This window comes from Ruegeria sp. AI3 (assembly GCF_056541245.1).
In genome coordinates this window covers 1-54,398 of record NZ_JBQFYA010000007.1, presented here as the reverse complement: position 1 = coordinate 54,398, position 54,398 = coordinate 1, and the positions used below count along the sequence as shown (strand labels likewise).

Genomic DNA, 54,398 nt, shown 5'->3' with positions numbered 1-54,398 from the left:
CGATTCCTCCATCGCTTCGACAACCAGACCGGGGTCGATCATCTTTTCGCGGGCCACGGCCTCGGCGGTCTGCAGCAGCTCCAGCTGGTTGGCTGAGGTGATTGCCATCAGTTCGTCTCCTCTTCGGACCCTTCGGTCTCAATCTCGTCGAAAGCGTTTTCGTTCAGGGCACCCGCGTCTTTGCGCTGGCGCAGCATTTCCTTGATCAGCTCATCGGTCAGGACCAGCTTGGCGTCGCTCAGCCAGTCGAATTGCAGACCGATGGTGATCGTCTCAGCCCCCTCGGGGATGTTGATCAGAACCTCATCCCCTTCGATCCCGGCCAATTCACCCTTAAAGCGGCGGCGACCGTCGATCAGCTCGGCAGTTTCGATCTTGGCCTCATACCCTTCGAAATTTTCAAAGTCCTTGAGACGGGTCAGAGGGCGATCAATACCGGGGCTCGAGACCTCTAGCGTATAGGCATCGAGGATCGGGTCCTCGACATCCAGCGTAGCGCTGACCGCGTTGGAAATCTCGGCGCAGTCATCCACTTCGATACCGCCATCGGGCTTGTCGGCCATGATCTGCAGCGTGGTTTGCTTGCCGCTCATCAAACGGATGCGCACAAGCTCATACCCCAGATCCTCGATCACGGGGGTGATGATCTCGGCAAGTCGCCGGTCAATGGCCGCTTTGGCTATCAGGTCGTTTGTCATCAGGTTCTCTACCCTATGGATCGGGCACAAAAAAACGGGCGCGCGGCCCGTCGAATTTTCCGGTGGAGCCTTGAACCAGAAGTTCAACGCGCCGCTGTTGCAACTGCATATACGCAGGAGTTCCCGAGTCTGCAACCCCCGGCGCAATTCGTGATCGGATTTACGCCAACCACCACCGTTCGGCGATACGGCCATCATCCAGCGTCGCTTTACCGATCTGCCTTGGCATTCCCACCTGAGCCGCCACGGCCAGCGCCATGTCCGATTCGCTCGGGTAATAGCGCAGCCCCCGCTGGGATTTCAGTTCGCCTCTTTCGGGCAGGGCGGCAATGTCCACATATCCGTCACGCAAGGCTTCGGCGCGGACGCGCGCATCAGGGATCACGATGATTTCCACTGTATCGGCCCAACCGGCCTGACCGTCCTTGTAATGCCCGGCAACTTTGCGGCCCAGGAAATGACGCCCATCCTCGGCCCGCTCGACCCGGTAGCATCCGGTCCCGTTGGCCGCGTGTAAAGGCGTCACCGCCTGCCCATCGCGCGCTACGACAAAGCGGCTGTCGGCCAGCAGGAAGGGAAGACCAGGATTGGCCTCAGCCAGTTCCAGCCGCACGTGATCAGCGGCCAGGGCCTCGGCCTGACCAAGTTCAGCCAGCACGGCCACAATATCATCAGCGTGCAGCGCCGTTCCATTGTGGAACGAGACGTCTTGGCGCAGATCAAATCGCCAGATGTGCGCATTGTCTTCGGTCTGCCACCCAATCGCCAACTCTCCGCGCAATGTGCCATCCGGTGCAATCTCGGTCAGGGTGTCGAACACGGCCCCACGGGCCAACTGTTCCAAACTGTCATCGCGCGGAACTGCCAGCCGCAGCGCGCCACCTTTCTTCGGAGTATCGGCCAAAGACGCCCCGGTGGCCGCCAGCAGCGCGGCGGCAGCACCCGATGCAAACAGAGCACGGCGGTCCATCCGGGTCATGCCACCCCCTCGGCCACGCGGTCCATGATGCGGACAAGCTCGGCACTTATTCCGGGTTCCGACAGGGCGTGACCTGCATGGCGAACCATTTTCAGTTCGACATTGGGCCAGCGCTCGGCCAGCGACCACGCCGCCTGGGGCGGACAGATCATGTCATAGCGCCCCTGCACGATATGCCCGGGGATATGTGCGATGCGATCCATCTGATCCAGAATTTGCCCATCCTTCTGCAGAAAGGCATTGTTGGTGAAATAGTGATTCTCGAGCCGCGCAAAGGCCCGCGCGTATTCACCGGGGCTTTCGCCCGTCGATCCGTTCGAATGGATCGATGCCAAGGCGTTCTCCCACGCCGACCAAGCGCGCCCATACAAAACTTCGGTTGCCCGGTCGCCCGAGAACAGGCGTTTGTTGTAGGCCGCAATTGTATCCGACAGCTCTTCCTCGGACAGCAGGGCGGTGAATTTTGCCCATTGCTCGGGCCAGAACTTGCCCGCGCCGCCGCCATAGAACCAATCCAGCTCGGCCTGTGTCGCAAGAAACACGCCGCGCAGAACCAGACGGCTGACGCGATCAGGATGCGCCTGCGCGTAGATCAAAGCCAGAGTCGCGCCCCAGCTACCTCCAAACACGGTCCATTCGTCGATATCCAACAGCGACCGCAGTCGCTCGATGTCCTCAACCAGATGCCACGTCGTGTTGTCCTCGACCGAGGCATGGGGCCGCGATTTCCCGCATCCGCGCTGATCGAACAGAATCACCCGGAAGACACGTGGATCAAAATACCGCCGCATCGCGGGGCTGCAGCCACCCCCTGGTCCCCCATGCAGCACAACCACCGGCACCCCGTCGGGGTTGCCGCTTTGCTCCATATAAATCTGGTGCCCATCGCCCACACTAACCAACCGCTGATCAAAAGGATCGATCGGCGGGTAGAGATATTGCACTGCGTGCTTTTGGTCCGGGTACTTGTCCATTATGGCCCTATATAGTCCTTAAGACGTAAAAGAGCACACGGAGACAGGAATGCAAGCGCATCCGAACACGGTCGACCCATCCGAGATCGCTAAATTCGAGGCGATGGCAGCGGAATGGTGGGACCCGCATGGGAAATTCAAGCCTCTGCACATGCTGAATCCGTGCCGACTGGATTATATCACACAACAGATCGCGGGTGAGTTTGACCGCGACTTGACCGCGCCTATGCCGTTCGAGGGTCTGCGCCTTCTGGATATCGGGTGCGGCGGAGGGCTGCTGAGCGAACCCATGGCCCGCCTTGGGGCCGAGGTGGTGGGGGCCGACGCCGCCGAGGGCAACCTGCCCGTCGCGCGCATCCATGCCGAGCAATCGGGCCTTGAGATAGACTATCGCCACACCACCGCCGAGGACATGGCCGCTGCAGGCGAGCAGTTCGACGTTGTGCTGAACATGGAAGTGGTCGAACATGTTGCCGACCCGCTAAGCTACCTGACCGCCACGCAACAATTGCTGAAACCCGGCGGGCTCGAGATTTGCTCGACCATCAACCGCAACCCGAAATCCTATGCCATGGCCATCTTCGGGGCCGAGGTTGTCATGCGCTGGCTGCCACGCGGCACACATGAGTGGAACAAGTTCATCACCCCCGATGAGCTGTTCGAACTACTACGCCAAGCAGGGCTGGAGCCGGTGGACCGCAAGGGATTCGTCTTCAACCCGATCCTCTGGAGCTGGTCGATCTCAGACAGGGATTTGAGCGTGAACTATGTGACGGCGAGTTTGAACCCGGGGTAGTCTCAGCACAAATATGCGACCGATCAGCAACTGGACAATTGGGTGGTTCCTTCCGCTCTATGATCGAAATCCGCTTGTCGGAAGCGTGTTGGGCTTAGCGTGCATATTTTTTGCGCTCATTGCGATTGGAGTGTTCATGCTTGCGATCAAAGAGAACGCCGGAACTCCGATTCCGACAACCGGGCTGGTATAGGCGCCTATTGTCATCATGCTGTTGAAACCATCGTCGATGGTTATATGCCTAGCGTGCGAATTCCTATGACGGAATTTTGGCGTATATTCTCTACTGAAAGTTAGAGGTTGCCCAATTCGCGAAAGATATGAACCTGCAGACTTGAGCAAGGTCCTCTCGCGCCCTCAAGAATCCATTACTGGTGCAGAGTGGCATTTCTCACCGCTACTCCCCCTCCAACTGCAACCGCAAATCCCTCAATACGGGCAGCGTGCTGCGGACGCGCTCCAACCCCAGCTCTCCAACCACGCGGTTGATCAGCGGAGCAATCGAGGAAATCGCCTGATCGCGCGCGCGGCGGCCAGCGGGGCTGATCGCGACCATCTTGCGGCGGGCGTCGTCCCAGTCGGGACGGATGTGGATGTAGCCGGCCCATTCCAGCTTGGCCAAAGTGTTGGTCATTGCGCCTCGGGTCACGTGGAAGGTGCTGGCGAGTTGCGCGGGCGTCCGTTCTCCTCCGGCATAGGCCAGATGGTTCAGCACCGAGAAATGCGAGATTTCCATGCCCTTGGGCAGCACCCGGCTCAGCCGGTTACGCAATAGCTGGTCGGCGGTCAGGATCTCGCTGAAAAGCGTGACCGCAAGGGCATTGGTGTCGTCTGTCATGGTCCGGTTCTGGTTCAGGGGCCGTCAAAAGCCCGCACATGGGTCAATGAGGGCACGCGACGGCGCGCCTCGGACACAGAACTATCATTCAATTCGAAAAAGTGAATGCCCGGATCGGTCCCTGCGTCGATCAGAACCTCTCCCCAAGGGGCGACGACCATGCTGTGACCGTGGGTGTGGCGGGTTTTGCCCCGCGTTTTGGGATGGGCGCCGGTTTGCGCGGGGGCCAGAACCCAGCAGCCGGTCTCAATCGCGCGTGCGCGCAGCAGCGATTCCCAATGCGCGGCCCCTGTGACAGGCGAAAACGCCGCCGGGACGGTCAAAATCCGCGCCCCGGCCTGCGCCAAAGCGGCATGCAGATGCGGAAAGCGGATGTCATAGCAGATGGTCAGGCCGACCTTGCCGAAATCTGTCTCGGCGATGACGGCCTTGTCGCCGGGGCGGTAATTGGCCGATTCGCGGAAGGTTTCGGTCTCGGTCACCTGCACATCGAACATGTGGATTTTGTCATAGCTCGCTACGATCTGCCCTTTGCGGTCGATCATGAAGCACCGGTTGGCAAAACGGCCATCTGCATCATGGGTCTTGATCCCCAACGAGCCGATCAGCAGCCAAACACCCAACTCAGCGGCCTGCGCCCGCAGACCGGCCAGAGTTGTGTCGTCTTCCTCATGCTGCAACACCTCGCGCTGCCGGGTGGTGCTGTTGGACACGCAATTCGTGACCTCGGGGGTCAGGATGAACTGCGCGCCTTGCTCGGCGGCCTCGGCCATAATGGCGCGAACCATTTCCAGATTCGCAGCCGGATCGTCCGACGAGGTGATTTGCAGCAGAGCGGTCTTCATCACGCCGCCAGCAGACGGTCCAGCTTGCCCTGACGGTCGAGCTCATAGAGGTCATCACAGCCGCCAACGTGATCGGGGCCGATGAAGATCTGCGGCACGGTGCGTTTGCCGCCGGCACGTTTGATCATCTCGGGCTTGCGCTTGGGGTGCATCAATACGTCGATTTCCTTGAACTCGACCCCTTTTTGCTTCAGCAGGCGTTTGGCCGCGTGGCAGAAGCCGCACAGAGGCGATGTGTAGATTTCAACAGGTTTCATAAATCCGTCCCTTCGGGTTTCACACGATCTTGTGCGAATTAGGCATCCTTGGCAACGCGCGCCAGCACCAACACGAAAATATGATTTGCCCCAGCGGCAAGACACGCCTGCGTACAGGCCGCCAGCGTGGCACCTGAGGTCATCACGTCATCCACCAACAGGATATCACGCCCTTTGATGCGCTGATCTCGTTTGGGATGCGGCGCTATGACCCCATCCAGTGCATCAGCACGCTGGGCGGCTGTTTTGCCGTCCAGAACCGGCGTACGCGCCGTTCGAACCAGCAGGTCCAGGCAGACCTGCAACCCCGTTTCGCGCCCCAGATGCTGCGCCAGAAGCGCCGATTGGTTATACCTCCGTTTCACCAGGCGGGACCAGTGCAGCGGAACCGGAGCGATCAACATGTCGGGCTTCAGAACCTCTCGGCCCGCCTGCGCCATCCAGCGCGCGGCGGGTTTCGCCAGTTCGGGCCGGTCGCCATGTTTCAACGCCAGGATCAGGGATTTCGCCCGCCCTTTATACAGCAGCGCTGCGCGCCCGTCCTTCCACGGGCGAGGCGTCTTTCGGCAATCGTCACAGTCGATCCGAAAGCCGTCCCTTTCGCCGGGGACGGGCATGCCGCAACTGTCGCAGACCGTGCCGCCGATGAACGGCGTGTCCCGCCAACATGTTGCACACAGGCCAAAGTCGGATTCGGTCAGCTCTCCGCAGCTCATGCATCGCGGGGGATAGATCAGGTGCAACGCTGTTTGAACTCGGGGCCAAATGCGATACCTGCGGGGTATGAAAATGCCTGCGTCCAATGCACCCTCTCTGTTTGACCGCGCCACCCAGCGCCACCGCCGCGCGCGGGTTAGGGATGAGGCCCTATTCCTGCACCGCGCCGCTGTAGACGAGGTGCAGGATCGGCTAAGCATGGTTAACAGAACCTTTACGGCGCCTGCGATTGTGACCCCTTTTGCGCATATCTGGCAGGATGCAATGCCCGGCGCGACGCTCGTGGCGGATGAAGAAACGCTGGAGCTTACGCCTGGCACGCATGATCTGGTGGTTCACGCCATGGCCCTGCATTGGGCCAATGACCCGGTCGGCCAACTGATCCAATGTCACCGCGCCTTACGCCCGGATGGGCTGCTATTGACCGTCTGTCTGGGCGGAGAGACCCTGCATCAGCTGCGCGCCGCCCTTGGGCAGGCCGAGATTGAGGTGACCGGTGGCCTCAGCCCCCGAATCGCTCCGATGGGAGAGCTGCGGGATCTAGGAGCTCTGCTGCAACGCACTGGGCTGGCGCTGCCGGTGGCGGATGCGGTGCCTATGACTGCGGAATATCGAGACCTGACCCATCTGATGCAGGACCTGCGCGCGATGGCCGAAACCAACGTGCTGACCAACCGATTGAAATCCCCGACCCGCCGCAAGGTGTTCGAACGCGCGCAGAGTATCTACGCAGAACATTTCGCGACACCTCAAGGCCGCCTGCCCGCCACGTTCGAGCTGATCTGCCTGACCGGCTGGTCGCCCGACGACAGCCAACCCAAACCGCTGCGCCCCGGATCCGCCCGGATGCGCCTTGCCGAAGCCCTTGGTACCAGCGAGGGCAAACTGTCCGATTGACGACCGGACATTTCCCCTTATCTCAGGCCAGACCTAGAAAATGCAGGAAGACCCAAATGTTTGACGCCACACGCCCCGTGCATGCACCAGCCGACCACCCCAAGGTTAAAATGGGGCGCGTGGGCATCCTGCTGGCCAATTTGGGCACGCCCGATCACTACAGCTATTGGCCAATGCGCCGCTATTTGAACGAGTTCCTCTCGGACCGCCGAGTGATCGACTACCCGGCGTGGAAATGGCAGCCGATTCTGCAGGCGATCATCCTGACCAAGCGCCCCTTTAGCTCGGGTGAGGCTTACAAGTCGATCTGGAATCATGACAAGGGTGAAAGCCCGCTGATGACGATCACCAAGGACCAGACCGCCAAGCTGCGCGATGCGATGCAGGCTCGCTATGGCGATCAGGTGATAGTCGATTTCTGCATGCGCTACGGCAATCCGTCTACCAAATCCAAGGTCCGGAATATGGTGGCAGAAGGCTGTGACCGCATCCTGTTCTTCCCGCTCTATCCGCACTATGCCGGTGCCACGACGGCAACCGCCAATGACCAGTTCTTCCGTTGCCTGATGGAGGAACCGTGGCAACCTGCGAGCCGTACGGTACCCGCCTACTACGACGACGACACCTATATCGAGGCGTTGGCCCAATCCGTCGAACGCGCCTATGCCAAGATGGAGACAAAGCCGGACGTGCTGGTCTGCTCCTACCACGGGATGCCTGAACGATATCTGCAGCAGGGCGATCCCTATCACTGCCAATGCGTCAAGACCTCACGATTGCTGAAAGAGCGGCTCGGCTGGTCGGACGATCAGCTGGTCTCAACCTTCCAGTCGCGCTTTGGCCCCGAGGAGTGGTTGAAGCCCTATACGGTCGACCACGTGGCCGATCTGGCGAAACAGGGTAAAAAGAACATCGCGGTTATTGCACCGGCGTTCTCGGCCGATTGCATCGAGACGCTGGAAGAGATCAATGAAGAGATCAAGGAAAGCTTTGAAGAGGCCGGCGGTGAACACTTCACCTATATTCCCTGCCTCAATGACGATGATTCGCATATCGCCGCTTTGGGCAAGATCATCGAAGACAATCTGAACGGCTGGCTGGACTAACCAGCCCCGACAACTGGACATGAAAAAAGGCGGTGGAAAGCTCCACCGCCTTTTCTCTGGATATTGCTCGTCGAATTAGCTTGCTGCAACAGCTGCGGCAACTACAACCAGCAGGATCAGCGGCAGGATGATGCCCTGCGACGTGCCCTGGGTTTCTTCAACAACAACAGGTGCCTCAACAACCGGCTCTTCCAGGTTACCGGCATAAGCGGTCGAAGCAGCAGCGGTCAGTGCAGCGGCGAGAACGAGTTTTTTCATATTAACCTCCAGAATCTGCACGGCTCCAGTCCGCGGAACCGCACATCTAAGACTTACCTCGTGATATTTTTCTAATCAGCAAAGCGGTTGGAATGCAATTGCAACTTGCCGATTAATCGAGTCGGTGAGCGAAAATGTCGTCAAATTAGCAACACTTGCGTGCCGACCTTCGCCATTGAGAACAGCTCGGCGATGTCTTCGTTGAACAGGCCGATGCAGCCATTCGAAGATTTCCGCCCGATCTTGCGCGTGTCATGTGTACCGTGGATGCGGTAATACTTCCACCCCAGATACAAAGCGTGCGTTCCCAATGGGTTATCGGGGCCGGGCGGGATGTAATCGGGCCATTCAGGGTTTCGTCTCTTCATCGACGGCGTCGGAGACCAGCTTGGCCCCTCAACCTTGCGAATGACGCTGGTGCGCCCGCGACGGGTCATCTCCTCGGTCAAAGGAACCGAAGAGGGGTAGAGTTTGTATACAGATTGATCATTTGACCAATAATGCAGCGCTCGTGACGTGGTATCGACAAGAATGGCCCCGTTTCTGGTGTTCGAGAAATAAGGCCGCCAGTCCTGAGCGCGGAATCCTGAGACATTACGCCGGACCGGCGCTTCGGGTTCAGGTGCAGGTCGTAGCGGGTCGCCCGGGATGTACTGCGCGATCGCAGGCGCGGCCAGCAGAGACGAGGCTCCGGCCAGAAACCCCCGGCGCGTCGAAAGAGGAATGTGCTTTTTAACCATGACAAAAGGTCCTTCGTTATGGCGAAATGGAAAATCTGGCCCATTTTATTGCCAGAATGCTTCAGTCGCAAACCAAACCGGCAGAATCATGCAGGGTATGGTCATTGTGCGTTTGCTCAAGACAGCCTAGCGCGTTATGCCCGTTAGCGACACAATAATCAGGTCGATCATGACGCGTATCTTTTCTTTTCTGTTGATTTGCCTTGTCGCCTTGGCGGCATGTACCGACACGAGCACCACGGCGCTGGGTGCCGATGGGCGCCCCTTACCTTCAGTCTACAAAATCCGTGGCAACCCCGAGAAGCTGCAGTTCCGCATGCTCGATTCGGTGAATGCACTGCGGCAGGCGCAGGGCTTGCAGTCCGTGCAACTGAACTCTCAGTTGAACGCGGCTGCGGCGACGCATTCCAAAGATATGGCCCGACAGAATCGTCCCTGGCACTTCGGATCGGATGGCTCTTCCCCGATCGACCGAGCGGCACGCGTTGGCTATTTCGGGACGTTCCTGGGTGAGGCGATCTCGGAAACCTATGAGACGGAAACCGAGACACTGGCCGCCTGGATGCAGGAACCCGGCCCCCGTTCTGTAATCCTGGACCCCAAGGCGACGCAGATGGGCTTTGCGTGGCATCAGGAAAACGGCGGTAAGATCTGGTGGACGCTGGAAATGGGAACCGGCGGCTAACAACCCTCCCCCTCCCAAAACAAAAAAGCCCGCGGTTTTCGCGGGCTTTTTTCAATTTCACAAGGCTTTAGGCGGCTTGCATAGACTGCGCTTCGGTAAGGATCGCGTAAAGCTTGACCGGATCAGGGTTCGCCCGCAGCTTGGCGCAAACCGCGCTGTCACGCAGAGTGCGCGACACCAGTGCCAAAGCCTTGAGGTGATCCACACCCGCCTCTTCAGGTGCAAACAGCGCAAAGGCGATGTCCACCGGCTGGCGGTCAACCGCGCTAAAGTCGATCGGCTTCTCAAGCATCACAAAAACGCCTGAGACCGACTCGATCCCGCCCAGCCGCGCATGTGGCAATGCCACGCCATGACCTACACCCGTGGGGCCGAGGCTTTCGCGCTCCAGCAGGCAATCCACGACGATCTGGGTATCCAGATCCAAAGCACTGGCAGCAACGTCGCCGATTTCCTGAAACAGCCGCTTCTTGCTAGATGCGGCAGATAACACACGTACTGCTTCGGGCTTGAGAATGCTCGAAAGCTCCATGATCATGCTCCATAGCGGCCTTTGCGTGCTAAGGCCGACCTCTCTCAACTTGCCTGTTTAAGGATCAATCCAGCCGATATTGCCGTCATCGCGGCGATACACGACATTCAACCCATCCTTGTTCTCATTCCGGAACACTAACACCGGCGCTCCGGCAAGTTCCATTTGCATTACGGCCTCACCAACGCTGAGCGATGGGATCTTTGTTTCCATCTCAGCCACAATCATGGGCTGTAGCGATTCGGGTTCATCTGCCGTGTTCGATTCGTCAGAGGCGAGGATATAAGAGGACGCCCCAAAGAGTTCAACAGGCTCAGAACGATCCTTGTGATGGTCCTTCAGGCGGCGCTTGTAGCGGCGCAACTGTGTTTCCATCTTGTCACAGCATGCCTCGAACGCTGCATAGATCTCGGTTGCGTGGGCCTTGGCCTGAGCGGTCAGGCCGGTAGATAAATGTACAGTCGTTTCGCATACATATTCATGCGCCGAACGGGAAAAGACGACATTGGCGTCGGTCGGGCGCTGGGCATACTTGCCAACAACTTCGCCCAGTTCGGTCTGCACGTGGGTCTGCAGGGCCGCACCGATGTCGATCTGTTTTCCGCTGATTTGGTAACGCATGTGATCTCCTTCACAATTCACACCCATTCTGACGTTGCGTCACGCAACATGCTTGTTTTTATCGGGTGGGGGATATCGACATTTTGATCGGTTGCTGCCGTCCCAGCCCTTCAGTGAAGGGGTATCGAGATCCAGACTGGAACCGAATAAATGCCATACCCCAATTGAGACAAGAGGCGGCGGAAGAGTCAATCAAAACAGAGCTGTATATACGCGATTTCCGCGAAGCGTCCGGCGAAAAATCGCCCAACCCTATGAAATACGGAAGTTTTCGCCCAGATAAACCCGGCGCACGTTTTCGTTCTCGACCACTTCGTCAGGTGTACCTGACATCAGAACCTGCCCGTCATGCAGGATATAGGCACGATCCACGATCTCGAGCGTTTCGCGCACGTTGTGGTCGGTGATCAACACGCCAATCCCGCGCTTCTTCAGATCAGCCACCAGATGCCGGATATCCCCCACACTGATTGGGTCAACGCCAGCAAAGGGTTCATCAAGCAGCAGATATTTCGGATCGGCGGCCAGACAGCGCGCGATCTCTACCCGGCGCCGCTCACCACCGGACAGGGCAAGCGCGGGCGCGCGGCGCAGGTGTTCGATCGAGAAATCCGACAGCAACTCCTCCAACCGCTCTTTCCGGCGATGGGCGTGCTTGACGGTGATATCCAGAACCGAGGCGATATTGTCCTCGACGCTCATGCCGCGAAAAATCGACATCTCCTGCGGAAGATAGCCGATCCCAAGACGAGCGCGGCGATACATCGGCAGCGTCGTGACATTCTGCCCGTCTATCGTGACCTTACCGGCTTCGGGGAAAACCAGCCCGGCGACGGAGTAAAAGGTCGTCGTCTTACCCGACCCGTTCGGACCCAGCAGTGCGACTACTTCGGACCGGTCGAGCGTCATGGACACATCCCGGATCACAGTTTTTTTCCGATAGGATTTGCGCAGTTTATCGATGCGCAGACCTGCGCTTCCTTCCGCGACAGACAAGGTTGGGGCAGCCATCAGTTTCCGCCACCCTGCTGAAGAATGGTTTTGACGCGGCCCGTCATCGTTGCGGTGCCCGAGGTCAGGTTCGCAACCATCTGGTCGCCGCTGATCGTGCTGGGCCCCTGTGTCAGCAGCACGTTGCCCTTCATCACGATCACACCTGTGTCGATGGTGTATTCCGCCTGATCCCCTTCGGCGGCATCCGGAGGGCTGACCAGAACGACATTCTCGGTCGCTTCCATCCGTTCAATGGATGAGCGGTCCTGACTGTAGATCACCAGAACCCGCTCAGCCGACAGGCGCATTTCCCCCTGAATCACGATCACATTGCCGAGAAACTCGGCCGATCCATCCTCTTGATTGACGTTCAGTGAGTCCGAGGTCACCTCGACCGGCAGGCTGGGGTCGGCCTTGACCGAACCGAATGCAACCTGCGCTTCCTGTGCGATGGCAGAAACCGGGCCCATCAACAGAGCCATGCAAACAAAGAGAAATCGAAAATAGATCACAGGTTATCTTTCTGCTTTTGTTGGCTCATATACCAACTTCACGCCGTCTGTAAAAAGAATATGGACCGGTCCGTCCTTTTTTTCAGTGCCAAATTGCATACGACCGGCAGAGAATGTTCCGATGACGCCGGTGCCATCGACCTGACCGGGAGTGTCGCCACGTATTTCTTCCAGCGATGTATTCAAAAGGTCGGTCGTGACCTTAATGCCGTCCGAGGTGGTAATCACCACATCGCCAACAAAAGTCGCCGTCCCCTTATCGGGCCGGATCAGGCCCGAGTTGGAATCCAGTTTGATCTCACCACCGTTCAGCATCCCGAACCGCCCGCGAAACTGCGCCGCCGTCGGCTCTTCGCCCTCGGACCCTTGGGTCACCCTGGTCGACTCAATCTGTACCTCTTCGCCCTTTTTGGTGGTACCGCGGTAGTTGGGTTGCGTAATGACCTGCCCGGCCAGGCGATCTTCGATATCCTCCTGCGAGAAGGGCACCGAGACATCGGTTTCGATGCTGCGAGACAGAAGGAAAACGGTGGACAGCAAGACAATCGCCGTCAGAGGCAGCAGCACCTTGAGGAACTGAACCATGCGGGAATAGCGATCCACCGTATCGCTCCCTAACCCAGACCGACGCGCAGGCAGTCGTGGATGTGCAACAGACCCTGCGCCTGCCCATCCGCTTCAGGATCGACCACGAACAGCGATGTGATCTTGCGGTCATTCATGATGCCTACGGCCTCTTCCGCCATGGCGTTAGGCGCGATGGTCAGAGGATCGCGGGTCATGACCTCATCCGTGGTCTTGTTCAAAAGCCCGTCCATGTTGCGGCGCAAGTCGCCATCCGTCACGATGCCCAACAGGCGACCCGCATCATCTGTCACACCTACTACGCCAAAGCTCTTCTGGCTCATGACCAGCAGCGCCTCGCTCATGGAGGTACCGGACCGCACCACGGGCAAATCGGCATGCATGAGGTCGCGCACCGTGGACAGCTGCGCGCCGAGTTTGCCGCCGGGGTGGAAGGCGCGGAAGTCCTCTGGCTTGAAATCACGGTGCTTCATCAGCGCGATCGCCAAGGCATCGCCCATAGCCAGCGTCAGCGTGGTCGAGATCGAGGGCACCATGCCGAACCCGCAGGCCTCACCCAAAGAAGGGATCAGCAGATGCACGTCAGCTTGTTTCATCAGCGTGCTTTCCGGCTTGCTGGACAGACCGATCAGCGGAATGCCGAATCGGCGCGTAAAGGCCAGAAGGTTGACCAGCTCCGGCGCTTCGCCGGAGTTCGAGATCGCCAGAACCACATCATCCTTGGACACCATGCCCAGATCACCGTGGCTCGCCTCGGCGGGGTGGACGAAATAGGCGGGCGTGCCGGTCGAGGCCAATGTGGCCGCGATCTTGTGGCCGATATGGCCCGACTTGCCGATACCGCTGATGATGATGCGACCGGTGGCCTGCAGGATCAGCTGCACCGCTTCGGCAAAATCCTCGTTCAGGCTTTCGGCCAGCGCGTCCAGTGCGCGGGCCTCATCGGTGACAACCTGACGGGCGGTTTTCAGGAATGCTTCGGTATCGGTCATGAGTGCGCAAAAATATCAGTTTCGGGCCAGCCTGCGAGGTCGAGTTTCGCACGCATCGGCAGGAAGTCAAAACAGGCCTGCGCCATCTCGGTCCGGCCTTCGCGGGCCAGCCGCTTGTTCAGCTCATCCCGCAGGCGATGCAGGTACAACACGTCCGAAGCCGCGTATTCCAGTTGGGCCTCAGACAGGGTCTCGGCGCCCCAATCGCTCATCTGCTGTTGCTTCGAGATATCGACGCCGATCAACTCCTGACACAGGTTTTTCAGCCCGTGGCGGTCGGTATAAGTGCGCACGAGGCGGCTGGCGATCTTGGTGCAATAGACCGGTGCGGCCAATGCCCCAAAGGCGTGGTACATCGCGGCGATATCGAAACGCCCGAAATGGAACAGTTTCAGCACGTTGGGGTCTTCCAGCATGGCGCAGAGGTTCGGAGCCTCGGTCTGCCCCTTTTCAACCTGAACGATATGGCTGTTGCCGTCGCCGCCAGACATCTGGATCACGCACAAGCGATCCCGATGCGGATTCAGCCCCATGGTTTCACAGTCGATGGCCACGAACGGCCCAAGGTCCAGCCCTTCAGGCAGGTCGTTTTTATAAAGGTGGTTTGCCACAGAGGTTTCCTTTGTGCGGTCTCGACCCCGAGATAGGCGGTTTATCCGGTAAACTCAACGCTGAGCCTGTAGCCGGGCATTCTGTCGCTTTGTGGGCTTGATATTATCCCTATGGGGGGGATAAGGATAAGCCATGACTGATCACACGCATGAATCGCACCCGCTAATCACCGCCCGCCTGAAACGGGCGCATGGGCATCTGGCGAAAGTCATTGCCATGCTCGAAGATCAAGCGCCCTGCTCCGACGTTGCCCAGCAACTGTTTGCGGTCGAGAAAGCAATCACCAATGCCAAGCGGGTTCTTATCCACGATCATATCGACCATTGCCTGACATCCGAGGACGGATCGGCCATCGAAGATTTCAAAACCATTACAAAGTACCTCTGACCAATGCTCAGTGTCCTGCAAAATCGCACCTATCGCCACCTTCTGGCAGCTCAGGTCGTTGCGTTAACGGGGACCGGGTTGGCGACGATCGCTTTGGGCCTTCTGGCCTATGATCTGGCGGGCGAGGCTGCGGGGATGGTGTTGGGCACGGCTCTGACCATCAAGATGGTCGCCTATGTGGGGATTGCCCCGCTGGCGGCGGCGTTTGCAGAACAACTCGACCGGCGCAGGATGCTGGTGGTGCTGGATCTGATACGGGCTGCGGTCGCACTGTGCCTGCCCTTCGTATCCGAGGTCTGGCAGATCTATGTACTGATTTTCGTCCTGCAATCGGCCTCGGCCGGGTTCACCCCCGCGTTTCAGGCTACGATTCCCGACGTCCTGACGGATGAACAGGACTACACGCGCGCGCTGTCCTTGTCGCGCCTTGCCTACGATCTGGAAAGCCTGCTCAGCCCAATGCTGGCGGCTGCGTTGTTGGTCTTTGTCAGTTTTGACACGCTGTTTTGGGGGACCGGAGCTGGGTTTATTGCCTCGGCGCTGCTGGTGGTGTCCGTTTTTCTGCCCTCGCCCAAACCCGCAGAGCGACGCGGAATATACGAACGGACAACGCGCGGCATCCGCATCTATCTGTCGACAACACGTTTGCGCGGCCTTCTGGCACTCAGTTGGTCTGCAGCGGCGCTGAGCTCTATGGTGATCGTCAATACTGTGGTCCTTGTGCGCGCGGATCTGGGCCTGTCCGAAAGCGCCGTGGCCATAGCTCTGGCCGGATTCGGCGGCGGCTCGATGATCGCGGCCTTCGTACTTCCCTCTCTGCTGGATCGGTTCAAGGACCGCCGGGTCATGCTGACCGGGGCGACAATTGGCGTGCTGGCCATGGCCGGAGCAGCCATGACATCCGGAGCACTCACCCTACCGCTGCTCACGGCCTTCTGGGCCTGCGTGGGCTTCGGCTATTCAATGACCCTGACCCCCTCGGGCCGCCTATTGACCCGCTCGGCCCGGCCCGAAGACCGACCCGCCGTATTTGCCGCCCAGTTCACCCTATCCCATGCCTGTTGGTTGGTCCTCTATCCGCTATCGGGATGGCTGATGACCCGTTTCTGCGCAACCGTGGTCATGACCACCACAACCTGCGTTTCTGCCTTAGGCATCGCTGCTGCACTGATCATCTGGCCGCGGTCCGACAAAGCACCCTCTGCGCAGAAGCCTTGAGCCTCCGGGCGCTTCTGCCGTAAACCAGAGCGACCCTGCCGGAGGCCCCATGGATCAGCTCGACCGCCGCATCATCACCGCGCTGCAGCACAATGCCCGTGAATCGACCACGAATATCGCGGCCAAGCTGGGTGTGGCCCGCACTACCGTGCATGAGCGGATCAAACGCATGGAAGACCGCGGCGTGATTGCGGGCTATTCCGTTCAATTGCACGCCACCGACGATACCCCGCGCGTGCAGGTGATCGTAATGCTTGAGGTCCAGCAAAAGGAAACCACCCGCATCATCAAACGGCTTGAAGCCTATCCCGAGGTCAAACGATGCCTGTCGATCAATGGCGAGTTTGACCTGCTGCTCTCCGCCGAGGCCCCCCGGATCGAGGATCTGGATATTCTGGTCGATGAACTGGCCAAAATCCCCGGCGTTCTGCGCACCAATACCAGCGTCGTGTTCGGACGTCGGATCGACCGAAAATGATGGGGCGATAACCCTCTGTAAACTGATGACTGGCTAGCTTGGCCCGGAATGACCCGAATCCCGGACCGGCAGAATGCCCCATTGTTTCGTCTCGATTGTCTTTGTGCTGACGCTTGCGCTGATTGCGCAGGTCGGGCGTGCCATGCCGGATGCCCGAACGGGTGATATCTGCGATCAGGCCGCACGCCGCGCCGCGCTGTCCGAAGGCGTACCACTGGACGTGTTGCGCGCCATTTCACGGGTTGAGACGGGGCGCACCCATGAAGGGCGGCTACAACCCTGGCCCTGGACCATCAATGTCGAAGGGCAGGGCTATTGGTTCACCTCCGAGCTTGAGGCAAAAACCTATGTTTTCCGAATTTTCAAAGCCGGCAAGCGCAGCTTTGACATCGGGTGTTTTCAGATCAACTACCGCTGGCACGGTAAAGCCTTCCGCTCGATCGACGCGATGTTCGACCCGCAGGAAAACGCCACCTACGCCGCACGGTTTCTCAAAGACCTCTATGCCGAGCTTGGATCGTGGCCCGCCGCCGCCGGGGCCTATCATTCGCGCACGCCGTCTTTGGCCGAGGCTTATCGCGGTCGGTTCCAGACCGTTCTGACCCAGCTGGACGGGTCCGTTCCACCACAAACTCACGTCGCGTCGCGGGACCCATTCACCGGCGCCGCAGCCCCGCTGATCCCGGCGCAACCGGTTGAATCCAATGGCGGGTCTCTGGGGTCTCTGGTTCCGGCGGCGGGTGCTGCCACCGCCTTCATCGCATTCAACTAGGAGGTCAGCGTGCCCACCATAAACGCCCGGTCCCTGTTCTCGCCCACCGTCCTATTGGCGCTGGCGCTGATGACCGTCATCGTGATGATGATCCTGCCGATGCCTGCCTGGGTGTTGGATGTGGGGCTGGCCGCGTCCTTCGCGCTGGCCATTTTGATTTTCACCCTGACGCTGTTCATCGAACGCCCGCTGGATTTCTCATCCTTCCCGACGATCCTGCTGGCCTCGCTGATGCTGCGGCTGTCGCTGAACGTCTCGTCCACCAAACTGATCATCGGTCAGGGCCATACCGGGCCAAATGCGGCAGGCAACGTCATCGAAGGCTTCGCCAACTTCGTGATGGGCGGCAGCATCTTTCTGGGCCTCGTGGTGTTCTGCGTCCTGCTGATCGTGAATTTCATGGTGATCACCAAGGGTGCCGCGCGGATGGCCGAGGTTGGCGCACGCTTTGCTCTGGACGGGATGCCGGGCAAACAGCTGGCCATCGACAGCGACATGTCCGCCGGGGCCATCGATCACCAGCAAGCCAAAGAGCGGCGCGAACGCGAACAGCAGGAGACGACCTTCTTCGGCTCGCTCGATGGTGCGTCGAAATTCGTCAAAGGTGATGCGGTCGCCGGGCTGTTGATCACGCTGCTGAACCTTGTGATGGGGCTGGTCATGGGCGTGATCGTACATGGTATGCCGGTCACATCCGCCTTTGAGACCTACGCCATTCTGACCGTGGGCGATGGTCTGGTCTCGCAAATCCCAGCGGTGATCATCTCCATCGCTTCGGCGCTATTGCTGGCGCGCGGCGGCACGCAGGGCGCGACCGACAACGCCATCTTCTCGCAACTGGGCAAGCACCCAGCCGCGCTGGGCACAGTGGCTGTGTTGATGGTTCTCTTCGCCCTCGTTCCCGGCCTGCCCTTCCTGCCCTTCATGCTGGGCGCGGGTGTCTTGGGATACGCGGCCTACAGGGTCCATCAAAAGCAGAAGGCCGACACGCTTCAGGCCCAGACCCCCGCGCCCGAAGCGGAAACCCCTGTTTCGCAAGCCATTGGCGATATTCTAGATCTGGACGACGTACATCTGGAGTTCGCGCCCGACCTTGTCAGCATGGTGCTAAACCCCGGAACCGGGCTGGACGCGCGCATTGCGAATATGCGGACTTATGTGGCCTCGACCTTTGGCCTCATCCTGCCCGAGATTCGCCTGACCGACCGCGCCGACCTGCCCACCGGCACCTATGTCATCAAGGTGCAGGGCGTCGAACAGGCGCGCGGTGTGCTAAACCCCGATCTGGTATTGGCGCTGGTGCAGGACGGGCATGAGTTTTTGCCCGATGGCAATGACGTGACCGAGCCTGTCTATGGTGCCCCTGCTCGCTGGATTCTACCCAAAGATCAAGAGGATGCCGCCCTGAACGGCGCCACCATCGTTTCTCCGCCCGAGATTCTGGCGACCCATCTGCTGGAGATCATCAAGCAGAACTTTTCACGCCTGCTGACATTGAAATCCCTGCGTCGTCTGTTGTTGGAAATGACCCGCCTCAGCGATCCCGGCCGGGCCGAGGCAAACCGCAAGCTGCTGGATGAACTGATCCCCGACAAGGTGCCGATCGACACGCTGCACGCCGTTCTGAGGTTGCTGCTGGATGAGCGTGTTTCGATCCGCAACATGGCCCTCATCCTTGAAAGCGTGGCCGAAGCGCGGCTGACCACAACCCAGCCCGAAGGCATTTGCGAGCTGGTCCGCCAGCGGCTGGGCTTTCAGCTGGTGGCCGAGATGAAGCGTGAGGATGGCTCGATCCCGCTGATCCAACTGGCTCCGGAATGGGAGGATACGTTTGCCAGCTACCAAATCGACGGACACGCCGCCGGGCTGGACGTGGCGCTGCCCCCCAACCTGTTCAACAAGCTGGCCGATGGCGTGGTGGACAGCGTCGCACAATCCGCCGATCACGGGTTGTTTCCAGCCGTCGTGACCTCAACACGTCGACGACGCCTGTTGCGCTCGATCATGCAGGCGCGCGGGGTGTCCAATCCGGTTCTCTCTTTCGAAGAGATTGGTCTCGAGGCTCGCCCCGCCCTGGTCGGAACCGTACCCGCATGATCGCCCTGCCGCCCGAGCTGTTGGGACAACTCGGCACTGGGCTGTGGCATGTGTTTGCCGTTTTTCTGAGGGTGTCCGCTGTGGTCACCCTCTTGCCCGCTTTTGGCGAACGCAGCATCCCGGTCCGGGTCAAGTTTGCGGTCACCGTGGCCTTTACCCTGATCGTGTTGCCTGCGGTACCCTCCCCGCAATCCAATCCGGACCTGCTGCCGATGGCGCGTCTGGTCGGCACCGAGGTTCTGGTCGGCATGGTTCTGGGCATGGGGCTGCGCCTGTTTGTGCTGGCCCTGCAGACCGCCGGGTCTATTGCGGCGCAATCAACATCGCTATCTCAACTTTTGGGTGGCGCGGCCGCCGACCCGGCCCCTGCCTTGGGGATTTTCCTGACATTGGCCGGACTGGCCCTTGCGGTGCTGATGGATCTGCACATCAGAATAGCCGAGTTTCTGATCCACAGCTACGCGATGTTTCCGATGGGTCAAGCCCTCTCGGCCCCTGATCTGTCGCAGTGGGGCGTCAGACAGATCGCCCACAGCTTCGGGCTAGCCTTTGCGCTGGCCACTCCGTTCGTGATCGCCTCATTGATCTACAACCTCGCCCTCGGGGTCATCAACAGGGCGATGCCGCAGCTGATGGTTGCCTTTGTCGGCGCCCCCGCGATCACCTTTGCCGGGCTGTTCCTGCTATTTGCCGGAGCGCCCCTGATCCTGTCTGTGTGGGCACATGCGTTGTTTTCATTTACCCTCAACCCACTGGAGTCCGGTCGATGAGCACCGATGACGACAGTGACAAGTCCTTTGACCCGACGCCTCAGAAGCTACAGAAGGCACGCGAAAAAGGTGAGGTTGCAAGGTCCACTGATCTGTCCGTTGTTGCCGCCTATACCGGTTTGCTGATCGCGCTGCTGACGGTCGGCAAGTTCACGGTCGATCAGATGGGCGCATTGTTTGTGGTTCTGATCGACCAGTCGGATGGCATCGCGCAGCTTGTTACATCGGGGCCGGCAACAGCACCGGTCGCCGGAATGCTGAAAGGCGCGCTTTTACCCGTGGCCCTTCTGTTTGCGCTTCCCACGGCGGCGGTCTTGCTGAGCCTTATCGCCCAGCGCGCATTGATTTTTGCACCCACCAAGTTGCAACCCAAACTCGCGCGGATCTCACTCCTATCCAACGCCAAAAACAAGTTCGGGCGGGGCGGGCTGTTCGAATTCGCCAAGAGCTTTGCCAAACTGCTGATCTACGGCACCTGTCTTACCCTGTTTCTGAAGGCCAATCTGGCCGAGATCGTTTCCGCCAGCGCAGCCCCGGCCCATAGCTCGATCTTGCTGATGATGAACCTGCTGTTTCGCTTTCTGTTTATCGTGATAGCTATCGCACTTGCGATCGGGGTCGTCGACTACGTTTGGCAATATGCCGAACACATGCGCAAGAACCGGATGTCGCGTAAGGAAATCCAGGATGAGACCAAGGACGCCGAGGGCGACCCCCATGTCAAACAACAGCGCCGCGCGCGGGCGCAGGAGATTGCGACCAATCCGATGATGGCCGATGTGCCAAAAGCCGACGTCGTGATCGTGAACCCGACCCACTACGCGGTCGCTTTGAAATGGTCCCGGGCAGCTGGGGCGGCCCCCGTCTGTGTAGCCAAGGGTGTCGATGAGGTGGCCGCCGCAATTCGGTCGGCTGCAGGCGAGGCCGGCGTTCCCATCCATTCGGACCCGCCAACGGCACGCGCGATTCACGCGACCGTCGACATCGGGCAGGAGATCGCCGAAGAACACTACCGCCCGGTCGCCGCTGCGATCCGGTTTGCCGAAGCCATGCGAAAGCGCGCGAAAGGACAGATTGGATGAAACGTCACGAACTGCCCGCCCTGAAATCGGTCACCGAAGCGGTCTACCAAAGCGAATATCAAAAGCTGCGGCCCGTGCTGGAGGCCGAAGCGCGTGTGCAGGCTCAGTTGGCGCGTCTTGACGCACAGGTCGTGCAAACCCGCCAGGACAGTGCGGTGACCGATGGGTATCAGATCACCGGAACCGATGTTTTGTGGAATGGGTGGGAGGCCGCGACACGGCGGCAATTGAACATGGAATTGGCGCGATGCCGGGCACAGAAACTTGCAGCCATGCAGCAACTGCGTCAGGCCTTTGGGCGAAAACAAGCGGTTGAACGCCTGAATGACACCCTCAAGGCCGAACAGAAGCGCGCGCGGTCACGGCCTAAACCGTGACGGCCTCAGGTATCCTGGCGACTGACACTCATGATCAGGACCTTCGAGACATCGTCACCCAGATCCTTCTTCGCCACCTCAAGCAGAGATTTTCGCAAGGTGCCGAGGTTGTCGGAATGCGTGAAAGCACCGTCGAACCCTCCGGTATTGGCGTGATCGAACAGCACTTGCAGAAAACCGTCCCGCAGCTTTGGTTCGATCGCGTAGAAGGTTTCGGTGATGGCCGAGTTTGCCTCAAGGCTCAGGGACATGGTGACGAGGGCTGAGATCTCCTTATCCTCCACGATCGGCACAACAAATTGCTTGGTGAGCTTCAGGTATTCAAAGCCTCCACCTTCACCCTTTTTCCCCTTGTCTTTGTCATTGCTCTTGGACTTGGCGGGTTTTGCCTTTGTTTCCTTTTCAACCTTTTCAGTCCCCTCGGCTTCTTTCTTCGTTTCACCGGACCCAAGGAAGGTCCCGGCGCCGATGCCGGCACCCGTGCCAACGACCAGAAAAATCACGGGGAGCAGTTTCTTGATCATAAGAGCCCCTTAGAACGGCAAAAGGGTATCGAGGATCTGCTGGCCGTAGCGCGGCTGTTGCACATCCGTGATCTGCCCGCGACCACCATAGGACACACGCGCCGAGGCGATCTTGTCATAGGTGATCTCATTCTTGCGCGAGATGTCCTGCGGGCGCACATAGCCTGACACCAGCAGCTCTCGCAGTTCGAAATTCACGCGCAGTTCTTGCGCGCCCGAGATCGACAGAACTCCGTTCGGCAGCACGTCAATCACCGTCGCGGCCACGCGCAGGGTCAGTTTCTCATTCCGTCGCACCGATCCGCGACCGGAACTTGAGGCCTCAGATTCGATCCCGACGGCCTCATCGAACGAAGCCCCTTCGGGCAGTTTGTCTTGTGCCCTTTGCAGCAATCCGAATAGGTTCGGCACTGACAGATTTTCAGATCCTGACCGCGACCTGTTGGTGTTGTTGGAGATCTCAGCCTCTTCGTCCAGCTCAATCACGACGGTCAGGATATCGCCTTTCTTGATGGCCCTCTGGTCACCAAGCAGCGATTGCTGCCCCCCACTCCAAAGCGACGACCGATCCACCGTTCGCTGCGGTTGAGTATGCAAGGGCAGGCCGGGCCACAGCATCGCCACCTGTTCCGGCGAATCTTCGGTCGGGGTGAAGCTGGGCGGTTTGCCCAGGTGATCCAACCGCCCGCAGGCAGAAATCGTAAGTACCGCAAGAAGAAGGGGTTTTGACAATCCAGACATCATTTTACCTCGATTTGACCATCAGACCGTATCCGGCCCGTCACTGTTGTCCGCGAGGACAGGTTCATAACGCGAATTCGGTCCCCCACCGCGCCCCGGCCCAGCGCGCGGCCTTCGGTTGTGATCGACAGCGGTTGGCTGCTGAACAACAGAACGACCAGATCATTGCGATCCACAAGCGCGGGCGGACCGACATCCGCCGCGCGAATGGGGCGGCCAGGATAAAGCGCGACACGGGCCTCCTGCCCGATCAGTGCATTCGGATCGGTCACAGCCCCCGGCAGGTCGCGCGGCTTTGTCTCAAGATCCGCATGCGAGATGATCTCTTTCGCGCGGATCGTCCGGGTCGGCACCACAATCTCGGCAAGGGCCCCAACCGGCGCCATCAGGGTCAGGCCAAGCAATAACACTCGCATCAGCGCACCTGCGTCGTTGCGCTCATCATCTGATCGACGGCGGTGATGACCTTGGCGTTCATTTCATAGCCCCGCTGGGCCTCGATCAGTTCCGTCACCTCGCGCACAGCATCGACCGAGCTGTCCTCAAGATACCCTTGCCGCAACGTGCCCAATCCGTCCTCTCCCGGTACGCCCTGTACCGGTGCGCCGGAAGCCTCGGTCTCTTTGAACAGGTTGCTGCCAATGGCCTCCAGACCCTTGGCGTTTGAGAAACTGGTCAAGGTGAACTCGCCCAATCGTTGGCCTTCGGGGGCATCGTCGAAATAGGCATAGACCTCACCCGACGCGTTGATCGAAATGGACCGAGCGTCATCTGGGATTGTGATCTCGGGTGACACGGCGAACCCGTCCGATGTCACGATCAGCCCTTCGGCCGAGCGTTTAAGGCTGCCATCGCGCGTATAGGCGGCCTGACCGTTAGGCAGCGTCACCTCAAGATAGCCGCGCCCTTCGATGGCCACGTCCAGATCATTACCCGTGGCCGACACGGCCCCTTGTGCCAGCTGCACCGTCACGGCGGCAGGGCGCACGCCCAGACCCAGCTGAATACCCGTTGGCAGAACCGTCCCGTCTGAAGCATTGACTGCGCCGGCCCGCGCCATTTGTTGGTAGTGCAGATCCGCGAACTCGGCCCGGCGCGCGTTGTACCCGGTGGTGTTCATGTTCGCCAGGTTGTTCGAGATCGTCTCGACCCGCATTTGCTGCGCGGTCATACCTGTCGCCGCGATTTTCAATGCCCGCATGGGATATCTCCTTTCTTAGCGCATCAGCGCTTTGAGCGCGCCGCGTACCCGTTCATGTTCGGTTTCGAGAAAGCTTTGACCCAATTCGTAAGCGCGCTGGATTTCGATCAGCCGGGTCACCTGAGCGATGGCGTTGACATTCGAACCTTCGAGAAAACGGTGCAGGACAACAGGCGCATCAACGGGGTCAATATTGCCGGTCGTGCTGAACCGCGTATTGCCCTCACGCACCAGTTCCTTGAGATCTTCGACGCGGTAGACCCCGATCTGTCCCAGCAATTGCCCCTCGACACTGAGCGTCCCATCGCTGCCCACATCAATCGAGGCCGCATCGGGCGGGATGAAAACCGGCGAGCCATTGCTGTCCAACACCTGTGCGCCATCCGGTGCGACCAGATCGCCCTCGGCATTGGGAGAGAAACTGCCCGCGCGGGTCAGGCGGTTGCCTTCCGGGGTTTCCACCATGAAGAAGCCGTCCCCTTCGATGGCAAAGTCGAACTGCCCTCCGGTTTCGGTCAGAACCCCTTGCTGCTGAGAGGTATTGCGCGCCTCGGCCCGGCTCATGGACAGGGAGGGATTGCCCGGCATGTCACGGACAAATTCCGAGAACACCAGCCCCTGCGCGCGATAGCCGGTGGTGTTGGCGTTGGCGATGTTATTCGCCACCAGCCGCATTTCATTCATCAGCCCGGATTGGCGAGACAGGGTGACATAGGCGGTATCCATCAGCGACCTCCTGCGATCAGCGGAACCAGGGTTCCCGTGAAAAACGTGACAAGTGTCTGGGTCATGAACCCCATCGAAATCCAGAACACGACAACGATGGCGATCAGTTTGGGCACGAAGGTCAGCGTCATCTCCTGCACCGAGGTGAGGGCCTGAAACAGGCCCACGATCAAGCCCGAGATCAGCGCCACCGTCAGGATCGGGACCGAGGTGATCACCGCGACCCAAAGCGCCTGACGGACGATGTCGTAGAAAAGACCTTCGCTCAGCATGGCTCAGACCGGCATTCTCAGGATTTCCTGATAGGCCTCGACCACCTTGTTGCGGACGATCACGGCCGTTTCGACCGCAAGTTCAGTCTGGGCCAGAGCCTGCACCAGCGCATGCGGATCGGCCTGCCCGGTCATCGCGGCCTGCGACATCTGTTCGCTCTGCTTGAGGGTCGTGGCAAAGTCCTGAAACGTTGAACGCAGGCCCTGTGCCATGCCTTCATGGTCGGGATTGGCCTGCGTTGCAGGGCGGGCCACCGTGTAGTTCTGTGCGGCGGTCAGGGAACGGATATCCATTCTGGCTCTCCTTTATTTTCTAAGCAATTCCATAAGGGACGACGACATCTGCCGCGTCTGATCGAACATCTTGAGGTTGGCCTCGTAGCTGCGCTGCGCCTCACGTGCGTCGGCGATCTCGATCATCAGATCGACATTCGAGCCAAGGTAGTGCCCGCTTTCATCCGCAAGCGGGTGGCTTGGGTCGTGAATGCGCGATAGGTCGCGGCGATCCAGCTGCACGCGACCCGCCTGAACCATCGCCTTGCCATCCTGCTGGACGGTCTCAAACGGAACGGTTTTGCGCCGGTATCCGGGCGTATCCGCGTTCGAGATATTTTCGGACACGTGCCGCAACCGGGCCGCCTGCGCACGCAACGCGCTGGCCGAGGCGGATAGGGAATGGGAAAAATCGCTCATATCAACCGCTCCTTACCCACGGCCCAGACTGGTGCGCAGAATGCCAATGGACGAGCGATAAATCGCCAGAGAGCGGTCATGCTGGCGCTTGACCTCAATCGCCTTCAGCATCTCGCCTTCCAACGACACGCCATTGCCATTCGGGTCGCCGTTCGGCTCAGCCTCATACTCGGCCCAGCTCTGCCCGGTTGGGCTGCTGCCGTTCAGATGACCTTGCCGGGTGGCGGTCATTTCGGTCTTGGCCGAGGTGTTTTCGAATGCGGTTTTAAAGGCCTCGATATCGCGGGGCTGGTAGCCCGGTGTATCAGCGTTGGCCATGTTGCGCGCAATGACGGCCTGCCGTTGTCCGGCATGGGTTGCCATTGCGTACGCTGTCTTAAAGACGTTCAGGTCAGAGAACATCGGGGCTTCTCCCTCGATCAATTTCAATCAAGGCTTAACCCCGATTCCTTTAGAAACCGTTTTCAGAACCCAGTTGGAGAACCCACAATGTCCGATCTCGATCCGATGCTTCTGAAATACGAATTCGACAGACTGTCCGCGGTGCGCCATGTGGGCCTTGTGTCCGGCGTGGCGCATGGGGTGATCGAGGTCAGCGGCCTGACGGAACATGCGCGAATCGGTGACCTGCTGACGCTCCACCACCGCGCGGGTCCCGATCTTGAGGGCGAAGTTCTGCATGTGGGGGCCGAGCATATCCACATGATTCCCGGCTCCGCGCCCGATGGCGTCAGCCTTGGCGACCGGGTGAGCCTGAAGGCCTCGCCCGAGTTTGCGCCGGGGATGCATTGGTTGGGTCGGGTCATTGACCCGTTTGGCCGCGTGCTGGACGGAAAACCGTTGCTGCCGAGGGCGCAGGCGCGGGACATTGTGCAACCGCCTCCGCCCGCCGTGGAGCGCAAACCGCTGGGGGAGCGGATGGCCACGGGGCTGGCAGTGCTCAACACCATGCTGCCGATCGTGCAGGGCCAGCGCATTGGCCTTTTCGCTGGCTCGGGTGTGGGGAAATCGACGCTGCTGGCGACTCTGGCCCGGTCGATGCAGGCGGATGCGGTTGTCGTGGCTCTGGTCGGAGAACGCGGGCGCGAGGTGAATGAATTCGTGACCCATGCGCTTGGGCCCGAGGCGATGAAACGCGCGGTTGTGGTGGCGGCGACCTCGGATCAGTCCGCTCTGGCCCGTCGCCGCTGCGCGTGGTCGGCGATGTCGGTGGCCGAGTATCTGCGCGATCAGGGCCTCAACGTGTTGTTTCTGGCCGATTCGGTTACCCGCTTCGCCGAGGCACATCGTGAAATCGCCGTGGCGATGGGGGAATCCCCCTCGCTGCGCGGGTTCCCTCCGTCAGTGACCCCTTTGATCGCCAATCTGTGTGAGCGCGCGGGTCCGGGCACACAGGCGCAGGGCGACATCACCGCTGTTTTCAGCGTTCTGGTCGCTGGCTCCGATATGGACGAACCCGTTGCGGATATCCTGCGCGGGGTTCTGGACGGCCATATCGTCCTGAGCCGCGACATCGCCGAGCGCGGGCGATTCCCCGCCATTGACCTCAGCCGGTCGGTGTCGCGCAGCCTGCCTGCTGCCGCGACCGAGGCCCAGAACCAGATGATCTCGGAAACCCGCAAGCTGGTGGGCAGCTATGAGCAGTCCGAGGTGATGATCCGGGCCGGTCTTTATGCCGAGGGGTCGGACCCGTTGCTGGATCAGGCCGTGCGTGTTCATGATGAGCTGGACAGCTTCTTCGGGAAATCCGACGCGGAGGGCATTGAGAACAGCTTCAACCGGCTGTCCCTGATCCTGCGCAGGGCGTCGGCGGGCTTGCCACGATGATGGGAAGTCCGAAGCATTTTAAGTGTTAAGCCGCCCTTAAGACCTGCACTGCTACGCCTGTAACTGGGTGATAAAAAGGTGGTGGAGATGGGTGCGCAAACCAATGCGGCGCCAGTCATCATCAAGAAGAAGCGTGTATCAGGTGGCGATGGCCATCACGGTGGCGCGTGGAAGGTCGCATATGCGGACTTCGTCACGGCCATGATGGCCTTCTTCATGTTGATGTGGCTGCTGAACGCAACGACCGAAAAACAACGTAAAGGGCTGGCGGATTACTTCTCGCCAACGATTCCGGTGAACCCGGTCTCGGGTGGGGGCGATGGAGCCTTTGGCGGCAACAACATGTTTTCCGAGAAAACGATGGTGATGGACGGATCGGGTGCAAGCGCCCGTTTCCCGACCGATGCCCGAAAGGCGCGCGGCTCCACCGGGGTGGATGCCGACGGCGCAGGCAAAGGAACGACCGAAGATTTCTCGACGCTCGAAGCGCAGCTTTTGGGGCGCACGGGCGAGAGTATGGTGTCGGACAAGGTGCTGAAGCACATCGTCACGCGAGTCACCGACGAAGGGTTGGTGGTCGAACTGTTCGACACCGAGGATCAGCCTCTGTTCGAATCGGGAACAAACAAGCCGACTATGATGATGCGCGCGCTTGCCCTGTTGGTGGCCCGATCATCGGATCTGGTACGCAATGATGTCGCCGTCGAAGGGCATGTCAGCGCGTCTCCGGTGGTTCTGGCCGACAACCCGGCCTGGGATCTGTCCACCGCGCGGGCGCAGGTTGTCCGGCAGCTTCTTGAGGATAAAGGCTTTTCAGAACAGAGGCTTGACCGGGTGACCGGGCACGCGGACCGGGAGTTGTCGAACAGCAATCCCATGGCCGTTCGCAACAACCGGATCGAGGTGATCTTTCTGCGAAATCGCTAAAGGATAAGTGGCATTTTACCTGTTAGCGCGCTGTTAAGGCCCAGCGCGTTACCTGTTGCATCAACGATTGACGCAACAGAAGGGCGTGCCAATGACCATTTCCTCTTCGCTGAATGCCGGTGTGGCGGCGTTGAAGGCCAATGCCAACAGGCTGGCTACGATTTCAGACAACATCGCCAACTCCTCAACCTACGGCTACAAGCGGGTGGAGACGGATTTTCATTCCATGGTCACCTCGGGCCAGGGGGGCAGCTATTCCGCTGGTGGTGTGCGCACCACAAGCCAACGGCTGATTGATCAACGCGGCTCACTGGTCACTACGAACAACTCGACCGATTTGGCGGTGCGCGGGCGGGGTATGCTGCCGGTGCGGCCAAGCTCGCAGATTGCGGGTGGCTCGAATGAGATGCTGCTGACCACCACCGGATCATTTCGCACAAATGATCAGGGCTATCTGGTCACCGAATCGGGTCTGGTCCTTCTGGGATGGCGCGCGAACCCGGATGGCTCGATCCCTGCTGTGCCACGGGATACGCCCGCGGCGCTTGAGCCCATTCAGCTGAGTGTGAACCAGCTGTCCGGTGCCCCAACAACACAGATGAACCTGCGCATGAACCTACCTGCGACCGCTACAGATGCGGGCGCGCCAGGTGATACACAGCCCCTGTCTGTTGAATATTTCGACAACCTTGGCAAATCCGAAAGCGTCGATATCGAGCTGGTGCCAACCGTCCCGGCAACAGGGTCGAGCAATGAATGGACCATGATCATGCGCGATTCAGCGTCGGGCGGGACGGTGATCGGCGAATACACTCTGACCTTCACTGACAACCGGACCGCAGGCGGTACGCTTGCCACGGTCACTCCGGTAACAGGTGGCGCGTATGATCCGGTAACCGGAAGCGTGGTTGTGAACGTCGCGGGCGGCCCGATGGAGATCAATATCGGCCAGATCGGCGACGCGGATGGGATCACGCAATTGTCGGACACCTTCGCCCCCGTCTCGATCACGCGCGACGGGTCAGCGGTGGGAACGATGACCAGCGTTCAGGTCGATGAAAACGGATATGTCTACGCCTTCTACGACACCGGTGTCAGCCGCCGCATGTTCCAGATCCCTCTAGCAGACGTCCCAAACCCCAACGGCCTGACCGCGCTGGATAGCCAAACCTATGCACCGTCGCGTGAGAGCGGCACGTTCTTCCTGTGGAATGCGGGTGAAGGCCCCACGGGTGACCTCGTATCCTTCGCGCGCGAGGAATCCACCACGGATGTCGCGACCGAGCTGACCTCGATGATCAAGACCCAGCGCGCCTATTCCTCAAGCGCCAAGGTGATCCAGACCGTCGATGAGATGCTGCAGGAAACTACCAATATCAAACGCTGACTTTGACCCTCGGAAAGGACCCGTCGGATGAACCTGTCGACAGCTTTGAACAACGCCATGACCGGCCTGACCGCCACCAGCCGGGGTGCGTCGGTCGTTTCCGAAAATATCGCCAACGCCCTGACACCCGGCTACGCGAAACGCTCATTGGAGCTGACCACCAGCCTGATTTCAGGCAATGGCGTTCGCACCGCAGGCATCATTCGGCATCAGGACCCGGTTCTGACGGCCAATCGCCGCGCCACCGACGCCGATCTGTCGCACCAATCCGCTGTGGCCGACTTTCACACTCAGCTTGAAAGGGTCGTGGGCACGCCCGAGGATGCGGCGTCGCTCACCAATCGTCTGGCCGAGTTCGAAAGCAGTCTGATCACCGCCGCCAGCCTGCCTGACTCGGTCGAGCGTTTGGATGAAGTGGCCCGCAGTGGCAGCGACCTGGCCGCCAGTCTAAATCGGGCATCGGAAGGATTGCGCCAGTTGCGCTCGGACGCGGACCGGACGATCGGCTCGCAGATCGCCAGCCTGAACCAGACCCTCAAGGATATCGAGGATCTGAACGCCAGAATTCCCGTGATCCGGAACTCGGGCGGTGACATCAATGCCTTTCTGGATCAGCGGCAGGTTCTGATCGACCAGGTCAATGAGCTGATTCCGGTCAATGTCGTCCCGCGCGACAATGACCGTGTTTCTCTCTACTCCGATGGCGGGCTGATCCTGCTTGAAGGCAAAGCGGCTGAGTTTTCCTTCACCACCACAGGCGACACTCAGCCCCATATGACCGTTGGCAACGGCCTGCTGTCAGGGCTGGAGATGAACGGAAACCCGGTCCGGACCAGCGGTGATACCGCACAGATCCGCGGCGGGGCCCTGGCGGCCCAATTTGAAATCCGCGACCAGCTTGCACCCGAGGTGCAAACCCAACTCGACACGGTTGCGCGCGATCTCGTGGAGCGGTTTGAAACACCCGGGTTGGATCCAACGGCATTGGCCACCGATCCGGGTTTGTTCACGGACGGCGGAAACCGTCTGGATTTGACGATGCTGACCGGGATTGCCTCTCGCATCAGCCTCAACACGGTCGTCGACCCGGATTCCGGTGGCGACAGCTGGAGGCTGCGTGCAGGTCTCGGCGCTGCTGCCCCGAACGATCCCGGAGATTCGACCCAGCTGCAAGCGTTCAGCGCCGTTCTGGTCGAAGCCCGCCCAGTCGCCGGGGCGATCTTTGGCACCGGAAACATGCGCACCTCTGAGATCGCCGAGGCGATGATGTCGCGCGTTGGCGCAGATGCCCATGTTGCCGAACAACGCAGGACATTCGCAACCGGCGCCCAGAAGCAGATGCAGCAGCTAGAGGCAGAACAGGGCGTTGATACCGATCAGGAACTGCAACAGCTGATGCAGATCGAACAGGCCTACGCGGCCAATGCGCGTCTCATCTCGGTCGTGGATGAGCTGATGGACACTCTATTGAGGCTATAAACATGACGCTGACATCCATAGGTGATCTTGCCCGAGGTCTGACCTTGCAGACCCGGTCCACCCAGATCAAGCAACAGATTGAAACCCTGTCGTATGAAATGTCGACCGGAAAGGTGCAGGACGTCTCAGGCCATCTGGGCGGCGACTATTCGCATCTCCTCGATTTGGACCGCAGCCTGACGCGTTTGGATGCGTTTGGCATCGCCACGTCCGAGGCCAAGCTGTTCTCGGACGCCATGCAGCAAAGCCTCGGCGTGTTCAGTGAATCGACAGGCGAGATGACAGCAACCTTGCTGGCCTTTGGTACGGCGAACCACGCTGTGACGCATGAACAAGCCTCGGTCCAGGCCCGCAATGAGCTGGATACGATGATGTCCGCGCTGAACACCCGGATTGGCGGCCGCAGCCTGTTTTCGGGCACCGCGACGGATGTCTCGCCGCTGCCATCGGCCGAGACCTTGCTGACCGCGCTTGAGGCTGAGTTGACGGGCTTGGTGACTGTGACCGACATTCGCAACGCAGCCGAGGCTTGGTTCAACGACCCTGCAGGTTTTGACGCGGTGATCTACCAAGGGTCGAATGCCGCACTGCCGTCCATGCAGATTGCCGAGAATGAACGCATTACTCTCGATATCACGGCAACGGACCCAGCGCTGAAGGCGGCGCTCAGGGATGTTGCTGTGGCCGCACTGGTTGCCGACGATGCCTTGGCGGTGCCAAACGATCAGCGCACCGGGTTGTTCAAGCAATTGGGTGTTGCTCTGGCAAATGCGCAGGATGACACGGTCATTTTAAGGGCCGAGGTCGGTGCCGCCGAAGCGCGTGTCGAACAGGCGACAACCCGCAACGCCGCCGGGCGCACCAGTCTGGAATACACTCGCAACGCCCTGATCGAGGCCGATCCTTATGAAACGGCCACCAAGCTTCAGGCCGTGCAGTTCCAATTGGAAAGCCTCTATTCCGTCACAGTTCGCAATGCGAACCTATCACTGGTGAACTTCCTGAGATGAGGGTTCTTGTTTTTCTTTTGGCTCTGATGCCCTGCCTTGCTTTCGCCGGCGCAATCCGCCTGAAAGATCTGGTTGATTTCGACGGGGTGCGCGGCAACGACCTGGTCGGCTACGGCCTTGTCGTAGGCCTGAATGGAACCGGCGACGGGTTGCGGAATTCCCCCTTCACCGAAGAGATCATGTCCAACATCCTCGAACGGCTGGGCGTGAATGTGAATGGCGAGGATTTTCGCCCCAAGAACGTGGCCGCCGTCCTTGTGACGGCCAGCCTCCCCCCGTTTTCGCGGGTCGGAGGGCAAATCGACGTCACTGTCTCGGCCATCGGGGATTCAAGTAGCCTGTTGGGCGGCACGCTGATCATGACCCCGCTGAACGCGGCGGACGGACAGATCTACGCTGTTGCCCAAGGCACAGTGCTGGCAGGTGGCGCATCGGCTGAAGGTGAGGCCGCGTCCGTTGTCCGGGGCGTTCCCACCTCGGGCGTGATCCCATCCGGCGCGCGGGTCGAGCGCGAGATCGACTTTGATTTGTCCACCCTGACCCAGATGCGGCTGGCCCTGCGTGAGCCTGATTTTACGACAGCGGGGCGGATTGAAACGGCCATCAACCGTGAATTCAATCGCGCCGTGGCCATCATGCGCGATTCCGGAACCGTTGAACTGAACATCGCAGCCACTCAGTCCGTGTCCACAGCGCACGCTATCGGTCGGATCGAAAACATTCTAGTTGAGCCTGAAACCAAGGCCCGCGTTGTGGTCGATCAGCGCTCGGGTACGATTGTCATGGGGCAAGAGGTTCGGATTTCTCGGGTCGCGGTTTCCCAAGGCAACCTGACTTTGACAGTGGAAGAGGCTCCGATTGCCATACAACCCAACCCGTTCGCTGACGGAGAGACCGTCGTGGTGCCCAGAACCTTCGCAGGCATCGAAGAAGAGGAAGGCACCGGTCTGGCCGAAATCCCAGAAGCCACCACCCTATCTGAGGTCGTGGCAGGGCTGAATGCCCTGGGGGTTTCGCCGCGCGACATGATCGACATTTTGAAAACGATCAAAGCCGCGGGCGCCCTGCATGCCGAATTCATCGTACGATAGAGGCCCCCTTCACGGGCCGGGCCTCTATTTTGATTTCCAACTATCCAGCCAACGGCGGAACCGACTGCGCCGTTCATCTATGGCGTCGCCTGCGGCATAGATCCCATCTTCCATCGACTCGAGCATCGGGTCGATCCGCGCCTGACGGAACCGGCGCCAGCGCACCCAAAGCGCCCAGACAATGGCAGCAAAGACAGTCAGGAAGGCAATGTTGAACCATGGGATGATCCGCGCGTCTGGACCTTCGACCGGATTGATAAAGACGGCGTTGGGAAAGATCGACATGAACTCATTGCGCCAGCCATAGTGGGTTACAACAACCCAGTCGGGATTGTTCTTGTCCGAAATCGCGTCATTGGCCTCGGTGTACAGGTTGGCGGTGTCGAACTTGAAATAGAACGGCCAGCCCCAGCCGGTATCCTCGTTCCGGTAGACGATGGGCTTCCCGTTGGCACGGACGGCCTGGATAAACTGCACGTCGCGGTTCGACAGGCTGGTGGATTGGTCTTCGGGCTCGGACCAGAAAATACGTGTCCAGTCATTCAGGTCTTGCCGCTCTTCATAGGTGTTGACGATGCGCACGACATCATGCTGCGGCAGCGAATATTGCAGGATCACAGCGACAGTGCCCCAGAAGATGATGATAAACGCCCATTTCACATAGGCCATGCCGTAACCCTCACATATAATTCACGATGTAGATCAATGCGCCGATTGCCACCCAAGGGACAATATACACCGCCAGGATCAGTTTGCGCCGGAACGAATTGTCATAGACGTGCAGCCCGCGTTCCACAAAGGCCTCTTTATTTCCCTGTTTGCCCTTCTCGTCCCACCACGTCTCAAGCTTGCGACGGCGGACGCCGCGCGAATAGAGCGACAGCGCGAAATAAGCAATTGTCTGCAGAACCAGCAGGACCAGAAACAGGCGCATCGCTCCGAACATCTCAACTCCTCCCGACTGCGCCCCAGGGGCCGACTCGCGCTATGATTGTATCGCTGACACGATCTTCTCCGCTCATATCCGGTTCGTGACCGAACAGAGCCGCGCGGGCGCCGGATTTGTCCACTTGATACTCGCGGGCCAGAAACTCGGCAACATAGGCCTTCTTGGCCTCGGGCCATGTGGCGTAGGTTTTGTAGAACAGCTCTTTGTGGCAGATGAACATCTGGCGAGGATCCAGCGGGGCCAGTTCGGACAGTAACATATTCACCAAATCACGCTGCGGCGTATCCGCGGCGCGCAACGTATAGAAATACGCCGGATGGTCCGAGGTGATACGCGGCCAAGGCCCGCCATCGGTTGCCCAGCGCAACAATTGGGCGAGGCCTTGATATGCCTCAGGTAGGCGATCTGAGTGGTTTCGCGCCAAACGCCTCATATCTCGGCGATCCAGCCCCATCAGATCAACATCGGCATCTGCGGCGGCGGCAACGGTCAGGAAATCCATCTTTTGCTGAAGGATCGCTGCCGCATCCACGCCGCGCGCCTTCACGATGGGTTCGACCAGATCATTGTAGTCGAGGAATTTGGCAATCTGGTTCCTCTGGGATGGGTCAAACGTGTACTTGATTTTCAGATCGTCGGGCTTTTCACCCATGCAAATCGCCGCCGGGTGATCCATGTCGGGAAACAGGTACAGCCCACCGAAATGCGCCGTCCAGAAGTTGCGCTGTTCAAATACCGTGTGGCGCAGATGGACCGGGTTGCGGGTGACGTCTCCGGTTTCTTTCGCCGTTTCGATCATCTGGGCGATCAGGACATCATCGAACCACGCATCCTCTTCGGTCTTGAACTTTTCGACCATGCCCGCCAGCTGCTCGGCTTTGCGCAGGGTGCCGCCTGCTGTATCGGCCTCAATCTCGATCTTGCGCAGGTTTAGAAGATCATTGGGCGTGGTGAGTTTGAAGACCGAGTTCACCAACTCTCCGGCCACCGCATCGGTGGCGGTCAGGGCAAACAACTGCGCCTCGTTCATCTCGATAAACTCGCGCAGAATATCGCGCGAGGTCGAGAATTTGACGTTCAGAAGAGGCGCGCGTTTCTGCTCGGTCGTCAGCAGGATGAACTGTCGGTTGACGCCATTGGGGTTGAGGTAGAGCGGGTCGTCCAGCTCAATCCCCACCTCTGGCGAATAGCCCGAGATATCGACATGGAAATCCGTCAGCGCCGTGGTCTTGCCGGCCAGATGCTGCAACGCGCGGTTATACCGCTCGACCAGAGCCGGGCTGGAGATGTGAACGAGGTTGCCGAACATCAGGCCTTTTTCGATGAGGCGGATCATTCCGAAAGCCTATGCGTAACTTGTATGCTTATCCCTTTGATCAAACCAACCCAATAGGGTGCAGACAAGATAAGACTTCCGATAAACACAATAGAAGGGTCTAGCCTTTCACCCAGCTCCCAGACATCAAAAACCAAAATACCAGATGCGGTATCGAACCCAACAAAAACAATGACAGCGGCAAACAAACTGGCGGTCCACCAAAAGAAGAACCTCAGCCACATGAACCCGCCTAAGGGAACAGGTAAACTGCGGCGGATCACCCAAAGGACAAATTTGGTACCCGCATAAGCCAATAGAGCGCAAGCTATAAGGAATGGTATATCAAGCACTCAGTTGGCCCTTCTCTTCGGTTGGAAATAGTGATCCACTCAGTTTATTCTCCCGCTAAATCGCCCAACTACCACAACCGCCAACACCAACAACGGCAATGCAAACGCTCGCCCAGTGATCTGCAAGTTGAACCCGAGGTAAGACAACACACTGCTCTCAAACAGGATCAGGGACTCTTCCCATGAGGTGCCCTCAAACCCGCTGCTCGCGTTGACACCGAACTGGGTCAGAAACAGCACCAACACGGCGCCCAGAAATCCGATCACGCCCCAACGCAGCGGCAGGATCAGGCCCAATACAAGCGCAAAACCGGAAATCGCGTAGACGAGCATTATCCCTTACCCTCCAGATACCGCCGCTTGGCCTCTTCCATCCGGCCCATCTCACGCACCGCGTTTTCGATGGCGACCTCATCACTCTTGTCGGCATAGCGGAACTCGCTGTCGGCGTAGCGGTTGATTTCCTGTATCACCATCTCAACCGTGATCGGCTGGCGAAGGTCTTCGATCATGGCCTTCTTGGTTTCGTAGTCACGGAACAGGAACAGGTCGGGGTTCTCCATCCATTCGTCGGGCAGTTCGAAATCCATCGCGCGGACCTTGACCGCGTCGGTGATGTTCTTGATCGCGCGGCCGGTAAAGCGCTCATCCGCCTGCTGGATCGCCTTTAGGTAAGTGCCCAGCTTGGCGATCGTGTCCATCTGGCCGATCTCGCCTGCGACCCGGTCATAGATCTGAAGCAAGGCGTCCTCATGCGGGCGGGAGTGGCTTTCGAAACTGGCGGCAACGGCCTTTTTGATCTCCTGCGCGGCATAGGCATCGTGTTCACCCAGCGGGATGTCATGGTTGCGGCCCATCAGCAGGTGCAGGATGTCGACGTAATCCTCGCGTGTCTGCGGCCCGTCCACCAGGAACCGCGCGCCCGCCCGCTGGCGCAGTGCGTCGTCCACATTCTCGGGGTAGTTGGAGAACATGCCAAAGGTGCAGTTGCCGCGCACGACGGTGTTGGCACCCGCAAAGCTCTCCATCAGCACGGCGGTGATTTCCAATTGGCCCGCGCTGGACTGCCGGTCGCCGCGCTTGCCTGCCAGCTGATCGATATCGTCGATGGTGCCAAACCCGATGACCGAGGGGTCGATGATCGTGTTGATAAACGCCTTGGCGTTCTGGCCGGATTTGCCCTGATAGCTGTCGATATTGTCGGTGCTCAGGTTCTGATAGCGGAACGGATAGCCTGCGTTCTGGCAATAGTCGTTGATCAGCCCGGCCATCATCTGGATCAGAGTGGTCTTGCCCGTACCCGGCTTGCCGTCGCCCATGAAGGTGAAGATGAACCCGCCGAGTTCCGCGAACGGGTTCAGGCGGCGGTCGAAATCATAGGCCATCACCATCTTGGCCAGCTTCATCGCCTGATACTTGGCGATATGGTTGCCCACGACCTCGTTCGGTTTCTTGAACGTCATGGTCAAGCTGGTGGACTTGGCCTTGGATGCTGGCTCAAACCCCCGGATCGTCAGATCATCCGCCTCGATATGCCAGGCCGCGTTTTGGAACGGGGCCAGATGGCCAGCGGACTGTGCACGCAGGGCAGCCTTTTCCATCAATTGCTCGGAATAGGCACTGGTGGCGGCGATCAAGTGGGCGTCGTCGGGGGCGTGTTTGGCCAGCACCTGATCCAACTCCCACAAGGCACCGTGGAGGGCAAGCTGGCCGTTGTCGGTCAGAATCTCTTCAATCTCGCCGATATCGACGGTGGTTTCGCCCAGATGGGACGACATCAGATAAGCCAGCGCGTTGCCTAGGACATGAGACGTGACCAGTGCCTCAGCCGTCAGCAATTCCGAAAACTCGGTCTTGCGCGCAACAGGTAGATCCCCCGCCAAATTGGCCCGCTTCAAATCGGACAACGGAGTCTGCTCCGTATAGGCCTCAGCCACGGCGAGAGAAATAGCAATTGCCCGCCGAATGGCCTGCTGCGCCGTGGCCTGAGGGGGCGAGACCAGCGTATCGCCCTCATCCGAGGCTTCGATCCGCTCGACCAGATGCACCCCATCCGCCCGCACAGTGCGCCGCGTCACAAGCCCGGGCGTCGTCGATCGAAACCGTCGCCCCGTCGAGACGCCCGAGGACCGCTCGACCGCCACATCAACCGGTTTCGCAATCCGCGGCGCGTGTTCGAACCCGTTCAACAAGGCCGTCGCCGCCGGGTAATGCTTGCGAATATCGTCTTCCCGCAATTCCATCTGATCTGACGTCAAACTCATCTCAAAAACCGCCCATTCTTCTTCTGTTCAAAAATACCTCTGCCGGAGGCAAAAAATCTAATAGCGCAACACCTGCCCCGATTTGCTGACCACGAACTTGCGCACATCGGCAAAGCCCGGAGGGTTGCGCTCGGCCAGTACCTGAAACGGACGCTGAGGCAGGATGATCGAGCGCTGCGTCCGCGTCGCTCCGGTCTCGGCCCCTTGCCCGCCAAACGGGTCCAGCGCAAACACCTCACGCTCGACGGTCGAGAACCACCCGGCGCGCTCTTCGATGACCTCTTCGCTTTCCAACTCCTCAGTCGTCCAGGCCAACGCCCAGTCCTGACCTTGCGGAGCTTGCGCGTCCTCCAGCACCTGCCGCAAAGGCCCGGATTGTTCCGTGAAAGCCGAGGAATACATCGGCCCCACATGAATGCGGCGCAGGTGTTTGGGGTGCAGGTCGTCGAAATCCTGATCGAAGCCCTTGGCAATCGTCACCAGTTTCAACCCGCCTAAGGATTGCGCCATCAGATGTGCCTGCACCTCGGGCCAGCGGCGTTGATCCTTGGGCAGGGCCGTCTTGCCGCTATCCTCCAACTGCATCAGGTAGATGACCGGCAAATTGATCTGGCTGTCATAGACCGCCCAATGGATCATGAACTTCCGCCGTTCACCCTCATTCCCGATCCAGTGGCATTCGGGATCGTTGCGCGCCCAGAACAGCTGACCTTTCAGCAATTCCTCGTAATAGAGCCTTTGAGACAGCGCGAATTGCAGCTTGGTCGGGATTTCCTGGTCGCCGATGATCGTTCGCACCATGTCGGTTTTCAGATCATCTTCCGAGGGCATATTCGCCAGATGCACCTGAGCCTGCTGCGCGTCATTGGCCATGGTCAGCAACTCGGCCGCCACCGGAAAGCCGCTGTCGCGCTTGTCCATGGCGAGGCTGCCGAAGAACCGCCCGGTATCGCGCCCGACCAGCAGGTATTTCATGCTGAGCGCCCGGAAGGTGTAGAGCAACCCCGAGAGGTAGCGCGACACGATCCGCACCTCTTGCTTGCTGATCGCGCCCTCCGCCTCCATCGTCGCGGCTACGCGCAGAAGGTGGACGGTGATCACCTCGAATTTGCGGAAATATCGGCGCGAGGCGAAGGTGTCGGTCAGGCCGACATGGTCTTGGGTCGGGTTATTCATTTAGCTTATCGACCAATAGAAGGAATACCTCGAATGCCAACCAAAGTGCGCCCCAGACTGCGAACACGGCTGAAACTCCAAATGATCCGAGCGCGAAGACCAATGGCACGAAGAACATCATCAATCTCAGATCGGGACCAAGGTATGCTAGAATCAATTGGGTCATGTACCCGAACAGGATGAGAATCGCCCCAAAGAGCGCAACGCCCACTGCTGAACTTAGCATCTTTAGCGGCGAACGGATCGCGTCCTCACCCCCCATACAAATTCTTATCATGCTTCTCGACAATCGAGGCGAACCGGCGGGCAAAGCGTTCATCCGCCTTGGCCTTTTTCTCCAGCACGTCGCGGGCAAAGACCATGTGGTCCTCATGCGCCTCGAGCATGTCGGCCATCTTCTGGTTGGTCGCGGTGCCGATGGCGGCCATGGCCGTCTGCGCCTCTTGGTCGGTCTGAACGCCGATCTCGTTGATGCGGTGGGCCACGTCCTGCTGTTGCGCGGTTTTCAGCGATTTGGTCAGGGCGTCATACAGCACCACGCGCTGTTGCGTGTCTGTCTGCAGCTTGTTGATCAGCACCATCTGCGTCGCCGCCTGATTTTGCAGTGAATCGACCCAGGTCTTGCCCTTTTCGATATAGCGCTCCAGCGTCTGTGACTTGGCCAGCTTGACCTGCTCTTCCTGAACCTTGGCGTTGTATTGCTTGTTCAGCTCGGCCAGCTCGGTTTCCAGCTGGGTACGCGCAGCGGCATCCTGTTCGACGCTGATCTTGTTTTCCAAGGTGATGATCGTCGGGTCCATACCCTGAATTTCGGCCCGCAAAGCCTCGAGTTCCGCAACGGTCGCTTCACGGTCGTCCAGCGTGACGGTCAGGTTGTCCTCAACCTTGACGCGCTGTTCTTCCAGCACGGACAGTTGACCCTCCAGCAGCTTCACGATCACGTCGGATTTGGCGATCAGGTCCTGCAGTTTGTCATCGATATTGGCCGTGCGCATCCGCTCCTGCCGCATCGACTCGGATTTACCTTTCGAGAAAATGCCAACAAACGATTCCCACCCGGTTTTCGAGCGCATCTCATCGAAATCCTTGGAAAACGCACTGGTGACATCGTCCAGCCCCATGATCAGCTCGGCGATGTTGGCGTTCATCACTTCGGTATGGGCATGCACGTCCTCAAGCGTGGCATTTTCGATGTCGATATCCGCCTCGGCCGTACCGATCTTGGCACGTGCGGCCTCGATCCGTGACGTCAGGCCTTCGATCTGCGATTGCGACTCACGCACTTTGGACTGAGTCTCTTTGATCAATGCCTCAAATTGCTGGTTCGACATCTATGCTATCCCTTTTTCTTTATATTTCTTTATAGATAGGCAATGTAACACTCATTTACATCCCCTATAGCTCGGAAATTTCGAAAACTGTCGCAAACTCCCAAGAGAAATGAAAGCCATATGGTACCGACTGGGAGCCAAAGTCCTTGCGCGGTGGAAAAGAGGCACAACTGGGTTCATCGCCGCGCGACAATGGACATAGACAAAGCGCATGACACCTGCTTGGGTGCGCGCAACGCAAATATTGCCGGAGGCTGACCCATGCTGGACGCGACGACCGATCTGAAATCCCTGCTCAAGAATCCCGACCTTCTGGTGACCAAAGCCTATATCGGTGGCCAATGGGTAGATGGCGACAACGGCACGTTCGCAGTGACCAACCCCGCACGCGGAGACGTGATTGCCGAAGTTGCCGATGTCAGCCGCGCGCAAGTCGCAGGCGCCATCGCGCAGGCCGAAGCTGCGCAGAAGGAATGGGCCAAGCTGACCGGTAAGGAACGCGCCGCCATCCTGCGCCGCTGGTTCGACCTGATGATGGAAAACGCCGAGGATCTGGGCAAGATCCTGACCGCCGAGCAAGGCAAGCCCCTGGCCGAGGCTGTTGGCGAAATCGGCTATGGCGCCTCCTTCATCGAGTTTTTCGGGGAAGAGGCCAAGCGGGTATATGGCGAGACCATTCCCGGCCATCAGCGCGACAAGCGGATCATGGTGATGAAACAGCCAATCGGCGTTGCTGCTTCGATCACGCCGTGGAACTTCCCCAACGCGATGATCACCCGCAAGGCGGGCCCGGCACTGGCCGCCGGCTGCGCCTTTGTTGCGCGCCCGGCCACAGAGACCCCTCTGTCTGCTCTGGTTCTGGCGCTGCTGGCAGAACAGGCGGGCGTGCCTGCGGGTGTCTTCAACGTCGTGCCATCGACTCAGGCCAGCGAGACCGGCAAGGAGTTCTGCGAGAACCCAGGCGTGCGCAAGCTGACCTTTACCGGCTCGACCGAAGTGGGCCGCATCCTGCTACGCCAGGCGGCCGATCAGGTCATGAAATGCTCGATGGAGCTGGGCGGCAACGCGCCCTTCATCGTGTTTGACGACACCGATCTGGACGCAGCCGTCGAAGGCGCGATGCTGTGCAAGTTCCGCAACAACGGCCAGACCTGTGTCTGCGCCAACCGCATTTACGTGCAGGCGGGCGTCTACGATGCCTTTGCCGCCAAGCTGAAAGCTGCGGTTGAGGCGCTAACAGTCGGCGACGGACTGAGCGCTGGCACAACCACCGGCCCCTTGATCAACGACGACGCAGTGGCCAAAGTCGAAGAGCATATCAAGGATGTCACCGACAAAGGCGGCGCGGTTTTGACCGGCGGTCTGCCTCATGATCTGGGTGGCACTTTCTTCCAACCCACGATCGTGACCGGCGTGACTCAGGACATGATGGTCGCGCAGGACGAGACCTTTGGCCCATTGGCTCCCCTGTTCAAGTTCGAGGACGAAGATGACGTCATCGCCATGGCCAATGATACGATCTTCGGGCTGGCCTCGTATTTCTATGCCAAGGACCTGAGCCGCGTCTACAAAGTGGCCGAGGCGCTAGAGTACGGTATCGTCGGCGTGAACACCGGCATCATCTCGACCGAGTTGGGCCCATTCGGCGGCGTCAAGCAATCCGGCCTAGGCCGTGAAGGCAGCCACCACGGCATGGAAGACTATATGGAAATGAAATACGTCTGCCTGTCGGTCTGAACAGGAAGACTGCCCCCTCTCATCGCGTTGAGGGGGCAGTTTATACGATAGGGCACGACGCATCTGACATTTCACCATTCCCCAAAACAGAACGAAGATGCGCGTAGGTGGGCGGATCGTAAGGCATGCGCGCGTCTCAACACTTCGCGCGTCTCGGGTATTCCTTGTAGCAGGGATGAATGTTGAGACATAGGTGGTGCCGCTGAAGGGACTCGAACCCCCGACCCCATCATTACGAATGACGTGCTCTACCAGCTGAGCTACAGCGGCACCGTTGGTCCTCCGAAGCTGAATTCGGAAGGATGCGAAGGCTTCTTTAATTCGTCAGGTCTGCGCCTGCAAGCCCGGATCAGCGCGCCGAGGCTTCATGAAAATTCTGTGACACAATAGGGTTCCCGGTTGACCACCAATATATATTTCCATAATTCATGAAATATGATAGAAGAGATCACCGATCAGCTGGCCATTCTGGGGCATCCGCAACGCATCACAGTCTTTCGCATGTTAATGCGACGGTTTCCTGACACCGTGCCAGCGGGTGAGCTGGCCTCGGAGCTGGATATCAAACCCAGCACCATGTCGAACTATCTGAATGCGCTGCAAAGGTCCGGGCTGGTGACACAGGAACGCTCTGGCACGTCTCTGCTTTATTCCGTCGACATGGCTAAAGTTCAGGGAATGCTGGATTTTCTGGTCGTCGATTGCTGCCGGGGTCGTCCCGATATCTGCATGCCTTTCACACAGGGAAATGAAGACATGACTGACCGCAAGTTCAACGTCCTGTTTCTATGCGTGGGCAATTCCGCCCGCTCGATCTTTGCCGAAACACTGCTGCGCCAATTGGGTGGCGACAGGTTCACCGTCTATTCCGCCGGAACGCAGCCCGCGTCCGAGTTGAATCCCTTTGCCGTGCAGGTGTTGCAGGACAAGGGTCACGATACTTCGGTCCTGCGCTCCAAGCATATGTCGGAATTTGCGGCCGACGGTGCGCCGGAGATGGATTTTGTTTTTACCGTTTGCAATCAAGCTGCGAACGAAGACTGCCCGGCCTGGGAAGGCCAACCGATCAGCGGCCATTGGGGCATGGAAGACCCGGTGAAAGCTACCGGAACCGATGCCGAGAAAAGCCTCGCCTTTCAAAACGCCTATGGCGCGCTGAAGCGCCGGATCGAGGCGTTCACCTCCTTGCCGGTCGAAAGCCTTGACCGGATCGCCCTACAATCTGCTGTCGATGACATCGGCAGAACCTCTGTCGGAGACTGAAATGACCACATATGCTGTGAATGGCCTGGGCCGGATAGGAAAACTGGCCCTGAAACCGCTGTTGGAGAAAGGCGCCAAGATCGCCTGGATCAACGACGCGGTCGGAGATGCCGAGATGCACGCGCATCTGTTGGAGTTCGATACGGTTCATGGCCGTTGGGACGCCACTTTCGAGCATGATGACGAAAGCGTCACCATTAACGGCACCCGCCTGCCCTTCATCGGCACCAAGGATCTGAGCGCTCTGCCGCTGGACGGCGTCGATGTGGTGATTGACTGCACCGGTGTCTTCAAGACCGAGGCAAAACTGGCCCCCTATTTCGATGCGGGCGTAAAAAAAGTTGTCGTCTCGGCCCCGGTCAAGGACGGCCCGACCGCCAATATCGTGATGGGCGTGAATGATGACATCTACGATCCGGCGACCGATCAAATCGTGACCGCAGCCTCCTGCACGACGAACTGTCTGGCCCCGGTGGTGAAGGTCATCCATGAGAACCTGGGCATCCGCCACGGCTCTATGACCACGATTCATGACGTGACCAACACGCAGACCATCGTGGATCGTCCCGCCAAGGATCTGCGCCGGGCGCGCTCGGCCCTGAACTCACTGATCCCGACCACAACCGGCTCGGCCACGGCGATCACGCTGATCTACCCTGAACTCAAGGGGCGTCTGAACGGCCATGCGGTGCGGGTGCCGCTGTTGAACGCCTCACTGACAGACTGCGTGTTCGAGGTGGAGCGTGAAACCACTGTCGAAGAGGTCAATGCCTTCTTCAAAGCAGCCGCCGAAGGTGAGTTGAACGGCATTCTGGGCTATGAGACCCGCCCGCTGGTCTCGACCGACTACACCAATGACGAACGCTCTTCGATCGTCGATGCGCCGTCGACTATGGTTGTGAACGGGACACAGGTGAAAATCTATGCCTGGTATGACAACGAGATGGGCTATGCCCACCGTCTGGTCGATGTTGCGCTGATGATTGGGGCCTCGCTGTGACCGATCGGCCCGAGGGGCTGTCGGCCTATATCGCGGTCACGGCGGCCTATTGGGCCTTTATGCTGACCGACGGAGCCTTGCGGATGCTAGTGCTGTTGCACTTTCACACGCTTGGCTTCTCGCCGGTGCAACTGGCCTATCTGTTTGTCCTCTATGAAATCGCTGGGATGGTGACGAACCTTGCAGCGGGCTGGATCGCAGCGCGGTTTGGCTTGACCTCGACGCTCTATGCCGGGCTTGGGTTGCAGGTGGTGGCGCTGCTAGCGTTGACGCAACTAGACCCTAATTGGGCGATTGGCGCATCTGTGGCCTTCGTCATGATCGTGCAAGGCGCAAGCGGAGTGGCCAAGGATCTGGCCAAGATGTCCTCGAAATCCGCAGTGAAATTACTGGCCCCAACCGAGGGCGGCGGGCTGTTTCGCTGGGTTGCGGTGCTGACCGGATCAAAGAACGCCGTCAAAGGGCTGGGCTTCCTTCTCGGTGCAGCCATGCTGGCAACGCTGGGCTTTCAGGCGGCGATCATCGTGATGGCAGTTGTTCTCGCGGTGATCCTGTTCGCCGTCATCCGCTTCATGCCCCCCGGCCTGCCCAAAGGGCGCAAGGGCGCAAAGTTCTCTGAGGTCTTCTCAAAGTCCGCCAACGTCAATTGGCTGTCCGCCGCGCGGGTTTTCCTGTTCGGTGCCCGCGACGTGTGGTTCGTGGTTGGCATCCCGATCTATTTCTATGCCGTCCTCTCGGATGGCACAGAAGAGGGCAACCGCGCCGCCTTTTTCATGATCGGCACCTTCATGGCATTCTGGATCATCCTCTACGGCGTCATTCAGGCCAACGCGCCCAAAATCCTGCGGGCCTCAGACCGGTCCGAGGGGGATTTGATCCGCGCTGCGCGCAGCTGGGCCACAATGCTGTTTTGCGTTCCTGCGGCTCTAACATTGGCAGTTTTGCTGTCTTCAGGGCCGGAGAAATGGCTGACAATCACGTTGGTTTTGGGCCTTCTGGTGTTTGGGGCAATCTTCGCCGTTAATTCATCCCTGCATTCCTATCTGATCCTCGCCTTCACCAAGTCCGAGCGGGTCACGATGGATGTCGGCTTCTACTACATGGCCAACGCGACAGGCCGGCTTTTGGGCACCGTCCTGTCCGGCTTTACCTATCAGGTCGGCGGCCTCCCCCTTGTGCTGGGAACAGCGGCTGTCATGGTGGCGCTTGCGGCGCTCACTTCGGGCAAGCTGGCCGACCAAACAACTGAGGCATATTCATGAGCATCTTCGAGCGCTATCTGACCATCTGGGTCGCCCTCGCCATGGTCGGTGGTGTACTGATCGGACTGGCCGCGCCCGGTCTGGTCGGCCTGATCGCCGGGGCCGAGGTGGCCAGTGTCAACCTGGTCGTAGCCCTGCTGATCTGGGCCATGGTCTATCCGATGATGGTCGGCGTCGATTTCAAAGCGGTCGCGGGCGTGGCCCGGCAACCCAAAGGCCTGATCGTGACGCTGGCGGTCAACTGGTTGATCAAACCCTTCACCATGGCCCTGCTGGCGGTGTTGTTCTTCGATTATGTCTTCGCGCCGTGGATTCAGCCAGAGGACGCAGCGCAATACACCGCGGGTCTGATCCTGTTGGGGGCCGCACCCTGCACCGCGATGGTGTTTGTCTGGTCACAACTGACCAAGGGTGACGCGACCTATACTTTGGTGCAGGTCTCAGTAAATGACCTGATCATGGTGGTGGCTTTTGCACCCATTGTGGCCTTCTTGCTGGGGGTCACCGATATCTCGGTCCCATGGCAAACGCTTGTTCTGGCAACTGTCCTCTATGTGGTTTTGCCGCTGATTGCTGGTTTGATCACCCGCAAGCGGCTGGGCTCGGAGGAGGCCATCGACGCCTTCTCCGCCCGTGTCAAACCGTGGTCGATCATGGGTCTGATCGCAACGGTGGTGATCCTTTTCGGCCTTCAGGGAGAGACGATCCTGGCCAAGCCGATGGTCATCGTCCTGATCGCCGTGCCGATCCTGATCCAAAGCTATGGCATCTTCGCGCTGGCGTACGGAGCTGCCTATGCCTTGAAGGTCCCCCACCGCATCGCCGCCCCTTGCGCTATGATCGGAACCTCAAACTTTTTTGAGCTGGCCGTAGCGGTCGCTATCAGCCTGTTCGGCCTGAACTCGGGCGCGGCGCTTGCGACGGTGGTGGGTGTGCTGGTCGAGGTACCGGTGATGTTGTCACTGGTTGCCTTCGCCAACCGCACGCGGGTCCGGTTTCCCGAACCCGCGACGCAGTAGACCATTCAGCGCACCGAATGATCATACAGCACCGCAATCGCCGCGGAGGCGATGCGAGTGCGGCGATCATCGGCGCGGCTGGTCAGCATGATCGGAACCTGCGCGCCCAAAACAATCCCTGCGGCCTCAGCTCCGGCCAGATACATGAGCTGCTTGGCGATCATGTTGCCGGCCTCAAGGTCCGGCGCGACCAGTATATCGGCCTGCCCCGCCACGTCGGATTTGATGCCCTTGGTCGTGACAGCACGCATCGACACGGCGTTGTCAAAAGCCAGAGGGCCATCGAGCATACCGCCCGTGATCTGCCCGCGATCCGCCATTTTGCACAGGGCACCAGCCTCGACCGTGGATTGCAGCCGGGGTGTAATGGTCTCTACCGCTGACAGGATCGCTACTTTTGGCGTTTCGATCCCGATGGCGCGCGCCAGGTCAATGGCATTCTGAACCATGTCCGCCTTGGTCTGCAGATCGGGCGCTATGTTGATGGCCGCATCGGTGATCAGAAGCGGTTTGGAGTAGGTCGGCACATCCATGACATAGACATGGCTCATCCGGCGTTCGCTGCGCAAACCATTGGCCTTAGAGACAACGGCGGACATGACCTCATCCGTGTGCAAAGCGCCCTTCATCAGGGCCTTCACACGACCATCCCGCGCCAGATGCACCGCCCGTTCGGCCGAGGCATGGCTGTGCGGCGTATCAATGATCTCGAGCCCGCCGATATCCAACCCAGCCGCATCCGCCGCATGTAGTATCCGGCTGCGCGGACCGACCAAAACAGGCTCTAACAAACCCAAATCGCGGGCCGAGAGCGCCCCCTCCAACGCGCTTTCATCACAGGGATGGACCACGGCTGTGGGCAATGGGTCCATTTTCTGAGCCGCGCTCAGCAATCGGTCATAGGAGGCGCCCCGGTGATGCAAAACCAAATCCGGCATCGCCATTCGGGGTCTTTTGACCTTTTTGTCTGGCGCGATCACAACGGCCTGTCCGGTGATGACAGGCTTGCCATCGCCAGTCGTACAGAGGCAATCCAGAGTGACGTGCTTCTTCTCGGGCTGCTTTTCGGTCACGGTGACGCGCACAGTGACCGTATCGCCGATACCAACGGGTTTGAGGAATTTTAGGGTCTGATCCAGATAAATCGTCCCCGGCCCCGGCAATTGCGTGCCCAAAACATTGGATATCAGCGCACCGCCCCACATGCCATGCGCGACCACCCTGTGAAAGACATCCTCCTGCGCGAAGGCCTCATCCACATGGGCCGGGTTCACATCGCCCGAGACCGCTGCAAAGGCGTCGATATCCTGTGCGGTCAGGGTGCGGGACAACTCGGCGGTATCTCCGACACTTATCTCATCAAAAGGCCGATTTTCGATGAAGCCGATACCGGTATCCTCATCCGATGACATCCATTCCCCTTTCAATACAAAAGCCAAACCTTGGGCAGACAACCCGAACAGTTGCTGTTCAACGACCCATAAAGGCTCAATATGACAGAGACATGCAAGCGCCGCGACGGTCAGACCGCGCGATCCTGTGCGCGATACGAACTCGGGCTGCGGTTGGTCCATTTCCGGAATGCGCGGTGAAAATTCGCCGGGGCCGAGAACCCCGTATCGAACGCAATCTGCTCGATACTGTCGCCGCTTTGCTGCAGGGCGCGGATCGCAATATCGCGGCGCAGGGCGTCCTTGATGTCCTGAAACGAGGTGCCCTCGTCCTTGAGACGCCGGTTCAGGGTCCGGGGCGTCATCTTCAGAGCCAGGGCCGCATCGGGAAGCTGGCTGCTTTTCCAGGACGTCCGATACAGGAACGCCCGGACCTGCAGGCTGTTTGTATGGGCGCGTGAGTTGGTGAAAATCCAGTCGATCGGTGCGCGTTCCAGAAATAGAGACGCCTCAGCCGGACTGCGCGTGATCGGGGGATCAAAGCGGCGCGGATCGAACAGAATGCTGGTCTGCGGAGCATCGAATGTGACCGCGCAGGGGAAGACAACCGCATAGTCCGCCGCAAAACTTGGCCGCGCAAAGGCAAAGCGAACGGCCTTTACCGGCGTTTCCGATCCGCCCAGCCATGACAGCAGCCCATGCGCAAGTTTCAGGATCAGCATATGGCCGAAGCGTTGGGGCGCTGTGTCTTGCCGATACGGTACCAGCGAAAGTTCAGCCTCGTCCGGTCCGGTGCGCAGTTCCAGATGGAAATCATCCAGCAACAAGTTCCAGAATGTCGAGAAACGATACAGCGCCGAGGTCAGGCTGCTTGCTTCGCGCAAAACGGTCACAAGGTGCTGCAGGGCGCGTGGCCGAATGGGACGGCTCCAGAGGCCCATCATCTCGTCCCCGGTCTCAGGTGCGGCCAACTGGTACAGGCGGGCGATTTCCTGAAGCGTCACACGCTGTGCAGGCTCTGACGCAGTGACGTGCAGGCCCGAACGGCTCAGCAGGAATTGCATCTGATCTGCGCTGCAACACACCCTCAGCGCCTCAAGCCAATCCTGGATGAAACCGGCAGAAACAGTTGTAAGTGAGATGGGGTCATTGCTGACCATGATCGCCCCCAGTTTGGCAATATCGGATAGTATCTTGGCAATATATGAGCTTTTCGGCAAGCTGCACGGCAGATAAATGACGTGAAACCACAATTACCATTGGGGGAGTCTGGCATGTCCTATCAGCCACCCGTACAGGATCTGATGTTCTGTATCGAACACCTGTCCCATTGGGAAACAGTGTCCACTCTGGACGCATACTCGGGTTTCGACCTGACCGATATCGGCGCTGCGCTAAAGGGATATGCCCGGTTCTGCAGCGAACAGATTGCGCCCCTATCCCATATCGGCGACACGTTGGGCGCACAGTTTGACAATGGCCGCGTGACGATGCCCGAAGGGGACGCGCAGGCCTATGCACAGTTTGTTGAAATGGGCTGGCAGGCCCTCACGCACCCGCCAGAGTTTGGCGGCATGGGACTGCCGCGTACGGTTGGCGCGGCGGCAGTCGAGATGCTGAACGCCGCCGATATGAGCTTTGGCCTGTGTCCCTTGCTGACCGATGGTGCGATCGAGGCGCTGCTGCTGACAGGCTCGGACGTGCAGAAAGCCACCTATTTAGAGCCTTTGATCGCTGGGCGCTGGTCGGGGACGATGAACCTGACCGAACCGCAGGCGGGCAGCGATCTGGGTCGTGTCTCGACCAAGGCGGTGCAGCGCGAAGATGGCAGCTATGGCGTGTCCGGCACCAAGATTTTCATCACATATGGCGCGCATGACCTGACTGAGAACATCATCCATCTGGTTCTGGCCCGCACCCCTGACGCGCCCGCCGGACCTAAGGGTCTGAGCCTGTTCATCGTCCCGCAGAAGATGGTGGCAGAGGATGGCTCGGTCGGCGCCGAGAATTCAGTCAACTGTGTCAGCATCGAACACAAGCTGGGCGTGCGCGCCAGCCCGACGGCGGTGCTGGAATACAAAGACGCCACGGGCTTCCTGATCGGTGAGGAAAACCGCGGGCTGGAATACATGTTCATCATGATGAACGCCGCGCGCTTTTCGGTTGGTGTTCAGGGCATCGCGACCTCAGAGCGTGCCTATCAGCGCGCCCTGGCTTATGCGCGGGACCGGGTCCAGAGCCGCCCGGTGAATGGTCATGTCAAGGACGCCGTGGCGATCATCGAACACCCCGACGTGCGCCGCATGTTGATGCGGATGCGCAGCCTCACCGAAGGCGGGCGCGCCATGGCGGCGGCCACAGCCGGGCTTCTGGACATTGCACATCATCAGGATGATCCGGACATGGCCGCTCTGGCCGAGTTCATGGTTCCGCTGGTCAAGGGCTTCTGCTCGGAACGCGCGGTCGAGGTCGCCTCTCTGGGCGTTCAAATCCACGGCGGCATGGGCTTCATCGAAGAAACCGGAGCCGCTCAGCACTTTCGCGACGCTCGCATTCTGCCGATTTACGAGGGCACCACCGCCATTCAGGCCAACGACCTTCTGGGCCGCAAAATCATGCGCGACGGAGGCGAGACCGCCCGCCGGTTCGCCGCCCGCATTGCGGCAACCGAGGCCGAGTTGGCAGAAGGCGATGCCACCGCGCAAAGCATCGGCGCAAGCCTTGCGCAGGCACGCGGCGCGTTTGAGGCCGCGTTGGAATGGCTATTGGAACACAGCAGCAAAGATATCGACGCCGCTTTTGCGGGCTCGGTCCCGTTTTTGATGCTGGCCGGTACGCTTGCGGCGGGTTGGAAACTGGCAAAAGGTGTCACCCCGGCGCAGGCGGCTTTGAACGATGGGCAGAACACTCAGTTCATGACCGAAAAGATCGCCACCGCGCTGTTCTTTGCCCAGCATATCCTGCCGGAATGCAGTGCCGAACACGCCCGCATCTTATACGGTGCGCGCAGCCTGCTTGACGCGGCCTTCCCCGAATAATGCCTGCCAAAGGACCTGACCTATGAATGACGTCGTGAACCCCGCCACCTATGAAAACCTCGCGATTTCCGAGCGTGACAACGGCCTCTATGTCGTGACCCTGAACCGCCCGACCAAGCGCAATGCATTGGATGTAGCGACGATTGAGGAACTGATCCGCTTTTTCAGCGGCGCGCGTATGGCCGGCGTTAGGGCTGTTGTGCTGACCGGCGAGGGCGACCACTTCTGCGCAGGTCTTGATCTGGTTGAACACTGGAAGGCCGACCGCAGCCCCGATGACTTCATGCATGTCTGCCTGCGCTGGCATGAGGCATTCAACAAGATGGAATATGGTGGCGTGCCGATCATCGCCGCCCTGAAAGGCGCGGTGGTTGGCGGAGGGCTGGAGCTTGCCAGTGCTGCCCATATCCGCGTCATCGACCCCGGCACCTATTTCGCTTTGCCCGAGGGGCAGCGCGGGATTTTCACGGGTGGAGGCGCAACCATCCGCGTCTCGGACATGATCGGCAAATATCGCATGATCGACATGATCCTGACCGGTCGCGTCTACCAGGGGCAAGAGGCTGTCGATCTTGGACTGGCGCAGTACATCACCGAAGACGGTGGCAGCATGGCCAAGGCAATGGAACTGGCAGACCAAATCGCGCAGAACCTGCCTTTGACCAATTTTGCAATCTGTTCGGCGATCAGCCATTTGAACAATATGTCCGGCATGGATGCAGCTTATGCCGAAGCCGTAGTCGGCGGTGTGGTCAACACCCAGCCAGCCGCCCGCGAACGGCTGGAAGCCTTTGCCAACAAGACCGCCGCCCGCGTGCGGCCCAACAGCTAAGACAGGCGGGATCCGGATGCGTCACCATTTCGAAGCTCTTCAGAAGACACAGGCCAACCATGTGCCGTTGTCACCTTTGTCCTTCCTGCGCCGCGCCGAAACCCTGCACGGCGCGCGCACAGCTGTTATCTATGGTGACATCCGACGAAGCTGGGCGGAAACTGCCGCCCGCATTCGCGCGGTGGCCAGTGGGTTGGCAGCACTTGGCGTGCAGAAGGGTGATACGGTCTCGGTCCTCAGCCCGAACATCCCGGAACTGTTTGAGCTGCATTTTGCCCTGCCCCTGACCGGAGGGGTGCTGAATACGCTCAACACCCGGCTCGAGCCCGAAACCATCGCGTATATTCTGGACCATGCGGACACCAAACTGGTGATTGTGGACCGGGAACTGGTGCCGCTTCTGTCCAAAGCTTTTGATCTGCTGGGTCGCACAATACCTGTGGTCGAAATCGCCGATCCTGCGGCCACTGGTGAAAGCCTCGGCGGCCAAACCTATGAGGCGCTGACCACGGCCCCGCCCCTGCCTATCGATCTGCCCGATGATGAGTGGGACGCGATTGCGCTGAACTACACCTCGGGCACCTCGGGCCGCCCCAAGGGCGTCGTCTATCACCACCGTGGCGCCTACCTGATGGCGTTGGGTACGGGCACCGCATGGCAGATGCCCCCCTATCCGGTCTATCTGTCCGTCGTACCGATGTTCCACTGCAACGGCTGGGGCCATCCCTGGTTGATGGCGATGCTTGGAGGGAAGGTTGTATTTACACGCGTCCCCGCCGCAGACCGTATTCTAGACGCAATCCGCACCCATGGCGTGACCCATTTCGGTGCGGCCCCCATCGTGCTGCAAATGCTGGCCGAGGCCGAAAGCGACGCCGCCCCCTTTGATCCCGCAATCCGGGTGCTGACCGCCGGTGCGCCTCCGCCCCCTTCGGTCTTGGAGAAGACCCGCGCGATGGGGTTTGACGTCATGCAAGTCTATGGCCTGACCGAGACTTACGGCCACATCTCGCAATGCCTCTGGCAGGAGGAGTGGAACGATCTCAGCCCAGCGGAACAGGCTGAATTGCAGGCGCAACAGGGCGTTGCCTTCCCGATGGTCGAAGAGGTCACCGTAGTCGACCGCGACAGCGGCGCGCCGGTGCAGCGCGATGGTGCCACACAAGGTGAGATCGCCATCCGGGGCAACACGGTCATGGCCGGGTACTACAAAGACGTCGAGGCAACCTCGAACGCCTTCGAGGATGGCTGGTTCTGGTCCGGCGACGGAGCTGTCATACATGAAAACGGATATATCCAGATCCGCGACCGCCTGAAGGACGTGATCATCTCGGGTGGCGAAAACATCTCATCCGTCGAGGTCGAAGCGGTGTTGTATCGCCATGACGCGGTTCAGGCCGCCGCCGTGGTCGCAATGCCGCATGAAAAATGGGGCGAAGTCCCATGCGCCTTTATCGAATTACGCGACGGGGCCGAGGCAACCGCTGAGGACATCATCGCTTTTTGCCGCGATAACTTGGCCGGGTTCAAGGCCCCAAAAGCGGTTGTTTTTGAGACGCTTCCCAAGACCTCAACCGGCAAGATCCAGAAATTCCAACTACGCGACCGCGTCAAAACACTGTCGCTTTGACATAGCTCTGCCCGGGTTTCTCCAACGAAACTCGGGCAAAGCCTCAAACCTAGGTTCAGGCCTCATAGCCAATAGATAACGAGTGCTGCGAGGGCGATTGCTGACAGGAAGACCTTTGGGCACCTGTCGTAGCGGGTTGCCA

At 59.4% G+C, this 54,398-nt stretch carries 62 protein-coding genes and 1 tRNA gene (1 of these 63 running past the window's edge); 26 read left to right on the top strand and 37 right to left on the bottom strand.

Going from position 1 to position 54,398, the window contains the following annotated elements:
• The 4 genes from nusA to pip all read right to left on the bottom strand — a co-directional run.
• On the bottom strand, positions 1–108 hold the 5' portion of the coding sequence (gene nusA / locus ACRZ95_RS12020) for a transcription termination factor NusA (RefSeq protein ID WP_170679221.1). 1,503 nt of this gene lie to the left of the window's left edge; 108 of the gene's 1,611 nt are visible here — the first part of the coding sequence; its start codon is at positions 106–108; its stop codon lies beyond the left edge, outside the window.
• Positions 108–698 (bottom strand): ribosome maturation factor RimP, encoded by a 591-nt coding sequence (gene rimP / locus ACRZ95_RS12015; protein WP_170679223.1) that lies wholly within the window; start codon positions 696–698, stop codon positions 108–110. The genes nusA and rimP overlap by 1 nt, the downstream gene beginning before the upstream one ends.
• Before the next feature lie 160 nt (positions 699–858).
• Complete coding sequence (locus tag ACRZ95_RS12010) at positions 859–1,677, bottom strand: ABC transporter substrate-binding protein (protein ID WP_170679225.1); 819 nt, start codon at positions 1,675–1,677, stop codon at positions 859–861.
• Positions 1,674–2,651 (bottom strand): prolyl aminopeptidase, encoded by a 978-nt coding sequence (pip, locus tag ACRZ95_RS12005; RefSeq protein ID WP_170679227.1) that lies wholly within the window; start codon positions 2,649–2,651, stop codon positions 1,674–1,676. The genes ACRZ95_RS12010 and pip overlap by 4 nt, the downstream gene beginning before the upstream one ends.
• A 49-nt stretch (positions 2,652–2,700) precedes the next feature.
• On the opposite strand from pip, the gene ubiG reads away from it, so the two are divergent.
• Entirely contained in the window at positions 2,701–3,447 is a 747-nt protein-coding gene (gene ubiG, locus ACRZ95_RS12000) for a bifunctional 2-polyprenyl-6-hydroxyphenol methylase/3-demethylubiquinol 3-O-methyltransferase UbiG (protein WP_170679229.1), read from the top strand.
• 397 nt (positions 3,448–3,844) lie between these two features.
• On the opposite strand, the gene ACRZ95_RS11995 is transcribed toward ubiG, so the two are convergent.
• The 4 genes from ACRZ95_RS11995 to ACRZ95_RS11980 are packed head-to-tail and all read right to left on the bottom strand — an operon-like array spanning position 3,845 to position 6,190.
• Positions 3,845–4,285 carry a MarR family winged helix-turn-helix transcriptional regulator gene (locus ACRZ95_RS11995; RefSeq protein ID WP_170379967.1) on the bottom strand — a complete coding sequence of 147 codons (441 nt, stop codon included), beginning with the start codon at positions 4,283–4,285 and terminating at the stop codon, positions 3,845–3,847.
• Positions 4,286–4,299: 14 nt separating this feature from the next.
• A complete protein-coding gene (locus tag ACRZ95_RS11990) occupies positions 4,300–5,130 on the bottom strand; it encodes a carbon-nitrogen hydrolase family protein (protein ID WP_170679231.1) in 831 nt (276 codons plus the stop codon).
• A complete protein-coding gene (grxC, locus tag ACRZ95_RS11985) occupies positions 5,130–5,387 on the bottom strand; it encodes a glutaredoxin 3 (protein ID WP_170379965.1) in 258 nt (85 codons plus the stop codon). The genes ACRZ95_RS11990 and grxC overlap by 1 nt, the downstream gene beginning before the upstream one ends.
• A 38-nt stretch (positions 5,388–5,425) precedes the next feature.
• A complete protein-coding gene (locus tag ACRZ95_RS11980) occupies positions 5,426–6,190 on the bottom strand; it encodes a double zinc ribbon domain-containing protein (RefSeq protein ID WP_480554987.1) in 765 nt (254 codons plus the stop codon).
• Here ACRZ95_RS11980 and ACRZ95_RS11975 point away from each other — a divergent pair.
• Together ACRZ95_RS11975 and hemH are read left to right on the top strand one after the other, a co-directional pair.
• A complete protein-coding gene (locus tag ACRZ95_RS11975) occupies positions 6,171–7,001 on the top strand; it encodes a methyltransferase domain-containing protein (RefSeq protein ID WP_170679332.1) in 831 nt (276 codons plus the stop codon). The two genes, ACRZ95_RS11980 and ACRZ95_RS11975, sit on opposite strands and share 20 nt — an antisense overlap.
• Positions 7,002–7,057: 56 nt before the next feature.
• Positions 7,058–8,107, top strand: coding sequence for a ferrochelatase (gene hemH, locus ACRZ95_RS11970; RefSeq protein ID WP_170679235.1), 1,050 nt, complete (start codon positions 7,058–7,060; stop codon positions 8,105–8,107).
• A 75-nt stretch (positions 8,108–8,182) separates the two neighbouring features.
• Here hemH and ACRZ95_RS11965 read toward each other — a convergent pair whose 3' ends face one another.
• Together ACRZ95_RS11965 and ACRZ95_RS11960 are read right to left on the bottom strand one after the other, a co-directional pair.
• A complete protein-coding gene (locus ACRZ95_RS11965) occupies positions 8,183–8,365 on the bottom strand; it encodes a hypothetical protein (RefSeq protein ID WP_170379961.1) in 183 nt (60 codons plus the stop codon).
• Positions 8,366–8,505: 140 nt separating this feature from the next.
• Positions 8,506–9,105 (bottom strand): L,D-transpeptidase, encoded by a 600-nt coding sequence (locus ACRZ95_RS11960; protein ID WP_170470964.1) that lies wholly within the window; start codon positions 9,103–9,105, stop codon positions 8,506–8,508.
• Between the two features lie 169 nt (positions 9,106–9,274).
• On the opposite strand from ACRZ95_RS11960, the gene dalA reads away from it, so the two are divergent.
• Positions 9,275–9,790 carry a divisome-associated lipoprotein DalA gene (gene dalA, locus ACRZ95_RS11955; protein ID WP_170379959.1) on the top strand — a complete coding sequence of 172 codons (516 nt, stop codon included), beginning with the start codon at positions 9,275–9,277 and terminating at the stop codon, positions 9,788–9,790.
• 67 nt (positions 9,791–9,857) lie between these two features.
• On the opposite strand, the gene ACRZ95_RS11950 is transcribed toward dalA, so the two are convergent.
• The 7 genes from ACRZ95_RS11950 to ACRZ95_RS11920 all read right to left on the bottom strand — a co-directional run bounded on the left by ACRZ95_RS11950 (position 9,858) and on the right by ACRZ95_RS11920 (position 14,636).
• Positions 9,858–10,322, bottom strand: coding sequence for a PTS sugar transporter subunit IIA (locus tag ACRZ95_RS11950; protein ID WP_170679237.1), 465 nt, complete (start codon positions 10,320–10,322; stop codon positions 9,858–9,860).
• 57 nt (positions 10,323–10,379) lie between these two features.
• Positions 10,380–10,943 (bottom strand): ribosome hibernation-promoting factor, HPF/YfiA family, encoded by a 564-nt coding sequence (gene hpf / locus ACRZ95_RS11945; protein WP_170379957.1) that lies wholly within the window; start codon positions 10,941–10,943, stop codon positions 10,380–10,382.
• A gap of 252 nt (positions 10,944–11,195) precedes the next feature.
• Positions 11,196–11,954, bottom strand: a complete 759-nt coding sequence (gene lptB, locus ACRZ95_RS11940; RefSeq protein ID WP_170679238.1) for an LPS export ABC transporter ATP-binding protein — start codon at positions 11,952–11,954, stop codon at positions 11,196–11,198.
• Entirely contained in the window at positions 11,954–12,448 is a 495-nt protein-coding gene (locus ACRZ95_RS11935; protein WP_480554985.1) for an LptA/OstA family protein, read from the bottom strand. Before ACRZ95_RS11935 ends, lptB begins: the two co-directional genes overlap by 1 nt.
• A 3-nt stretch (positions 12,449–12,451) precedes the next feature.
• Positions 12,452–13,051 carry an LPS export ABC transporter periplasmic protein LptC gene (gene lptC / locus ACRZ95_RS11930; RefSeq protein ID WP_170679241.1) on the bottom strand — a complete coding sequence of 200 codons (600 nt, stop codon included), beginning with the start codon at positions 13,049–13,051 and terminating at the stop codon, positions 12,452–12,454.
• Between the two features lie 11 nt (positions 13,052–13,062).
• Positions 13,063–14,025 carry a KpsF/GutQ family sugar-phosphate isomerase gene (locus tag ACRZ95_RS11925; protein ID WP_170679243.1) on the bottom strand — a complete coding sequence of 321 codons (963 nt, stop codon included), beginning with the start codon at positions 14,023–14,025 and terminating at the stop codon, positions 13,063–13,065.
• Positions 14,022–14,636: a ribonuclease D gene (locus ACRZ95_RS11920; protein WP_170679245.1), complete on the bottom strand. Its 615-nt coding sequence runs from the start codon at positions 14,634–14,636 to the stop codon at positions 14,022–14,024. Before ACRZ95_RS11920 ends, ACRZ95_RS11925 begins: the two co-directional genes overlap by 4 nt.
• A gap of 133 nt (positions 14,637–14,769) precedes the next feature.
• Here ACRZ95_RS11920 and ACRZ95_RS11915 point away from each other — a divergent pair, with 133 nt between their 5' ends.
• The 8 genes from ACRZ95_RS11915 (at position 14,770) to ACRZ95_RS11880 (ending at position 21,818) form a co-directional block, all read left to right on the top strand.
• Positions 14,770–15,024, top strand: coding sequence for a metal-sensing transcriptional repressor (locus ACRZ95_RS11915; RefSeq protein WP_170679252.1), 255 nt, complete (start codon positions 14,770–14,772; stop codon positions 15,022–15,024).
• 3 nt (positions 15,025–15,027) lie between these two features.
• The gene (locus tag ACRZ95_RS11910; protein WP_170679254.1) at positions 15,028–16,242 is read left to right on the top strand and encodes an MFS transporter; all 1,215 of its coding nucleotides are present in this window, start codon (positions 15,028–15,030) and stop codon (positions 16,240–16,242) included.
• A gap of 49 nt (positions 16,243–16,291) precedes the next feature.
• Complete coding sequence (locus ACRZ95_RS11905; protein ID WP_170679256.1) at positions 16,292–16,720, top strand: Lrp/AsnC family transcriptional regulator; 429 nt, start codon at positions 16,292–16,294, stop codon at positions 16,718–16,720.
• Between the two features lie 73 nt (positions 16,721–16,793).
• On the top strand, positions 16,794–17,492 hold the full coding sequence (locus ACRZ95_RS11900) for a lytic transglycosylase domain-containing protein (protein WP_480554982.1): 699 nt from the start codon (positions 16,794–16,796) through the stop codon (positions 17,490–17,492).
• 69 nt (positions 17,493–17,561) lie between these two features.
• Positions 17,562–19,589 (top strand): flagellar biosynthesis protein FlhA, encoded by a 2,028-nt coding sequence (flhA, locus tag ACRZ95_RS11895; RefSeq protein ID WP_480555023.1) that lies wholly within the window; start codon positions 17,562–17,564, stop codon positions 19,587–19,589.
• Positions 19,586–20,359, top strand: coding sequence for a flagellar biosynthetic protein FliR (locus ACRZ95_RS11890; RefSeq protein WP_170679260.1), 774 nt, complete (start codon positions 19,586–19,588; stop codon positions 20,357–20,359). Before flhA ends, ACRZ95_RS11890 begins: the two co-directional genes overlap by 4 nt.
• The gene (flhB, locus tag ACRZ95_RS11885) at positions 20,356–21,441 is read left to right on the top strand and encodes a flagellar type III secretion system protein FlhB (RefSeq protein WP_170679262.1); all 1,086 of its coding nucleotides are present in this window, start codon (positions 20,356–20,358) and stop codon (positions 21,439–21,441) included. The genes ACRZ95_RS11890 and flhB overlap by 4 nt, the downstream gene beginning before the upstream one ends.
• Positions 21,438–21,818 carry a hypothetical protein gene (locus ACRZ95_RS11880; RefSeq protein WP_170491458.1) on the top strand — a complete coding sequence of 127 codons (381 nt, stop codon included), beginning with the start codon at positions 21,438–21,440 and terminating at the stop codon, positions 21,816–21,818. The genes flhB and ACRZ95_RS11880 overlap by 4 nt, the downstream gene beginning before the upstream one ends.
• Positions 21,819–21,823: 5 nt before the next feature.
• Here the strand turns inward: ACRZ95_RS11880 and ACRZ95_RS11875 are convergent, their stop codons facing one another.
• The 9 genes from ACRZ95_RS11875 to ACRZ95_RS11835 are packed head-to-tail and all read right to left on the bottom strand — an operon-like array spanning position 21,824 to position 26,377.
• Positions 21,824–22,342, bottom strand: a complete 519-nt coding sequence (locus ACRZ95_RS11875; protein WP_170641837.1) for a flagellar basal body-associated protein FliL — start codon at positions 22,340–22,342, stop codon at positions 21,824–21,826.
• A 9-nt stretch (positions 22,343–22,351) separates the two neighbouring features.
• Complete coding sequence (flgH, locus tag ACRZ95_RS11870) at positions 22,352–23,083, bottom strand: flagellar basal body L-ring protein FlgH (protein WP_170679264.1); 732 nt, start codon at positions 23,081–23,083, stop codon at positions 22,352–22,354.
• Positions 23,083–23,499, bottom strand: a complete 417-nt coding sequence (flgA, locus tag ACRZ95_RS11865; RefSeq protein ID WP_170643524.1) for a flagellar basal body P-ring formation chaperone FlgA — start codon at positions 23,497–23,499, stop codon at positions 23,083–23,085. The genes flgH and flgA overlap by 1 nt, the downstream gene beginning before the upstream one ends.
• Positions 23,499–24,284 (bottom strand): flagellar basal-body rod protein FlgG, encoded by a 786-nt coding sequence (flgG, locus tag ACRZ95_RS11860; RefSeq protein ID WP_170479799.1) that lies wholly within the window; start codon positions 24,282–24,284, stop codon positions 23,499–23,501. Before flgG ends, flgA begins: the two co-directional genes overlap by 1 nt.
• Before the next feature lie 15 nt (positions 24,285–24,299).
• Positions 24,300–25,010 carry a flagellar hook-basal body complex protein gene (locus tag ACRZ95_RS11855; protein WP_170679266.1) on the bottom strand — a complete coding sequence of 237 codons (711 nt, stop codon included), beginning with the start codon at positions 25,008–25,010 and terminating at the stop codon, positions 24,300–24,302.
• Positions 25,010–25,282: a flagellar biosynthetic protein FliQ gene (locus tag ACRZ95_RS11850; protein WP_170379938.1), complete on the bottom strand. Its 273-nt coding sequence runs from the start codon at positions 25,280–25,282 to the stop codon at positions 25,010–25,012. The genes ACRZ95_RS11855 and ACRZ95_RS11850 overlap by 1 nt, the downstream gene beginning before the upstream one ends.
• A gap of 3 nt (positions 25,283–25,285) precedes the next feature.
• Complete coding sequence (fliE, locus tag ACRZ95_RS11845; protein ID WP_170463000.1) at positions 25,286–25,576, bottom strand: flagellar hook-basal body complex protein FliE; 291 nt, start codon at positions 25,574–25,576, stop codon at positions 25,286–25,288.
• Between the two features lie 12 nt (positions 25,577–25,588).
• On the bottom strand, positions 25,589–25,975 hold the full coding sequence (gene flgC, locus ACRZ95_RS11840) for a flagellar basal body rod protein FlgC (protein ID WP_170479807.1): 387 nt from the start codon (positions 25,973–25,975) through the stop codon (positions 25,589–25,591).
• Between the two features lie 12 nt (positions 25,976–25,987).
• Positions 25,988–26,377: a FlgB family protein gene (locus tag ACRZ95_RS11835; protein WP_170679268.1), complete on the bottom strand. Its 390-nt coding sequence runs from the start codon at positions 26,375–26,377 to the stop codon at positions 25,988–25,990.
• 87 nt (positions 26,378–26,464) lie between these two features.
• Here ACRZ95_RS11835 and ACRZ95_RS11830 point away from each other — a divergent pair, with 87 nt between their 5' ends.
• The 6 genes from ACRZ95_RS11830 (at position 26,465) to ACRZ95_RS11805 (ending at position 33,696) form a co-directional block, all read left to right on the top strand.
• Positions 26,465–27,802, top strand: coding sequence for a FliI/YscN family ATPase (locus ACRZ95_RS11830; RefSeq protein ID WP_170679270.1), 1,338 nt, complete (start codon positions 26,465–26,467; stop codon positions 27,800–27,802).
• 87 nt (positions 27,803–27,889) lie between these two features.
• Entirely contained in the window at positions 27,890–28,729 is an 840-nt protein-coding gene (locus ACRZ95_RS11825) for a flagellar motor protein MotB (RefSeq protein ID WP_170679272.1), read from the top strand.
• Between the two features lie 91 nt (positions 28,730–28,820).
• On the top strand, positions 28,821–30,116 hold the full coding sequence (locus tag ACRZ95_RS11820; protein ID WP_170679274.1) for a flagellar hook-basal body complex protein: 1,296 nt from the start codon (positions 28,821–28,823) through the stop codon (positions 30,114–30,116).
• Between the two features lie 27 nt (positions 30,117–30,143).
• The gene (gene flgK, locus ACRZ95_RS11815; RefSeq protein ID WP_170679276.1) at positions 30,144–31,595 is read left to right on the top strand and encodes a flagellar hook-associated protein FlgK; all 1,452 of its coding nucleotides are present in this window, start codon (positions 30,144–30,146) and stop codon (positions 31,593–31,595) included.
• Between the two features lie 2 nt (positions 31,596–31,597).
• On the top strand, positions 31,598–32,605 hold the full coding sequence (locus ACRZ95_RS11810; RefSeq protein WP_170679278.1) for a flagellin: 1,008 nt from the start codon (positions 31,598–31,600) through the stop codon (positions 32,603–32,605).
• Complete coding sequence (locus ACRZ95_RS11805) at positions 32,602–33,696, top strand: flagellar basal body P-ring protein FlgI (protein ID WP_170679280.1); 1,095 nt, start codon at positions 32,602–32,604, stop codon at positions 33,694–33,696. Before ACRZ95_RS11810 ends, ACRZ95_RS11805 begins: the two co-directional genes overlap by 4 nt.
• 24 nt (positions 33,697–33,720) lie before the next feature.
• Here the strand turns inward: ACRZ95_RS11805 and ACRZ95_RS11800 are convergent, their stop codons facing one another.
• From ACRZ95_RS11800 to ACRZ95_RS11765, 8 genes are all read right to left on the bottom strand, one after another.
• On the bottom strand, positions 33,721–34,365 hold the full coding sequence (locus ACRZ95_RS11800; RefSeq protein ID WP_170679282.1) for a DUF1523 family protein: 645 nt from the start codon (positions 34,363–34,365) through the stop codon (positions 33,721–33,723).
• A gap of 10 nt (positions 34,366–34,375) precedes the next feature.
• Positions 34,376–34,642, bottom strand: a complete 267-nt coding sequence (locus tag ACRZ95_RS11795) for a hypothetical protein (protein WP_170379920.1) — start codon at positions 34,640–34,642, stop codon at positions 34,376–34,378.
• A 1-nt stretch (position 34,643) separates the two neighbouring features.
• The gene (locus ACRZ95_RS11790; RefSeq protein ID WP_170679284.1) at positions 34,644–35,981 is read right to left on the bottom strand and encodes a DUF6638 family protein; all 1,338 of its coding nucleotides are present in this window, start codon (positions 35,979–35,981) and stop codon (positions 34,644–34,646) included.
• A complete protein-coding gene (locus tag ACRZ95_RS11785) occupies positions 35,978–36,313 on the bottom strand; it encodes a hypothetical protein (protein WP_170679285.1) in 336 nt (111 codons plus the stop codon). Before ACRZ95_RS11785 ends, ACRZ95_RS11790 begins: the two co-directional genes overlap by 4 nt.
• Before the next feature lie 39 nt (positions 36,314–36,352).
• Positions 36,353–36,646, bottom strand: a complete 294-nt coding sequence (locus ACRZ95_RS11780) for a hypothetical protein (protein WP_170679287.1) — start codon at positions 36,644–36,646, stop codon at positions 36,353–36,355.
• Positions 36,646–38,577, bottom strand: a complete 1,932-nt coding sequence (locus ACRZ95_RS11775) for an ATP-binding protein (protein WP_170679289.1) — start codon at positions 38,575–38,577, stop codon at positions 36,646–36,648. The genes ACRZ95_RS11780 and ACRZ95_RS11775 overlap by 1 nt, the downstream gene beginning before the upstream one ends.
• 57 nt (positions 38,578–38,634) lie before the next feature.
• Positions 38,635–39,753, bottom strand: coding sequence for a hypothetical protein (locus ACRZ95_RS11770; RefSeq protein ID WP_170679292.1), 1,119 nt, complete (start codon positions 39,751–39,753; stop codon positions 38,635–38,637).
• A gap of 251 nt (positions 39,754–40,004) precedes the next feature.
• Positions 40,005–41,084: a coiled-coil domain-containing protein gene (locus ACRZ95_RS11765; RefSeq protein WP_170470903.1), complete on the bottom strand. Its 1,080-nt coding sequence runs from the start codon at positions 41,082–41,084 to the stop codon at positions 40,005–40,007.
• A gap of 261 nt (positions 41,085–41,345) precedes the next feature.
• Here ACRZ95_RS11765 and ACRZ95_RS11760 point away from each other — a divergent pair, with 261 nt between their 5' ends.
• Positions 41,346–42,821: an NAD-dependent succinate-semialdehyde dehydrogenase gene (locus ACRZ95_RS11760; RefSeq protein ID WP_170679294.1), complete on the top strand. Its 1,476-nt coding sequence runs from the start codon at positions 41,346–41,348 to the stop codon at positions 42,819–42,821.
• 194 nt (positions 42,822–43,015) lie between these two features.
• Here ACRZ95_RS11760 and ACRZ95_RS11755 read toward each other — a convergent pair.
• Positions 43,016–43,091 (bottom strand) — tRNA-Thr (locus ACRZ95_RS11755).
• 165 nt (positions 43,092–43,256) lie between these two features.
• Between ACRZ95_RS11755 and ACRZ95_RS11750 the strand changes: the two genes are divergently transcribed.
• Genes ACRZ95_RS11750 through arsB form a run of 4 tightly spaced genes read left to right on the top strand, consistent with a single transcriptional unit; the run spans position 43,257 to position 47,365 of the window.
• The gene (locus tag ACRZ95_RS11750) at positions 43,257–44,084 is read left to right on the top strand and encodes an arsenate reductase/protein-tyrosine-phosphatase family protein (RefSeq protein ID WP_170379903.1); all 828 of its coding nucleotides are present in this window, start codon (positions 43,257–43,259) and stop codon (positions 44,082–44,084) included.
• Position 44,085: 1 nt separating this feature from the next.
• The gene (locus ACRZ95_RS11745) at positions 44,086–45,084 is read left to right on the top strand and encodes an ArsJ-associated glyceraldehyde-3-phosphate dehydrogenase (RefSeq protein ID WP_170679296.1); all 999 of its coding nucleotides are present in this window, start codon (positions 44,086–44,088) and stop codon (positions 45,082–45,084) included.
• Positions 45,081–46,346: an organoarsenical effux MFS transporter ArsJ gene (arsJ, locus tag ACRZ95_RS11740; RefSeq protein ID WP_170679298.1), complete on the top strand. Its 1,266-nt coding sequence runs from the start codon at positions 45,081–45,083 to the stop codon at positions 46,344–46,346. The genes ACRZ95_RS11745 and arsJ overlap by 4 nt, the downstream gene beginning before the upstream one ends.
• Entirely contained in the window at positions 46,343–47,365 is a 1,023-nt protein-coding gene (arsB, locus tag ACRZ95_RS11735) for an ACR3 family arsenite efflux transporter (protein ID WP_170679300.1), read from the top strand. The genes arsJ and arsB overlap by 4 nt, the downstream gene beginning before the upstream one ends.
• Before the next feature lie 5 nt (positions 47,366–47,370).
• Here the strand turns inward: arsB and ACRZ95_RS11730 are convergent, their stop codons facing one another.
• Entirely contained in the window at positions 47,371–48,777 is a 1,407-nt protein-coding gene (locus ACRZ95_RS11730) for a bifunctional enoyl-CoA hydratase/phosphate acetyltransferase (RefSeq protein ID WP_170679336.1), read from the bottom strand.
• 110 nt (positions 48,778–48,887) lie between these two features.
• Positions 48,888–49,916 carry an AraC family transcriptional regulator gene (locus tag ACRZ95_RS11725; protein WP_170679302.1) on the bottom strand — a complete coding sequence of 343 codons (1,029 nt, stop codon included), beginning with the start codon at positions 49,914–49,916 and terminating at the stop codon, positions 48,888–48,890.
• 114 nt (positions 49,917–50,030) lie between these two features.
• Between ACRZ95_RS11725 and ACRZ95_RS11720 the strand changes: the two genes are divergently transcribed.
• Genes ACRZ95_RS11720 through ACRZ95_RS11710 form a run of 3 tightly spaced genes read left to right on the top strand, consistent with a single transcriptional unit; the run spans position 50,031 to position 54,256 of the window.
• Complete coding sequence (locus tag ACRZ95_RS11720; protein ID WP_170679304.1) at positions 50,031–51,794, top strand: acyl-CoA dehydrogenase family protein; 1,764 nt, start codon at positions 50,031–50,033, stop codon at positions 51,792–51,794.
• A 22-nt stretch (positions 51,795–51,816) separates the two neighbouring features.
• Positions 51,817–52,626 (top strand): methylthioacryloyl-CoA hydratase, encoded by an 810-nt coding sequence (gene dmdD, locus ACRZ95_RS11715; RefSeq protein WP_170462976.1) that lies wholly within the window; start codon positions 51,817–51,819, stop codon positions 52,624–52,626.
• A gap of 16 nt (positions 52,627–52,642) precedes the next feature.
• Positions 52,643–54,256 carry an AMP-binding protein gene (locus tag ACRZ95_RS11710; protein WP_170679307.1) on the top strand — a complete coding sequence of 538 codons (1,614 nt, stop codon included), beginning with the start codon at positions 52,643–52,645 and terminating at the stop codon, positions 54,254–54,256.
• The last annotated feature ends 142 nt before the right edge of the window (positions 54,257–54,398 follow it).

Bases quoted from the DNA above. Each gene is read 5' to 3' on its own strand.
- rimP (WP_170679223.1), bottom strand. From the start codon at position 698: ATGACAAACGACCTGATAGCCAAAGCGGCCATTGACCGGCGACTTGCC.
- ACRZ95_RS12010 (WP_170679225.1), bottom strand. From the start codon at position 1,677: ATGACCCGGATGGACCGCCGTGCTCTGTTTGCATCGGGTGCTGCCGCC.
- pip (WP_170679227.1), bottom strand. From the start codon at position 2,651: ATGGACAAGTACCCGGACCAAAAGCACGCAGTGCAATATCTCTACCCG.
- ubiG (WP_170679229.1), top strand. From the start codon at position 2,701: ATGCAAGCGCATCCGAACACGGTCGACCCATCCGAGATCGCTAAATTC.
- ACRZ95_RS11995 (WP_170379967.1), bottom strand. From the start codon at position 4,285: ATGACAGACGACACCAATGCCCTTGCGGTCACGCTTTTCAGCGAGATC.
- ACRZ95_RS11990 (WP_170679231.1), bottom strand. From the start codon at position 5,130: ATGAAGACCGCTCTGCTGCAAATCACCTCGTCGGACGATCCGGCTGCG.
- grxC (WP_170379965.1), bottom strand. From the start codon at position 5,387: ATGAAACCTGTTGAAATCTACACATCGCCTCTGTGCGGCTTCTGCCAC.
- ACRZ95_RS11975 (WP_170679332.1), top strand. From the start codon at position 6,171: ATGAAAATGCCTGCGTCCAATGCACCCTCTCTGTTTGACCGCGCCACC.
- hemH (WP_170679235.1), top strand. From the start codon at position 7,058: ATGTTTGACGCCACACGCCCCGTGCATGCACCAGCCGACCACCCCAAG.
- ACRZ95_RS11965 (WP_170379961.1), bottom strand. From the start codon at position 8,365: ATGAAAAAACTCGTTCTCGCCGCTGCACTGACCGCTGCTGCTTCGACC.
- ACRZ95_RS11960 (WP_170470964.1), bottom strand. From the start codon at position 9,105: ATGGTTAAAAAGCACATTCCTCTTTCGACGCGCCGGGGGTTTCTGGCC.
- dalA (WP_170379959.1), top strand. From the start codon at position 9,275: ATGACGCGTATCTTTTCTTTTCTGTTGATTTGCCTTGTCGCCTTGGCG.
- ACRZ95_RS11950 (WP_170679237.1), bottom strand. From the start codon at position 10,322: ATGGAGCTTTCGAGCATTCTCAAGCCCGAAGCAGTACGTGTGTTATCT.
- hpf (WP_170379957.1), bottom strand. From the start codon at position 10,943: ATGCGTTACCAAATCAGCGGAAAACAGATCGACATCGGTGCGGCCCTG.
- lptB (WP_170679238.1), bottom strand. From the start codon at position 11,954: ATGGCTGCCCCAACCTTGTCTGTCGCGGAAGGAAGCGCAGGTCTGCGC.
- ACRZ95_RS11925 (WP_170679243.1), bottom strand. From the start codon at position 14,025: ATGACCGATACCGAAGCATTCCTGAAAACCGCCCGTCAGGTTGTCACC.
- ACRZ95_RS11915 (WP_170679252.1), top strand. From the start codon at position 14,770: ATGACTGATCACACGCATGAATCGCACCCGCTAATCACCGCCCGCCTG.
- ACRZ95_RS11910 (WP_170679254.1), top strand. From the start codon at position 15,028: ATGCTCAGTGTCCTGCAAAATCGCACCTATCGCCACCTTCTGGCAGCT.
- ACRZ95_RS11905 (WP_170679256.1), top strand. From the start codon at position 16,292: ATGGATCAGCTCGACCGCCGCATCATCACCGCGCTGCAGCACAATGCC.
- ACRZ95_RS11900 (WP_480554982.1), top strand. From the start codon at position 16,794: ATGCCCCATTGTTTCGTCTCGATTGTCTTTGTGCTGACGCTTGCGCTG.
- flhA (WP_480555023.1), top strand. From the start codon at position 17,562: ATGACCGTCATCGTGATGATGATCCTGCCGATGCCTGCCTGGGTGTTG.
- ACRZ95_RS11890 (WP_170679260.1), top strand. From the start codon at position 19,586: ATGATCGCCCTGCCGCCCGAGCTGTTGGGACAACTCGGCACTGGGCTG.
- flhB (WP_170679262.1), top strand. From the start codon at position 20,356: ATGAGCACCGATGACGACAGTGACAAGTCCTTTGACCCGACGCCTCAG.
- ACRZ95_RS11880 (WP_170491458.1), top strand. From the start codon at position 21,438: ATGAAACGTCACGAACTGCCCGCCCTGAAATCGGTCACCGAAGCGGTC.
- ACRZ95_RS11875 (WP_170641837.1), bottom strand. From the start codon at position 22,342: ATGATCAAGAAACTGCTCCCCGTGATTTTTCTGGTCGTTGGCACGGGT.
- flgH (WP_170679264.1), bottom strand. From the start codon at position 23,083: ATGTCTGGATTGTCAAAACCCCTTCTTCTTGCGGTACTTACGATTTCT.
- flgA (WP_170643524.1), bottom strand. From the start codon at position 23,499: ATGCGAGTGTTATTGCTTGGCCTGACCCTGATGGCGCCGGTTGGGGCC.
- flgG (WP_170479799.1), bottom strand. From the start codon at position 24,284: ATGCGGGCATTGAAAATCGCGGCGACAGGTATGACCGCGCAGCAAATG.
- ACRZ95_RS11855 (WP_170679266.1), bottom strand. From the start codon at position 25,010: ATGGATACCGCCTATGTCACCCTGTCTCGCCAATCCGGGCTGATGAAT.
- ACRZ95_RS11850 (WP_170379938.1), bottom strand. From the start codon at position 25,282: ATGCTGAGCGAAGGTCTTTTCTACGACATCGTCCGTCAGGCGCTTTGG.
- fliE (WP_170463000.1), bottom strand. From the start codon at position 25,576: ATGGATATCCGTTCCCTGACCGCCGCACAGAACTACACGGTGGCCCGC.
- flgC (WP_170479807.1), bottom strand. From the start codon at position 25,975: ATGAGCGATTTTTCCCATTCCCTATCCGCCTCGGCCAGCGCGTTGCGT.
- ACRZ95_RS11835 (WP_170679268.1), bottom strand. From the start codon at position 26,377: ATGTTCTCTGACCTGAACGTCTTTAAGACAGCGTACGCAATGGCAACC.
- ACRZ95_RS11830 (WP_170679270.1), top strand. From the start codon at position 26,465: ATGTCCGATCTCGATCCGATGCTTCTGAAATACGAATTCGACAGACTG.
- ACRZ95_RS11825 (WP_170679272.1), top strand. From the start codon at position 27,890: ATGGGTGCGCAAACCAATGCGGCGCCAGTCATCATCAAGAAGAAGCGT.
- ACRZ95_RS11820 (WP_170679274.1), top strand. From the start codon at position 28,821: ATGACCATTTCCTCTTCGCTGAATGCCGGTGTGGCGGCGTTGAAGGCC.
- flgK (WP_170679276.1), top strand. From the start codon at position 30,144: ATGAACCTGTCGACAGCTTTGAACAACGCCATGACCGGCCTGACCGCC.
- ACRZ95_RS11810 (WP_170679278.1), top strand. From the start codon at position 31,598: ATGACGCTGACATCCATAGGTGATCTTGCCCGAGGTCTGACCTTGCAG.
- ACRZ95_RS11805 (WP_170679280.1), top strand. From the start codon at position 32,602: ATGAGGGTTCTTGTTTTTCTTTTGGCTCTGATGCCCTGCCTTGCTTTC.
- ACRZ95_RS11800 (WP_170679282.1), bottom strand. From the start codon at position 34,365: ATGGCCTATGTGAAATGGGCGTTTATCATCATCTTCTGGGGCACTGTC.
- ACRZ95_RS11795 (WP_170379920.1), bottom strand. From the start codon at position 34,642: ATGTTCGGAGCGATGCGCCTGTTTCTGGTCCTGCTGGTTCTGCAGACA.
- ACRZ95_RS11790 (WP_170679284.1), bottom strand. From the start codon at position 35,981: ATGATCCGCCTCATCGAAAAAGGCCTGATGTTCGGCAACCTCGTTCAC.
- ACRZ95_RS11780 (WP_170679287.1), bottom strand. From the start codon at position 36,646: ATGCTCGTCTACGCGATTTCCGGTTTTGCGCTTGTATTGGGCCTGATC.
- ACRZ95_RS11775 (WP_170679289.1), bottom strand. From the start codon at position 38,577: ATGAGTTTGACGTCAGATCAGATGGAATTGCGGGAAGACGATATTCGC.
- ACRZ95_RS11770 (WP_170679292.1), bottom strand. From the start codon at position 39,753: ATGAATAACCCGACCCAAGACCATGTCGGCCTGACCGACACCTTCGCC.
- ACRZ95_RS11765 (WP_170470903.1), bottom strand. From the start codon at position 41,084: ATGTCGAACCAGCAATTTGAGGCATTGATCAAAGAGACTCAGTCCAAA.
- ACRZ95_RS11760 (WP_170679294.1), top strand. From the start codon at position 41,346: ATGCTGGACGCGACGACCGATCTGAAATCCCTGCTCAAGAATCCCGAC.
- ACRZ95_RS11750 (WP_170379903.1), top strand. From the start codon at position 43,257: ATGATAGAAGAGATCACCGATCAGCTGGCCATTCTGGGGCATCCGCAA.
- ACRZ95_RS11745 (WP_170679296.1), top strand. From the start codon at position 44,086: ATGACCACATATGCTGTGAATGGCCTGGGCCGGATAGGAAAACTGGCC.
- arsB (WP_170679300.1), top strand. From the start codon at position 46,343: ATGAGCATCTTCGAGCGCTATCTGACCATCTGGGTCGCCCTCGCCATG.
- ACRZ95_RS11730 (WP_170679336.1), bottom strand. From the start codon at position 48,777: ATGTCATCGGATGAGGATACCGGTATCGGCTTCATCGAAAATCGGCCT.
- ACRZ95_RS11725 (WP_170679302.1), bottom strand. From the start codon at position 49,916: ATGGTCAGCAATGACCCCATCTCACTTACAACTGTTTCTGCCGGTTTC.
- ACRZ95_RS11720 (WP_170679304.1), top strand. From the start codon at position 50,031: ATGTCCTATCAGCCACCCGTACAGGATCTGATGTTCTGTATCGAACAC.
- dmdD (WP_170462976.1), top strand. From the start codon at position 51,817: ATGAATGACGTCGTGAACCCCGCCACCTATGAAAACCTCGCGATTTCC.
- ACRZ95_RS11710 (WP_170679307.1), top strand. From the start codon at position 52,643: ATGCGTCACCATTTCGAAGCTCTTCAGAAGACACAGGCCAACCATGTG.